Annotated in this window: 29 protein-coding genes and 1 pseudogene; 15 read left to right on the top strand and 15 right to left on the bottom strand. The window is 72.2% G+C overall.

The window, feature by feature from the left end; genetic code table 11:
- The 3 genes from ACFWIA_RS00150 to ACFWIA_RS00140 form a co-directional block, all read right to left on the bottom strand.
- Positions 1–524 (bottom strand): thiol-disulfide oxidoreductase DCC family protein (locus tag ACFWIA_RS00150; RefSeq protein WP_386998756.1); only part of this gene is annotated, 524 nt, incomplete at its 3' end.
- Between the two features lie 5 nt (positions 525–529).
- Positions 530–970, bottom strand: coding sequence for a hypothetical protein (locus ACFWIA_RS00145; protein WP_386998754.1), 441 nt, complete (start codon positions 968–970; stop codon positions 530–532).
- A gap of 219 nt (positions 971–1189) precedes the next feature.
- A complete protein-coding gene (locus ACFWIA_RS00140; RefSeq protein ID WP_386998752.1) occupies positions 1190–4747 on the bottom strand; it encodes a DNRLRE domain-containing protein in 3558 nt (1185 codons plus the stop codon).
- A 535-nt stretch (positions 4748–5282) separates the two neighbouring features.
- Here ACFWIA_RS00140 and ACFWIA_RS00135 point away from each other — a divergent pair.
- Together ACFWIA_RS00135 and ACFWIA_RS00130 are read left to right on the top strand one after the other, a co-directional pair.
- Positions 5283–12680: an HYD1 signature containing ADP-ribosyltransferase family protein gene (locus tag ACFWIA_RS00135; RefSeq protein WP_386998750.1), complete on the top strand. Its 7398-nt coding sequence runs from the start codon at positions 5283–5285 to the stop codon at positions 12678–12680.
- 2 nt (positions 12681–12682) lie between these two features.
- Entirely contained in the window at positions 12683–12964 is a 282-nt protein-coding gene (locus tag ACFWIA_RS00130) for a DUF6881 domain-containing protein (protein ID WP_386998748.1), read from the top strand.
- A gap of 426 nt (positions 12965–13390) precedes the next feature.
- On the opposite strand, the gene ACFWIA_RS00125 is transcribed toward ACFWIA_RS00130, so the two are convergent.
- Together ACFWIA_RS00125 and ACFWIA_RS00120 are read right to left on the bottom strand one after the other, a co-directional pair.
- A complete protein-coding gene (locus ACFWIA_RS00125; protein WP_386998746.1) occupies positions 13391–14839 on the bottom strand; it encodes an FG-GAP-like repeat-containing protein in 1449 nt (482 codons plus the stop codon).
- Between the two features lie 158 nt (positions 14840–14997).
- Complete coding sequence (locus ACFWIA_RS00120) at positions 14998–16311, bottom strand: lipase (protein ID WP_386998744.1); 1314 nt, start codon at positions 16309–16311, stop codon at positions 14998–15000.
- Positions 16312–16611: 300 nt separating this feature from the next.
- On the opposite strand from ACFWIA_RS00120, the gene ACFWIA_RS00115 reads away from it, so the two are divergent.
- Positions 16612–17169, top strand: a complete 558-nt coding sequence (locus ACFWIA_RS00115; protein WP_386998742.1) for a hypothetical protein — start codon at positions 16612–16614, stop codon at positions 17167–17169.
- 129 nt (positions 17170–17298) lie between these two features.
- Here ACFWIA_RS00115 and ACFWIA_RS00110 read toward each other — a convergent pair whose 3' ends face one another.
- The 5 genes from ACFWIA_RS00110 to ACFWIA_RS00090 all read right to left on the bottom strand — a co-directional run bounded on the left by ACFWIA_RS00110 (position 17299) and on the right by ACFWIA_RS00090 (position 21517).
- Positions 17299–18057, bottom strand: a complete 759-nt coding sequence (locus ACFWIA_RS00110) for a succinate dehydrogenase iron-sulfur subunit (RefSeq protein ID WP_386998740.1) — start codon at positions 18055–18057, stop codon at positions 17299–17301.
- Positions 18057–19811, bottom strand: coding sequence for a succinate dehydrogenase flavoprotein subunit (gene sdhA / locus ACFWIA_RS00105; RefSeq protein ID WP_386998738.1), 1755 nt, complete (start codon positions 19809–19811; stop codon positions 18057–18059). The genes ACFWIA_RS00110 and sdhA overlap by 1 nt, the downstream gene beginning before the upstream one ends.
- 22 nt (positions 19812–19833) lie before the next feature.
- A complete protein-coding gene (locus tag ACFWIA_RS00100) occupies positions 19834–20325 on the bottom strand; it encodes a succinate dehydrogenase hydrophobic membrane anchor subunit (protein ID WP_386998737.1) in 492 nt (163 codons plus the stop codon).
- Between the two features lie 5 nt (positions 20326–20330).
- Positions 20331–20711, bottom strand: a complete 381-nt coding sequence (sdhC, locus tag ACFWIA_RS00095; protein WP_351249482.1) for a succinate dehydrogenase, cytochrome b556 subunit — start codon at positions 20709–20711, stop codon at positions 20331–20333.
- Positions 20712–21040: 329 nt separating this feature from the next.
- Positions 21041–21517 (bottom strand): 2-oxo-4-hydroxy-4-carboxy-5-ureidoimidazoline decarboxylase, encoded by a 477-nt coding sequence (locus tag ACFWIA_RS00090; RefSeq protein WP_386998734.1) that lies wholly within the window; start codon positions 21515–21517, stop codon positions 21041–21043.
- A gap of 987 nt (positions 21518–22504) precedes the next feature.
- Between ACFWIA_RS00090 and ACFWIA_RS00085 the strand changes: the two genes are divergently transcribed.
- The 6 genes and pseudogenes from ACFWIA_RS00085 to ACFWIA_RS00060 all read left to right on the top strand — a co-directional run bounded on the left by ACFWIA_RS00085 (position 22505) and on the right by ACFWIA_RS00060 (position 28673).
- A complete protein-coding gene (locus ACFWIA_RS00085) occupies positions 22505–24133 on the top strand; it encodes a glycoside hydrolase family 20 protein (protein ID WP_386998732.1) in 1629 nt (542 codons plus the stop codon).
- 27 nt (positions 24134–24160) lie between these two features.
- Positions 24161–24355, top strand: a pseudogene (locus ACFWIA_RS00080) (HAD family hydrolase); the annotation flags it as partial.
- Between the two features lie 323 nt (positions 24356–24678).
- Positions 24679–25185, top strand: a complete 507-nt coding sequence (locus ACFWIA_RS00075) for a hypothetical protein (protein WP_386998730.1) — start codon at positions 24679–24681, stop codon at positions 25183–25185.
- 80 nt (positions 25186–25265) lie between these two features.
- A complete protein-coding gene (locus ACFWIA_RS00070; RefSeq protein ID WP_386998728.1) occupies positions 25266–25940 on the top strand; it encodes a hypothetical protein in 675 nt (224 codons plus the stop codon).
- Positions 25941–26538: 598 nt separating this feature from the next.
- A complete protein-coding gene (locus ACFWIA_RS00065) occupies positions 26539–27216 on the top strand; it encodes an RNA polymerase sigma factor (RefSeq protein WP_385486390.1) in 678 nt (225 codons plus the stop codon).
- On the top strand, positions 27216–28673 hold the full coding sequence (locus tag ACFWIA_RS00060) for a hypothetical protein (RefSeq protein ID WP_386998726.1): 1458 nt from the start codon (positions 27216–27218) through the stop codon (positions 28671–28673). Before ACFWIA_RS00065 ends, ACFWIA_RS00060 begins: the two co-directional genes overlap by 1 nt.
- A 340-nt stretch (positions 28674–29013) precedes the next feature.
- Here the strand turns inward: ACFWIA_RS00060 and ACFWIA_RS00055 are convergent, their stop codons facing one another.
- Positions 29014–29943: a peptidoglycan-binding protein gene (locus ACFWIA_RS00055; protein ID WP_386998724.1), complete on the bottom strand. Its 930-nt coding sequence runs from the start codon at positions 29941–29943 to the stop codon at positions 29014–29016.
- A gap of 160 nt (positions 29944–30103) precedes the next feature.
- On the opposite strand from ACFWIA_RS00055, the gene ACFWIA_RS00050 reads away from it, so the two are divergent.
- The 4 genes from ACFWIA_RS00050 (at position 30104) to ACFWIA_RS00035 (ending at position 34501) form a co-directional block, all read left to right on the top strand.
- On the top strand, positions 30104–31687 hold the full coding sequence (locus ACFWIA_RS00050; protein WP_386998722.1) for a methylmalonyl-CoA mutase: 1584 nt from the start codon (positions 30104–30106) through the stop codon (positions 31685–31687).
- Positions 31688–31776: 89 nt separating this feature from the next.
- On the top strand, positions 31777–32553 hold the full coding sequence (locus ACFWIA_RS00045) for an ATP-binding cassette domain-containing protein (RefSeq protein WP_386998720.1): 777 nt from the start codon (positions 31777–31779) through the stop codon (positions 32551–32553).
- Positions 32550–33872, top strand: a complete 1323-nt coding sequence (locus ACFWIA_RS00040) for a hypothetical protein (protein WP_386998718.1) — start codon at positions 32550–32552, stop codon at positions 33870–33872. The genes ACFWIA_RS00045 and ACFWIA_RS00040 overlap by 4 nt, the downstream gene beginning before the upstream one ends.
- The gene (locus ACFWIA_RS00035; RefSeq protein ID WP_386998716.1) at positions 33869–34501 is read left to right on the top strand and encodes a hypothetical protein; all 633 of its coding nucleotides are present in this window, start codon (positions 33869–33871) and stop codon (positions 34499–34501) included. The genes ACFWIA_RS00040 and ACFWIA_RS00035 overlap by 4 nt, the downstream gene beginning before the upstream one ends.
- A gap of 9 nt (positions 34502–34510) precedes the next feature.
- Here ACFWIA_RS00035 and ACFWIA_RS00030 read toward each other — a convergent pair whose 3' ends face one another.
- On the bottom strand, positions 34511–37480 hold the full coding sequence (locus ACFWIA_RS00030; protein WP_386998714.1) for a COR domain-containing protein: 2970 nt from the start codon (positions 37478–37480) through the stop codon (positions 34511–34513).
- Positions 37481–37659: 179 nt separating this feature from the next.
- On the opposite strand from ACFWIA_RS00030, the gene leuE reads away from it, so the two are divergent.
- Positions 37660–38325, top strand: a complete 666-nt coding sequence (gene leuE, locus ACFWIA_RS00025; RefSeq protein WP_386998712.1) for a leucine efflux protein LeuE — start codon at positions 37660–37662, stop codon at positions 38323–38325.
- 8 nt (positions 38326–38333) lie between these two features.
- On the opposite strand, the gene ACFWIA_RS00020 is transcribed toward leuE, so the two are convergent.
- The 3 genes from ACFWIA_RS00020 to ACFWIA_RS00010 all read right to left on the bottom strand — a co-directional run bounded on the left by ACFWIA_RS00020 (position 38334) and on the right by ACFWIA_RS00010 (position 41319).
- Positions 38334–38792: a MarR family winged helix-turn-helix transcriptional regulator gene (locus ACFWIA_RS00020; RefSeq protein WP_386998710.1), complete on the bottom strand. Its 459-nt coding sequence runs from the start codon at positions 38790–38792 to the stop codon at positions 38334–38336.
- Between the two features lie 215 nt (positions 38793–39007).
- Positions 39008–40345 (bottom strand): polysialyltransferase family glycosyltransferase, encoded by a 1338-nt coding sequence (locus tag ACFWIA_RS00015; protein ID WP_386998708.1) that lies wholly within the window; start codon positions 40343–40345, stop codon positions 39008–39010.
- Positions 40342–41319 carry a glycosyltransferase family 2 protein gene (locus ACFWIA_RS00010; RefSeq protein ID WP_386998706.1) on the bottom strand — a complete coding sequence of 326 codons (978 nt, stop codon included), beginning with the start codon at positions 41317–41319 and terminating at the stop codon, positions 40342–40344. The genes ACFWIA_RS00015 and ACFWIA_RS00010 overlap by 4 nt, the downstream gene beginning before the upstream one ends.
- 198 nt (positions 41320–41517) lie before the next feature.
- On the opposite strand from ACFWIA_RS00010, the gene ACFWIA_RS00005 reads away from it, so the two are divergent.
- Positions 41518–42825 (top strand): DUF6716 putative glycosyltransferase, encoded by a 1308-nt coding sequence (locus ACFWIA_RS00005; protein ID WP_386998704.1) that lies wholly within the window; start codon positions 41518–41520, stop codon positions 42823–42825.
- Positions 42826–43017 lie beyond the last annotated feature (192 nt).

Here is a 43017-nt window from a genome sequence, read left to right as displayed (position 1 = left end):
CCTGCCCCCCCTCCCCTCCCCCCCGCGTCGCCCCCGGCCTGCCCCTGCGGTCTCACGCTGTGGTGCGCCCGTCGGGCTCCCCGGCGGCCCGCCCCCCCCCCCCCCGCCCGCGCCCGCTGGGCGAACAGGGCCTCCCGGTACTTGGAGGCGGCGATCACGGCGCCCTTGGCGAGCTTCGCGCCCTTCGGGCTGCTGAGCCGGTGCGCCGTCGGGCGGTACTCGGCGAGCGCCCACAGGCACACCACCCAGGCGTTGGCGGCCCGGTAGACCTGCCCGCCGTCGGCGACGACCGTGATGTCCACGAGCGTCGACCCGTGGTCCAGCGCCGGGAACCTGCGCCGGGCCTGCTCCGACCCCGCCGGGACGAAGTCCAGGGGGACGAGTTGCGGCTGGCGGCTCAGCCAACCGCGGAGGAAGGCGCAGAGCGGACAGTCGGCGTCGTACAGGACGGTGAGTCCGCGCACGGCCGGCGGCGGTACGGATCGCGGTGCTGCGGATCGCGGCGGGGCGGGGTCCTCGGTCACGACCGTCACGCCTTGCCGGTGGTGGGCGCGGCCCACGGGCCGCGGTCGGTGTACTCCTGCGGCGGCACCGGGGGGAGCTGCTCCCGCTCCATGACGCCCCGCCGACGGATCTTGTTCAGCACCCACACATTGGCGAGGTGCAGCACCCCGAGCACCAGCAGGACGACGCCGAGCTTCGTCGACAGCGCCTCGAACACCTCGCGGGCCTCGGTGATCTCGTCGTCCTGGGTCAGGTACAGCGCGACGAACCCGAGGTTGACCAGGTAGAACCCGACCACCAGCAGGTGGTTGACGGCGTCCGCCAGTTTCTCGTTGCCGTGCAGGACGTCCGCCAGGAAGATCCGCCCGTTACGGCTGAGGGTGCGCGCGACCCAGACGGTCAGGCCGATGCTCACGACGATGTAGACGAGGTACGCGATCCACGTCAGGTCTTGTCCCTGCTCCACGGTCCCCACCCCTCTCCGGTCATGGCCGTACCCGGCCACAACGCTTCTTGAACGTGTTCAAAAACGCTGACAGTGGAGACTGTAGACCTGCTTTTGAACGTGTTCAAGTCCGGGGTGGGCGGTCCGGCAACGCCGAAGGCCGCCCGGACGGGAGTCGTCCGAGCGGCCTTCGGGTCTGCGGGTCTTCGTCGGGATGGCGGGCGGTGCGACCCGCCACCGTCAGCCCACGGCGATCCGGGTCTTCCAGTGGCTGTTGGGTCCGATCATCAGACCCCCGTCACCGCTCAGTGCGGTCCGGGACCCCGGGTGGAACCGCACGGAACCGTCGGAGCGCACCGACCAGACGTCCGGGACGCCGTCCCCGTCGGCGTCCGGCGTGCCGACCGCGAACGGTGTGCCGGCCACGGACCAGCCCGAGGCCCCGTACGTGGTGTCGGCGCCGCCCGCGGAGTTGGCCGCCGCGGCCAGCGAGGACAGGTCCACCCCGCCGCCGGAGCCGGGCTTGCCCTTGCGGAGCACCAGCTTGCCGGGCTCGGCCCGGTAGACGAGGTCGGCGACGCCGTCACCGCTGACGTCGTACCCGGAGACGAGATCGCGCTCCGCCCACGGGGCGGAGGTCAGCCGGGTCGCCTGGTCGACGGTGGCGCCCTGGTAGCCGGCGAGTATCCACAGGGCGTCCCCGACGGTGACGAAGAGGTCCGCCCGCCCGTCGCCGGTCACGTCACCGGCGGACAGGATCTGGGTGAACGTCGAAGGCGCGGGCGCCCCCTCCGGCAGCAGGATCTCCCGCCGCCGGTCGATGTTCACGGCACCGTACCCGTCGCCCGGGTACACCCACAGCTTCCCGCCCACCCGGACGATGAGGTCCTGGAGGCCGTCCCCTCCGTAGACGTCGCCGTTGTGGGTGATCAGCGAGCCCTTGAAGTGCCCCGACGCGGCGGGGACGTGGAGCGGCTTGTCGTCCCCGTTCGGGTCCTTGTCCTTGTTGGTCTGGTACGCCCCCGCCATCGAGTAGTCGAGGTCACCGGTGCCCTTGGTCACCTCGTCGCTCTTGCCCTGGGACGGGTACAACGCCAGGTTGCCGCCCGAGGTGACCACCAGCAGGTCGGGCAGGCCATCACCGGTGAAGTCGCCCGCCTTGTCGGCCTGGTCGCGGGGCGACACGTAGAAGAAGTACTTCGTCGGCTGGGACACGTTGCCCGCCTGGTCCACGACCCGGACGTACAGGACGTTGGGCCCTGCGGAGGGCGGCTTGGCGTTGGCGATCGTCGCGCTGCCCGAGGTGCTGGACCCGGCGGTGCGGCTGACCGAACCGGTGTAGCTCTCCGAGTTGAACCCGTACTCGTAGCGCACGACGTCGCTGTCGAGCGCGCGGACCGTGAACGAGCCGGGCGTACCGAACTTCTTCTTCGACCAGTTGCTGTCCTCGCCGTCGTTCCCGAACCCGTTCTCGGACCCGTCCGCGTTCGGGAAGTCGACGGAGCTCACCCGGGGCGGCTTGGGCGCGTTCTTGTCGTAGACGAACCGGCACGGTGTCCGCGCGGGCGAGTAGGACGAGGTCGACTTGGCGTCGTCGACGGCCCGCACCCGCCACGAGAACACGGTGCCGCTGGCGAAGTTCTTGATGGAGAAGGCACTGGTGGTGCGCAGCGCCGCGGTGCGGTCGCCGCCGACGTCCACCTTGCCGACCGCGCCGAGCCGGTCGCCGCCGCTGTCCCACTTGCCCGTCTGCCAGAGGTCGAAGTCGAAGTAGTCGAGGTTGCCGTCCTTGTCGGACGCCCGGGCGGTCAGGGTCACGGCGTCCGCACCGACCCGGACGTAGGGCGTCGTGGTCGTGCACTTCGCCTCCGGTCCCAGGTCCAGGTTGGTGGGCGCGTCGGGCCGGCGGTTGTAGACGATCTCCAGGGCGGGGGCTGTCCCCTGGGCGACACTGAACTTCTTCCAGCCGTACTTCGAGCGCTCGTCCCGGGCCCGCATCCCGAACGTGACCATGGTCTTGCCCTCGTCGACGCGCTTCTGCACGGCGGCCCGCAGACTGAAGTTCACGTGCGCGTCCGGGCAGGCGGTCTTGTACCCGTGCGCGAAGCTCCGGGTCACCTGCTTGTTGCCGTCGTGGAGCTTCGGCGCGTTGCGCCAGTTGGTGCGTTTCTTGATCTGGCCCGTCAGGTGGATGCTCATCGACCGCGGGTTGCACGACCACGCGTAGGTCGACAGGGTGCGCAGGGTGGCCTTCTTGATCTGGACCCCGTCCAGCCGGTCACCGAGGTTGATGTTGAAGAAGGAACGGGAGGTGCCCCAGGTGTCGGATTCGAAGCCGACGCGCGCCTCGTGGGTGCCGCCCTTGTTGAACCCCTTGCCGTTGTAGAACGTGGCGTTGGGGTACCTGTCGTAGACGGTGGTCCAATCCGCCGTCGCCTTGGTGAAGGCCGGGTCCACGAAGACGGGGTACTTCGTGGCGGGGTCCGCGAGGAACTCCTGGTCCGGTGTCAGGCGCCAGGACGACTCGGTGAGGTCCGACTCGATCAACTCGCCGCGCGAATCGGGCGAGGGCCCGTTCAGGGACGACAGCCCGAGGGTCGCCGTGGTGCCCGTCCGGGAGGGTTCCGGGGCCGGTTCGGCCGGTGCGGTCGGCAGCGGCGGCTCCTCGGGTTCGGTCTGGGGGCCGTCGGTCGCGGTCGGCAGGACCTCCCCCTCGGGGTCGATCTGCTCGTCCGATTCGAGGGGCAGCTCCGTGGGGCTGGGGCCGTCCGTAGGTGTGGTGGGAACGGGATCCGGGGCGCCCGGCGTCTCCGGTCCGGTCGGCTGGTCGGTGGCTCCCACCTGGCCGTCGGTGACCGCGGGTTCGCCACTGCTGTCCCAGATCAGCGGCGTGGGGGACAGGGCGGCCTCCTCGCCGTCCGCGTCCATCGCGCTGACCACGCCCGACAGCGGGTCGAGGTGGAACGACAGCGTCGACGAGTCGAGGCCGTAGGCAAGTTGTTGTGCCAGCGGGTGCGCGGCGGCCTGGCGGTCCTTGAGGACCAGCACGGGCGCGAAGCCGACGTCATCGGCGGTCAGCACCAGGTCGGCGCCCGGGAAGATCTCCGGGTACAGGGCGCGGTTGCCTTCGATCACGGGTACCGGGACGGTGCCGGGCCAGGTGAGTTCGATGGTGTGGGTGCCGACGTGCATCGTGGCGAGCGGGTGGAACACGGTGGCGTTCGCGGGCACCTGCGAACGGCCCTGCTGTCGGACGGTGGTCCGCAGCGGGCCGCGCGGCGCGCTCCGGGACGCCCGGTCCGCTGATTCCTTCCGCTGTCCACCGGCGGTGGACGAACCCGCGGAGAAGACGAGCCGGGTGTTGGAGACGGTCGGCTCCCATCCCCGTGCGGTGCGCCGCAGATCGAGCTCGATGGGACGCCACTCACCACCCGACTTCGCGTACACGGGCGCCGAGTGGAACCGGGTGGCCATCAGCCCGTCCGGCCGGACCCAGGTGCTGGAGGTCGCCGTCCGCAGGGCGGTGGCCTCGACCTTCCGCCCGGTGCGCGCGGCTTCGGCCGCCGCGGCGGACTCCGTCACCAGTCCGGCGGCGGGTTTCCGTGCGGCGCTGCCGGGGTCGTCGCGGTCCGGTGCGGAGCCGTCGGGTCGGAGGCCGGCGTACGCGAGGCCGCCCGCGACGACCACGGCGGCCAGGACGGCAGCGGTGGTCCGACGTCCCGGAGCCCGGCCGGCCGGTGTTCCGCGCCGGTCGCGCGGGCGGAGCCATGCGCCGGGTGTGCGCGTCGTGCGCGTCATGGGTTCCCTTCCCCCTGGAGTCCGGTGCACGGGACAGGGTGCGGCCGGAGCTGTGGGCCGTCCGCGCCCCTGGATCTCCCCGATCCGTGAACTGGGCATGGCGAGGCGTGCCGATGATGGCTTAATCACGGCCCCCCGTCACCCTCCGATGAGGCGCGGGGTGCGGTCCGTACCGGAACCGAACGGCATTCCTGCCCGTCCTCAGGCCGGGACCACCCGGGGGCGAGCCGTTGCCCGCGGACGGCCCGCATCCCCCAAAAAGTAATGAACCGAGGCGAATTGACGAGGTGTTCGCCCCGTCTCACCCCGCTTAGTCGCCTATAGGAGACCAGTCGCTTACGTCTTGCTTTCATGGTGAAAATCACCTGATGCACCGTCAGTGCGTGTTCAGATCCTTACGCACCGTGATGATGATCACATGGTCTCGACATCTCTGGCGTACCTCCACGCAACGGACACACAATCTGCGCCACTGCTACTGCCCTTACGCGTGGCCCTCTCCGGCCCGCTCCGAACGGTCCGGGGGGATCTCGTCTTGTTCGGTCGTCGTCACACGCCTGCCCCGCACACGGGCCGCCGCTTCCGCCTGGCCGTCATCCCGGCGGTCAGCGCCGCGCTGCTCGTGGGGCTGTTGCCCGCGACGGCGTTCGCGGTGCCGCCCGTTCCGACCACGGGCGAGGTCGTCGGCCGGGACACGCTGGAACTCGAAAGCCTCACGAAGGAGCAGCCGGTACCGGGCGAAGACGCCGACCCGGGCCTCGCGTCCCTGCGGGTCGACTTCGTCCCCGAGAACCAGCAGCAGGCCCCGGCGGGCACCGACACGCCACCGCCGGCCGCCACTGCCACGGTCTCCTTCGGCTCCCCGACCACCCCGGCCGCCTTCGGACGTGCGACGGCCGGTGCCGCCACCCCACCGCCGCCGCTCCCCGTCGGGAACCTGCCGGTCAGCCTCGGCCAGGCGCCCAACCAGCCGGCGCCCACCGGAACGTGGCAGGTCAGCGTGGCTGCGCGGACCGCGCCGGTAGCAGCAGGCGTCGACGGCACCGTCCTCACGGTCCAGGCCCCGGCCACGGGTTCGGTGCCCGTGCGGGTGAAGCTGGACTACGGCAAGTTCGCGAACCTCTACGGGGCGGGCTGGGCGTCCCGGCTGCGGCTCGTCCAGTTCCCCGAGTGCTATCTGACGACGCCCACCGAAGAAGCGTGCCAGCAGTACGAACCGCTGGAGTCGGCCAACGACTCCGCGGCCACGTCCGTCACGGCCACGGTCGACCCGGCCGCCGACGGCACCGGTGCCCCGCCGCCCTCGGGCGCCTCCGCCCGGACCGACACCGCCCCGGGCGTCGTGCCCGCCCTGCACCGCACGACCGACGGCGGTCGCGTCACGCGGGCCGCAGCCACCGGGGACAAGGCCGTCATCGGAGCCGTCGACTCCGGCAGCGGCGTGGGCGGCTCCTTCAAGGCCCCCCCGCTCGTCTCCAGCGGCAAGTGGGATGCGGGCGGCTCCTCGGGCGCGTTCAGCTGGTCCTACCCGGTCACCGTCCCCGCGCCGCCCGCCGGCCCCGCCCCGGCCGTCACGCTCGGCTACAACTCCCAGTCCGTGGACGGACGCACCTCGGTGTCCTCCCCCCAGGCGTCCTGGGTCGGGGACGGCTGGAACTACGACCCGGGCCACATCGAGCGCCGCTACCGCTCCTGCGAGGAGGACCGCAAGCCCCTCGACCACGGCACGCCGAACCCCAAGACACCGAACAACACGGCCAAGAAGGACAAGACGAGCGACCTGTGCTGGGCCTCGTACAACGCCGTGATGTCGCTCGGCGGCAAGACCACCGAACTCGTCCGCGACGCCCCCGCCACCAGCAACCCGGAGACCGACACCGAGATCTACCGTCCGCAACACGACGACGGCACCCGGGTCGAGCGCCGCGTCGGCGCCACCAACGGTGACAACGACGGCGAGCACTGGGTGGTCACCACCACCGACGGCACGACCTACTACTACGGACTGCACGACGTCGGCGGCGGCCACGCCGTCACCGACTCCGTCTCCACCGTGCCCGTCTTCGGCAACCACCCCGGCGAACCGTGCCACGCGACGACCTTCGCCGACTCGCGCTGCGGCGCCGGCAAGCAACAGGCCTGGCGCTGGGGCCTGGACAAGGTCGTCGACGTGCACGGCAACGCCATGGTCATCGACTGGCAACAGGCCACCAACCACTACTCGGTGCGGAAGAAGTTCAAGACCCCCGAGGCGTACGACCGCGCCGCCTACCCCAACTACATCGAGTACGGCATGCGCGCGGCGGACCTCACCAAGCCGTCCGCCAAGGTGGACTTCGTGGTCGCCGAACGCTGTCTCGCCTCGGCGACGGTGTGCGCCCCGGCCAAGTTCGACCAGACCGCGGACCCGGGCGCCTACCGCGCCTGGTGGGACACCCCGGGCAACCTCAACTGCAAGGCCACCTCGGACCTCTGCCCGACCTTCCCGTCCTTCTGGTCCCGCATCCGGCTCTCCGAGATCACCACGTACGGCCAGCGACCGGGAGCGGCAGCCCTCCAGAAGGTCGACACGTACGCGCTGAAGCAGTCGTTCCCGCAGGACTTGTACAGCCTGGCGCCCGGCCTGTGGCTGGACTCGATCACCCGCAGGGGCTTCGCCCCCGGGGACCCCACCGGCACCCTCCAGCACGAGGACGGCGTCAGCTTCGGCCCCTACAGCGTGGGATCGACCTCCCCCCTGCGCAAGTCGCTCAAGGACAAGTACCTGCCCAACCTGGTGCCGAAGGTCGGACCCGACGAGCGCCCGCCGTTCATCCGGCCCCGCATCGGTTCCGTCGCCACCGAGGCCGGCGGCGAGGTCTCCGTCGAGTACACCGGCGGATGCCGGACCGAACCCGCCGCCGACAAGGGCCGCAACAACGGCACCTGCTACCCGGTGCGCTGGTCCCCGGACGGCGAGGTGGAGACCCCCTCCAAGGCGTGGTTCAACAAGTACGTGGTCGCCTCCGTCACCGAGGTCGACAAGGTGACCACCCACGGCAAGCCCGTCCATGTGAAGTACGCCTACCAGCAACCCGCCTGGTCCCTGGCCGAGGACGAGTTCCAGCCCCCCGCCCTGCGCACCCACAGCGACTGGCGCGGCTACCGGCAGGTCAGCGTCACCAAAGGCATGAAGAGCATCACCAAGTCCTCGGAGGAGAACCCCAAGTCCCACTCCCTGTCCCGCACCCGCTACTACCTCGGTACCGGGGAGGACCTCGAGGACTCCACCGGCGCCCTCCAGGGCAAGGACGAGCCCCAGTACGCCGGCACCACCGCGGAGACCCTCGTCTACGACCACTCCGGCGGCAAGGTGGTGCGCCGGGTCCTCAACCACCCGTGGTCCCAGGAGACGGCGTCCCGCAAGCGCGAGGCCGACGGGGGCGTCGAACTGAGCGCGCTGAAGGCCCACCGCACCGGCATCCGCCGCACCGACGCCATCCAGCAGCTGGACAACGGGAGTTGGCGGGCGGTGCGCAACACCACCGAGGTCGACCCCGACCACGGCCTGCCCGTCGAGTCCGAGACCTCGGTCGTCAAGCCCACCAGCGGCGGCGGTGAAACCCTCTCCGACCGGACCTGCACCAAGACCTCGTACGTCCACAACACCACCGACTGGCTGATCGGCCTGCCCAAGGAGGTGCGGACCACCGCCACCTCCTGCGCCGGGTTCGCCGCCGCCGACCCGGCCACCGAACTGAAGAGCTCGGTCCGCACCAGCTACGACGACCTCGCCCACGGCGCCACCCCCACCAAGGGCGCCCCCACCTCCGTCGCCGGGATCAACGGCGAGGGCACCGCCCACTCCGTCACGTCGACGTACACCTACGACCCGCTCGGACGGCCCCGCAAGGTCACCAGCCCGCTGCTCGGCACCGCCGAAACCCAGTACACCCCCGGTGACACGGGCGGCCCCGTCACCTCCACCAAGACGATCAACGCCAAGGGCCACGCCACCGTCACCACGCTGGACCCGGGCCGGGGCCTCCCGCTGACCGTCACCGACCCCAACGGCCGCGTCTCCCGCACCGAGTACGACGCGCTGGGCCGACTGACGAAGGGCTGGTCCGCCTCCCGCAGCGCCGGGAACCAGACCCCGAACGTCGAGGTCTCCTACCGGGGCGCCGTCGCCACCTCGGACAAGACCTCACCGGCCGCCGTCACCGTGCGCACGGTCAAGGACGACGGCGGATACGGCCGACAGGTCACCCTGTACGACGGTCTGCTGCGCCAGTTCCAGACCCAGGCCGAGGCCCACGGCCCCGGCCGGATCATCAGCGACACCAAGTACGACGAGCGGGGCCTCGTCTCCGAACAGACCAGCGGCTACCTCGCCAAGGGCGAACCCGTCACGGACCCGTTCCAGGCCAGGTCCCCGACGCTGATCCCCAGCACGGTGAAATCCGTCTACGACGCCCAGGACCGGGTGACCAAACAGGCCGTCTACCACGGCCGGGACTTCCGGTACCTCACGACCACGAAGTACGCCGACACCAGCACCCTCGTCAACCCGCCCGGTGACACGTCCCCGAGCACCCGCACCTTCACCGACGCGCTCGGCCGGGTGGAGTCCATCCGGCACTACACCAAGTCCGACGACGCGTCGGCCTGGCGCGCCACCGCGTACTCCTACGACGCGCGCGGCTACCGCGACAAGGTCACCGACCCCGAGGGCAACATCTGGGCGTTCACCCACGACGCGCGGGGCAGGCTCACCGACACCGTCGACCCCGACAGCGGCACCACGCACACCACGTACGACGCCGCGGACCGGGCCGTGTCCGTCCGCGACGCCAAGCAGCGCACGACGTACACCGAGTACGACGAGCTGAGCCGCGTCACCAAGGTGCGCCACGGTTCCTCGACCGCCGACCCCGCCATGACGTTCACCTTCGACGCGCCGGGCGCCCTCGGACTGCCCGTAGCCTCGACCCGCCACACCTCCGCCGGCGACTACGTCAACAAGGTCACCGGCTACGACACCGAATACCGGCCCATCGGCCGACAGACGCAGATCCCGTCGAACCCGATGACCACCGGACTCTCCGGCACCTACACCTACGCGTATGCCTACACGCCGACCGGCAAGCCCCACTCGGTGACGCTCCCCGCCAAGGGCGGCCTCGCCGCCGAAACGGTCGTCACCCGCTACGACGGGGACGGCCTGCCCGAGAGCACCTCCGGCCTCAACTGGTACACCTCCGACGTCACGTACTCCCCGTACGGCGAGGTCCTGCGCTCGGTCACCGGCTCCCAGCCGGACCGCCTGTGGACCACCAACTTCGTGGACCGGCACACCGGGCGCCTCCAGCGCACCGTCACCGACCGCGAGACCGCAGGCCCGCACCGCGTCGCCGACGGCTACTACGCGTACGACGTCACCGGCGCGGTCACCGCCCACGCCCGCAAGCTCGCGGACGCGGCAGGGTCCAGCTGGGACAACCAGTGCTTCACCCACGACACCCTGCGGCAGGTCGTCCACGCCTGGACCTCCAACATCGCCCCGACCGGCACCGGAACGGGCTGCAAGGCCCAGAACGGCTCCAGCTGGGGCTACCGCACGGACGGAGCGCCCTCCAGCGGTCCGGTCGCCGAAGCCCTCGGCACGCCCGCCCAGCCCGCCGGTCCGGACAACACCCTCACCACGTCCCTGGCCGCCGCCGCACCCGCCACGGGCACGGTGGCGGGCGGCGCCACCGGCTACCGCCAGTCGTACACCTTCGACACCATCGGCAACCGGGCCACCATGACCGACCACGACCCGGCGACCCCGGCCAACGACGTCACCCACACCTACCGGTACGGCAAACAGGTACCCGGCAACGGCACCACCCCGGCGCACGAGGTCCAGCCGCACACCCTCACCTCGGTCACCCGGTCCACCGGCGGCGGCAGCACCTACGCGTACGACGTCATCGGCAACACCGAGAGCCGTGCCCTGCCCGCGACCACGCAGCAGTTGCAGTGGACCCAGGAGAACAAGCTCGACTCCCTCACCGACTCCAAGTCCGGCACCACCACCCGGTACGTGTACGACGCCGCCGGCAACCGCCTGCTGGAGAACTCCCCCACGGGTTCCACCCTGTACCTCGGCGAGACCGAACTCACCACCAACGCCAGCGGCACCATCACCCGCGCCTCCCGCACCTACACCCAGTCCGGCGCGCCCGCGGTCACCCGCACCACCAACAACGGCTCCACCACCGCGCACCTGCGCAGCGCCCTGATCACGGACCACCTGGGCACGGCCAACACCACGGTCGAACTCACCGGCAACCAGACGGTGACCCGCCGCGCCCACAAGCCCTACGGCGAGGTCCGCGGACCCCAGCCGGCGACCTGGCCCAACAAGCGCGGCTACCTGGGCGTCGGCATCGAGAACAAGGTCACGGGCCTCACGAACATCGGCGCCCGCGACTACGACGCCGAGACCGGCCGCTTCATCAGCATCGACCCGATCATGGACCTGGCCGACCCGCTCCAGATCAACGGCTACGCGTACGCCAACAACACCCCGATCAGCTCCAGCGACCCGACGGGGCTGTACGCCGGACACTGCGTGACCGTCCAGTGCATGGAGAGCACCCGCGGCAGCACCTCGGGCTCAGGCACGGTGGGCGGAAACTACGGGCATTGCGGCTCGGCCCAGTGCACCGTTCAGACGAGCGGTGGCGGGGGTGCGCAGGGGTACACCGGCGGCGGAACCAGCGGGTCCTCCGGGATCGGCGTGCAACAGCCGGTCGTCAAGAAGAAGAGCTTCGTCGACCGATTCGTCAACACGATTCGGGACGAGGGCAGCAGCGCTGTCAGTGCGGTCACCGGCCTGTGGGAGCAGGCCGCAGCCGATGTCTTGGGCTGCGCCACGGGCGACGAATCCTGTGGAGCGTTGCTGGACTACTCGCCACCCGCGATGGCCTACGACTCCGTGCAAGGCATCGGAGACAGGGCGACCGAGATCGCCGACGACTTCAGCAACGGGCGCATGGCGGAGGCCAGCGCGAAGCTCACGTTCGACGTCGCGTTGGCCGGGCTGGCGAAGAAGGCGCCGGCGAAGAGCAAGGGGTCGTCGTGCGCGCCGGGCAACAGTTTCACGGCCGGAACGCTCGTCGCCATGGCTGCCGGTGGCCAGAAACCGATCGAGGACGTGAAGATCGGTGACGAGGTCCTCGCCACGGACCCGCGCACCGGCAAGACCGTCGCGAAGAAGGTCACCGCCACCATCTTCGGTGACGGCCAGAAGCACTTGGTCAAGATCAGCGTTGCGGCAGGTGAGAAGAAGGGCGCGCGTTCCGGGGATTCCTCGATCGTCGCCACGGACGGTCACCCGTTCTGGCTCCCGGAACTCCGCAAGTGGGTCGATGCCACGGACCTGGCGGTCGGGCAGCTCCTGCGGACCAGCTCGGGCACGCACGTCCAGATCACCGCGATCAAGCGCTGGACCCAACAGGCCGCGGTCTACAACCTGACCGTCGCCGACCTGCATACGTACTATGTGCTGGCGGGGGCCACGCCGGTACTCGTTCACAATTGTGGTGACGGTCCGGAGTCTGCTTCGGAGGGGCCGCAAAGCCTCTACCACTACACGAATGAAACTGGGCATGACGGAATCACGGCGAGTGGCGCGATGAGGCCCTCCCTGAAGGCGAACAACCCGAAGGATGCTCGTTACGGAGACGGTCAGTACCTGACGGACATCCAGCCCGGGACGAAGACGCTGGGACAGCTCTCGGCGGCCTTCTTGCGAGTTCCGTGGGCGGGGCGTAAATTCACGCACTATCTTGAAATCGACGTCAGTGGGCTGAACGTGCTTGAAGGGAGACCCGGCGTGTTTGTAATCCCAAACAGTGGTCCGCTTGATCTCACCGGCCGCATCCGAAGTTCCGGGAGGAACTAGAGGTGAGATACGTCAAGGTTGCGTGGGAACACGACTTCGCTGACGATCCCGTGCTGTATCTCAGCGAGCTCGGTGACGATGGTTACGAGACTCGGAAGGTGCAGTTCTATCGCGATGGTCGATCCGAGTGGGCCGATGAAAATCACGAAACTGCAAACGTGGGACTCTCGGAGATTCCATTTCCGTCACTCGAAGAAATCTCCAGTCAGGAAGAATTCGGCGCTGAATTGATCGATTCGGAAGAGTTTGAGAGTGCATGGATTGAAGCGCGGATCAATTCATGATGGGTTCGTGATTCGCTACTCAGTGTGCTTGGAGTCGTAAAGTTAGCGGATTTCATTCTGAGTCAAATGCCTCTGGGGCCCACCGCCATGCGGTGGGCCCCAGAGGCATTTGACGGCAACGCTGACGGCAACGTCAGCGTACGACGGCTGAGGTGGGCGGGTCATCCGGGGTGTCGGTTGGGCTAAGGATGCTGCCGAGGGCGTCGACGGCCTGGCGCTGGAGGCGGAGCCGGACGTGTGCGTAGACGGTGGCGGTGACGCCGATGTGGGCGTGGCCGAGCAGTTCCTCGCGACCTCCGCCTACTTGCCTTCGGACCGCCCCGGCATGGCACCGCGCACGTCCTGCTTCGCGCCGTTCGCGCAACGCAGGGCACCGTGCGAACGGGGGCGACCCGACCCGGCCCGCCCCCGTCCCCCAGCCGTGCGCTACTCGCTGACGTGCCGACCGTAGGCGAGCGCACTGGCCGGCGAGGGCAGCCCCAGCTTCCGGGGCGTGAGCGCGGCGGAACCGCTGACCCCCGCCCCCGGCAGCAGCCACACGCCCCCCGAGCCCGCGTTCTCGCCGGGCGAGCCGACCGCCAGGTCCACCCGCCCGCGCCCCCCGTACGCACCGACGGCCACCGCGGCACCGAACGCGTCACGCGCCTCCGCGACGCCCGGCACCCGCGGGGTGTTCTGCTGGAGCCCGACCGAGTGGCCCTCGCCCCGCGCGTCCACCAGCCCGGTCGGGCCACCGAGCAGGAGGGTCGCCGCGCCGGCCCCCGCTCGGGTGCCGATCGCCTCGCCGGGCGCGCCGGCCACCAGGTCGTCGCGGCCGTCGCCGTTGACGTCGCCGACGGCGAGGGCGGCGCCGAAGCGGTCACCGACCTCCGCGACGCCCGCCACGCCCACCGTGTCCTGGTTGAGGGTCTGTCTGCGGACGCCGAAGCTGCCGGGTGCGGCGTCGCCGTAGTGGACGTGGACGCCGCCGCCCTTGGCGAACGCCTCGGGTCCGCAGGGGTCGTCGATGTTCTCGTCGGCGATCTCCCGACACTCGCCGAGGGCCAGGTCGTCGCTGCCGTCCCCGTCGAAGTCGCCCGCGGCGAGGGCGGATACCCCGGCGTTGTCGGTGTTCCAGGTGTTGGCCATGGCCTGCTCGGTCGGGTCCCAGGCCCACAGCCGCACGTGCGACTGGGTGAACGGGCTGTTCGTCCAGTACCCGACGGCCAGTTCCGCCGTGCCGTCCTCGTCGAAGTCGCCGGTGGTGAGGGCGGGGGCACGGCCGCCCATCGGGGCGGTGAGGACCGTGCCGGCGAGGCCGTCGGCGGTGCGCAGGACCACCTTGTCCTTGCCGCCGACCACGAAGTCCTTGTTGCCGTCGCCGGTGAGGTCGGCCGTGGCGAACGCCAGACCGTACGCCGCGTACGGCGAGCGGCCGGTGGTGACCACGGAGCCGTGACCGGGACGACCCCGGGCGCCGCCCACCACGGTGACCGAGCCCGCGTCCGTGCCGCCCCCGTTGACGTCCTCGCCGGGGGCGCCGACGAAGAGTTCCGCGATGCCGTCGCCGTTGGTGTCCACCAGGGCCACCGACGCGCCGAAGCGGTCACCCTTCTCGGGGACGCCCGGGACCTCCCGGCTGGCCTGGGTGATGCGGATGTTGCCGTGCGCGCCGAGACCCTTCCGGCCGCCCCAGACGATGTTGACGTAACCCGCCTTCGCCTTGCCGCCGACCGTGCCGTCGGGCACGCCGACGGCGAGGTCCGCGTAACCGTCGCCGTTGAAGTCGCCGTCGGGCAGCGCAGGAGCGGCTGCCGAAGCGGGGAGGGTCAGCCCCGCGGTGGCCGTCGCGATGACGGCGATTGCTGTGACGTACGTCCGTAACCGAGTGCGCACGGGGACTCCAAGTCGTCCGAGGTGGCTGATTGTTGACCCGTAGGACATCCGGGGGGCCGCGACGGTTGTGGTGGGTGCGCGACCGCCGTGTGGCCCCTCCCGCGGACCGCCGGTCGGCCGGGGCGCCGGCGCGTGCGGCCGGCGCCCCCGAGGCCCGGTCACCGCCCGCGCGACTCCCCGAACCAGCGCACGATCGCCGACGTGGCCGCGACGTTGGACCCCAGGTGCCGGGAACCGCGGTGGTCGACGGCGCCGACGTCGATGACCGGGGCGTCCACCCCGTTCCCGAGCAGTGCCGCCCGGCAGCGGTCGGTGTTGGCGGTGACGGCCTGCTCGTCCCCGGTCGCCACGTACAGGCGGACGGGGGCCCGCGGGACCCAGTCGGTGCACACGGCGTCGGTCTCGCGCAGCGCCGCGGCCAGCCCACCGGTCGGCCGGGCCAGCAGGTCGCGGCCGTGCTCGGTCAGCAACGCGTCCAGGGTGCCCGGCGTCCCCCGCATCAGTTGCTCACCGGTGTGGGCGCCGTCGAACAGCGCCTCGACGGTGCGGTCGTAGGGTGCACGGAACACCTCGCCGGGATTCTCGTACACGGGGTGTAGCCGGTTGAACGCCACCAGGGTGTAAGCCGCGTACAGCACACTGGACTTGGGGTCCAGTTCGCCCGCCAGCAGCGCGGGCAGTTCCGTGCCGCCGAAGTCGTACGCCCCGCTGACCGGTGCCAGCGCGCCCAGCCGGAACCAGCGGTCCGCGCCCGCCTCCAGCGCCCGGCCGAGCCCCAACGCCGCCGACGCGCCCTGCGAGAAGCCGGTGACCAGGACCTCGCGCTCCAGCAGGTGACCCGTGCGGGGTGCGAAGGCGCGGGCCGCGCGCAGCATGTCCAGGGACGCGGTGGTCTCCGAGTCGATGTCCATCCAGGGGTGCAGTCCGGGGCCGGTGCCCATCCCGAGGTAGTCGGGACCGACGGACGCGGCACCGGCCGCCGCGTACGCGATCACCGGCGCGGACACGAACGCCCCGCGCCGCATGGACGGGGAGTCGTCCTTGTGGCTGCCGGTGCCGTGCGCGAAGGACACCGCCGGCAGCCGCGCCGGGCTGCGCAGCGGCACCGCGAACAGCCCACTGGCGGTGGTGGGTTGCCCGTGCGGATCGACGGTCCGGTACTCCAGCCGGTACGCCACCACCCCGTGCCGGACCTCTACGTCCCCGAACCCGGCAGCGGTCAACTCCGCGGTCACCTCCCGGGGGGTCGCGAGGGTGTAGAGCCGCTCGGCGGAGACCAACGAGCCCCGGCCCCGCCCCTCGTGGAACGCCGACGCCCGGGAGGCGGGCTGGGCGTGGGCGGCGGGGGCGACGGTGCCGGCGACGGTCAGTCCGGTCAGCAGCAGTCCGCAGCACAGGGCGGCCCCACGCCTGCGGAGACGACGCGGGGACCGGGGTGCGGTCGGTGGGTTGAGGGGCGTGGGAACGGGCATGGGTTCTCCCAACTGCGTGATCACCAGGTCCCGTTCAGCCTCGTGCGGCAGGCGCTCCACCGCACTGGGGCGATCCCCCCGATCATCCTGGTGCCCGCACCCGCCCCGGCGCCGGCCGGATGCCCAACTTGTCGTCTTCCGCGGCAATCGCGGCTCCGCCGTCTCCGCTGACGTGGGAAGTCGCGCGGAACGTAGGGTTATTCTGCGTGCGCTGCACCATCCGTGTGGCGGGCCCGCTCGCCCCGCCGGTCGGTGACAGCGACCCGTACGGATACGTCCCCCACTTCAGCTAGGAGAACCGTGACCCCTCGGATAGGCAGCGCCGCCCCCGGCGGGCTGACCCCCGCGGAGCTGCTCCGTGCCGATCAGCCCCTGCCCGGCGGCGAACCCGCCGGTGCCGATCCGCTGGCCGATGACGATGCCCTGGACGGGGCGCGGCTCCTCGACACGCGGATGGACCCGGGGACCGCGACCGGCGCCGTCCTGTTCGACCTGCGGGAATCCGTTGCGTACCCCACGGCCAGCGCGGGGCTCCTCGTGGTCCGGGGCGTGCGGGAGTTCCGGTACGCGGTGGCCGATCCGGATGCGGTGTCCGGCGCGGTGTCCGTCGTGTCGAGCACCCCGGTCGACGGGGACGAGGCGTTCGCCCTGCGGCTCGGCACCGCCCCGTACGCCGCGGTCCTGCTCGGCGGGGAGAGCGCCGAGTTCCATGTGCTCGACGTGCCCACGATGCAGCCCGCCGACGGCGAGTACTCCGGCGGCGAGGGCTCCGTTCTCGGGCGTCCGCTGCCCGGCTGGGACACGGAGTGCACGGTGCTGAGCGTGTTCCACCGCAAGCGGTCCGCCGGCCCGGCCTGACCCTGCGCACGCACGAGGGCCGCCGCACCGCCCCTTCCGGGGAGGCACGACGGCCCTCACGCGTGTCGTCGGACGGGACGGAGCACGTCGGACGAAGCAGGTCGGACGGAGCACGTCAGACGAGGTGGATCAGAAGCGGCGCGTGATCAACGCCCGCTTCACCTCCTGGATCGCCTTGGTGACCTCGATGCCGCGCGGGCAGGCGTCCGTGCAGTTGAACGTCGTGCGGCAGCGCCACACGCCGTCCTTGTCGTTGAGGATCTCCAACCGCTGCTCGCCGGCCTCGTCGCGCGAGTCGAAGATGAAGCGGTGGGCGTTCACGATGGCGGCCGGGCCGAAGTACTGGCCGTCGTTCCAGAACACCGGGCAGGACGAGGTGCACGCCGCGCAGAGGATGCACTTCGTGGTGTCGTCGAAGCGCTCCCGGTCCGCCGCGGACTGGAGGCGCTCGCGGGTCGGCTCGTTGCCCGTGGTGATCAGGAACGGCATGACGTCGCGGTACGCCTGGAAGAACGGCTCCATGTCGACGATCAGGTCCTTCAGGACCGTCAGGCCCTTGATGGGCTCGACCGTGATCGGCTTCTCGGGGTTGATGTCCTTGATCAGCGTCTTGCACGCCAGCCGGTTGCGGCCGTTGATGCGCATCGCGTCCGAGCCGCAGATGCCGTGCGCACAGGAGCGGCGGAACGTCAGGGTTCCGTCCAGGTCCCACTTGATCTTGTGGAGGCCGTCGAGGACCCGCTCCTTGGGGTCGATCTCGAACTGGAAGTCCTCCCAGGTGGCTTCCGCCGACACCTCCGGGTTGAAGCGCCGGATGCGGAACGTGACCGTGATGAGGTGGGAGGCGGCGGCCTCGGCCTCCACCTTGTCGAGTACGGGAGTTGCCATCAGTACGTACGCTCCATCGGCTGGTAGCGGGTCTGGACGACCGGCTTGTAGTCGAGACGGACGGTCTCGGAGCCGGCGGCGTCGACCTCGCGGTACGCCATGGTGTGGCGCATGAAGTTGACGTCGTCGCGGTTGGGGTAGTCCTCGCGGTAGTGACCGCCGCGGGACTCCTTGCGGGCCAGCGCGGAGACGGCCATCACCTCGGCCAGGTCGAGCAGGTTGCCCAGCTCGATGGCCTCCAACAGATCGGTGTTGAACCGCTTGCCCTTGTCCTGCACGGACACGTTCTTGTACCGGGCGCGCAGTTCGGCGATCTTGTCGACGGCCGTCTTGATGGTCTGCTCGGTGCGGAACACCATCACATTGGCGTCCATCGTCTCCTGGAGCTCCTTGCGCAGCTCCGCCACCCGCTCGGTGCCGGTGGAGGTGCGCAGGTGCTCGACCTGGTCGACGACGAGGCTCGCCGGGTCCTCCGGCAGGTCGACGTAGTCGGCCTTCGCGGAGTACTCGGCGGCGGCGATGCCCGCGCGGCGACCGAAGACGTTGATGTCGAGCAGCGAGTTGGTGCCCAGCCGGTTGGCGCCGTGCACGGAGACGCAGGCGACCTCGCCGGCGGCGTAGAGGCCCGGGACGACGGTGGTGTTGTCCGACAGCACCTCGCCCTCGACGTTCGTCGGGATGCCGCCCATGGCGTAGTGCGCGGTCGGCTGGATCGGGATCGGGTCCGTGTAGGGCTCGATGCCGAGGTAGGTGCGCGCGAACTCCGTGATGTCCGGGAGCTTGGCGTCGAGCTGCTCCGGCGGGAGGTGCGTGAGGTCCAGGTACACGTGGTCGCCCTCGGGACCGCAACCGCGGCCCTCGCGGATCTCCGTGTAGATGGAGCGGGAGACGACGTCACGGGACGCGAGGTCCTTCATGACCGGCGCGTACTTCTCCATGAAGCGCTCGCCGTCCTTGTTGCGGAGGATGCCGCCCTCACCGCGGGCGCCCTCCGTCAGCAGGATGCCCATGCGCCAGATGCCGGTCGGGTGGAACTGGAAGAACTCCATGTCCTCCAGCGGCAGCCCGCGCCGGTACACGGCGGCCTGGCCGTCACCGGTCAGGGTGTGCGCGTTGGAGGTCACCTTGAAGAACTTGCCGGTGCCGCCGGAGGCGTAGATCACGGCCTTCGCCTGGAAGACGTGGATCTCGCCGGTGGCCAGCTCGTAGGCGACGACGCCCGCGGAGTGCTTGACCCCGTCGATCTCGGTGATCAGCTGGTCGAGGACGTAGAACTCGTTGAAGAACTCGACGCCCTCCTTGACGCAGTTCTGGTACAGCGTCTGGAGGATCATGTGGCCGGTGCGGTCGGCCGCGTAGCAGGAGCGGCGGACCGGGGCCTCGCCGTGGTTGCGGGAGTGCCCGCCGAACCGCCGCTGGTCGATGGTGCCGTTCGGGGTGCGGTTGAACGGCAGGCCCATCTTCTCCAGGTCGAGGACGGCGTCGATGGCCTCCTTCGCCAGGATCTCGGCGGCGTCCTGGTCGACCAGGTAGTCACCGCCCTTGATCGTGTCGAAGGTGTGCCACTCCCAGTTGTCCTCCTCCACGTTGGCGAGCGCGGCGGCCATGCCGCCCTGCGCGGCGCCCGTGTGGGAGCGGGTGGGGTACAGCTTGGTCAGCACGGCGGTGCGGCTGCGCTTCGTCGCTTCGATGGCGGCGCGCATTCCGGCGCCGCCGGCGCCGACGATGACGGTGTCGTACTTGTGGATCTTCATAGCGGTTGCCTCAGCCCCGTGCCTAGCGGATGTTCGGGTCGAAGGTGAAGATCACCAGCGTGCCCAGCAGGATCGTGAACACCGTGGCGGTGTAGAGCAGGCCCTTGAGCCACAGTCGGGTGTTCGGGCGCTCGGCGTAGTCGTTGATGACCGTGCGGAGGCCGTTGGCGCCGTGCAGCATCGCCAGCCACAGCATCACCAGGTCCCAGGTCTGCCACCACGGCGAGGCCCAGCGGCCGGCCACGAAGGCGAAGCCGATCTTGGAGACGCCGCCGTCGAGGACCAGCTGGATCAGCAGGTGCCCGAGGACGAGGACGACGAGGACGATGCCGGACAGGCGCATGAACAGCCACCCGTACAGCTCGAAGTTCCCGCGCGTCGACTTCGGCGTCTTGCCGGTGCGCTTGCGGGGGGCCTCGATGACGGGGGCGGGGTTGTCGGCGCTGTAGAGCGGGGCGCCCTCGACGGCGCCGACGCCGGACGGGCCGGACTGTGCGGAGAGGTCGGTCGACATGTGCGTCAGCTCCCGAAGACTTCACGGACGGCGTGGCCGAGAACCGGGTACAGGGCCCCGATCATCAGCACGACCCAGATGCCGACCACGGTCCACAGCATCTGCTTCTGGTAGCGGGGACCCTTCGACCAGAAGTCGACGGCGATGACCCGCAGGCCGTTCAACGCGTGGAAGAGGACTGCGGCGACGAGGCCGTATTCCAGCAGCGCGACGAGGGGCGTCTTGTAGGTGGCGACGACCTTGTCGTACGCCTCGGGGGAGACACGCACGAGGGCGGTGTCCAGCACATGGACGAACAGGAAGAAGAAGATGAGGACACCGGTGACTCGATGAGCCACCCAGGACCACATGCCTTCCCGGCCGCGGTACAGCGTTCCAGCCGGCACGGAAGAACCCTCCGGGAGCGGGGATCAGGGCCTGCCGGCTTGGGGTGTCGGTCGGGCCCGGCCGGGTACGGTCCACCGGCCCCGGCCATCGTAGCGACGAGTTGTCGGAACGTTCACGCCGGGCCCGGCGGTGTGATCAAACAGGCAATCAAACTGGCACGTACGGGCTATCGAGAAGGCTTTCCGGCACCACCGTCAGGGGGGTCAGAGCGTTAGTTTTCGGCCATTCTCGGTCAAATCCCTGCCGAGGTGTATCCGGCCGGGGATCACCTCCGTACGCGGGTGCGCGCTGCGAAGGCGGGGAACCGGGACCTCGGGTTCCGTTCGCGTCACCCTCCGTCGCGCCCCGGCCGGGTGTTCAGCACCAGTCGGGCGAGCCGACCCCGGGCGATCCGGCGCAGCTCCTCGGTGGTGAGCGCCCGCTCGTCCTCCCGGTCGTTGCCGAGCCGCGACCGGATCGCGGTGAGCACCCGGTCGAGGGCTTCCTCCGGCGGGCAGGCGTCGAGACAGAGCAGGAAGGCGTGCCCGAACCGGCTCTCGTAGGCGGCGTGCGCGGCGCTCAGCGCGGTCTCCGCGGCGAAGTGGCCGGGCCGCGTCGTGCGCTGGTGGGGCGTCGTGGCGGTCTCCCGGGTGAGCGCTTCGGCGAGATCGGCGTCGGTGAGGTCGTAGGCCGCCTCGTCCGCGGCGGCGAGCAGCGCCTCCAGATCGGGGTAGGGGCGGTGCGCGGCGAGCCGGGTGGCCCAACGGCGACTGGCGCAGCAGCCGAGGAACGCCGCGAAGGCGATGTGCGGGGCGCAGGCGTTCAACCAGGTGAGAGTCGCGGGCGCGGCCGGAACGGGGGTGCGCTGGGCGGGTGGTGGGGCGGCGCGGCCTGGCGGTCGGAGGGACCCGTGGGAGGGCAGCGTGGCTCCTAGCGGAGGACGGCGGGGCCGGTGGGGCGGCGGCGCCCGGTGTCGGCGGGTGTGCCGGGTGTCGGCGGGTGTGCCGGGTGTCGGCGGGTGTGCCGGGTGGTGCGGGCGGCACGGCTGAGGTCTGCGCGGCCACGCTAGCGACCCGGGGCCCGGGGGCGTCCGACGGGTGCGCGCATCTCACTCGAACGGAAGAGTTCGGCCCCGCCGGGGTGACGCGCGGGGCGCATGACCGCGAGCCGATGATAGGGACGTGGCCGGGGTGCGGTTCACCCGGGGGTGGGGGAGGGTCGTACGCATGAACGAGGCACGACCGGGGGTTCCTACGCGGACCCCTTCGCGTAGGCGACTCCGTCGGCCGGAGCGGGGTCGCCCCCTCCTGCAGGAACCCGCACTTGTGCCGGGGCCCGTACTCGTGCCGGGCCGCGCACCGGGCTCGGGTCGCCCACCACGCCTCGGTCGCCCACTGCGGCTGGGCCGCCCCCTGCGTCTCGGGCGGGAACCCGGGCGGGAACGGATACCCGTGCCGGGGCGCCCACCGGGTCGGGTACCCGTGCCGGGGTGCGTACCGGGGTGGGGTCGCCGGCCGGAGCGGGAACGCCCGTCCGTGCCGGGGCGGGCCCCTGCGCCGGTTCCCACGCCCGGATCGGGGCACGCACCTGCCGTGCCGGGCCGGGTACCCGTCCGGGGGCACTCACGTGCGCGGGAACTCGCACCCGGGCCGGGACGCATACCCGGGCGGGGGCGTACCTCCGGACCGGGGCCCCCGACCGGGTGGGTGTGGACCCCCGCGCGGGGTCGCGTACCCAGGCGGGGGCGGACGGCGGCGCGTGGGCGGACCAGGGCAGACGCCGTACGTACGCCGGCCGGCGTACGGGGGGCGCGATGAGCGGGGCGGGTGGTGACGGGTCCCGTTCGCGCCCCCGGCGCAGGACCGCCCTGGTGCTGGTGGTCGTCCTCGCGGTGCTGGCCGCCACCGCCGGCGTGCTGCTCGCCCTGTGGCCCGGGGGCGACGGCGACGGCACCCCGTCCGCCGACTCCCCGGCGGCCCCGACCGCTACGCCCACCGAGGCGCGGACGCCGAGCGCCAGCCCCACCCATCCGCCGTCCCGGGCCCCGCGCACCATCCCCGCGGTCCGTGAGCACACCTTCGCCCGGGGCCCCGGCTGGCGGCCCGCCACCGGCGCGCGGCTCGTCGTCACGGACCCCGCACTCGCCGACGAGGGCCGGCTCACCGCGGACGAGTTGGGAGTCGCGTACGCGGGGGAGGCCGCGGCCGGACGCGGGGACGTGGAACTGTCCCTCGGCGGCGGGGGCGGCCCCGAGTCGTACACGATGACCGTGCGGGACGAGCGGGTGCGGATCGAGGGACCCACCGAACGGGGCGTGTTCTACGGCACCCGCACCCTCAAGCAGGCGGTCCGAGACGCGGGCACCGCCCCCGAGGGCGTGGTGCGGGACGAGCCCGCCAAGCCCCGGCGCGGCTTCCTGCTGGACACGGCGCGCAAACCGTACGCCGCCCGCTGGATCGAGGACCGGATACGGGAACTGGGCGACCTCAAGTTCAACGAACTGGGTCTGCACTTCTCCGACGACCAGGGCTTCCGCATCGCCTCCGACAGCCATCCGGAAGTGGTGTCCCGGGACCACCTGAGCAAGGACGAGGTCCGCCGGATCGTCGCGCTCGCCCGCAGCCGGCACATCGACGTGGTGCCGGAGATCGACTCGCCCGGACACCTCGGCGCGGTGATCGCCGCGCACCCCGACCTCCAACTGCGCGGGACGAACGGTGCCGCGCCGCCCGGCGCCGTCGACATCTCCCGGCCGGCCGCCGCCCGGATCGTGGACGAGTTGCTGCGCGAGTACGCGGAACTGTTCCCCGGTCCGTACTGGCACGTCGGCGGCGACGAGTACCCGGCCCTCTTCTCCAGCGACCCGGCCGCCCGCTTCCCCCAGCTCGCCGCGGCGGCCCGCGAACGGTACGGGGCGGACGGCACCGTGGAGGACCTGGCCACGGGCTGGCTGGACGACCGGGCGGAGACCGTCCGGAAGCTGGGCCGCGAGCCGCGCGCCTGGAACGACGGCTTCTTCCGCGACGGGGTCCAGCCCGCCGACGACATCGAGGCCGCGTACTGGACCGGCAAGGAGATCGGGGCCCGGGAGCCGACCGGGTACCTGAGCACCGGGCGCGAACTGGTCAACTACAACGACGAGTACCTCTACTACGTGCTGGGCGAGCCCAACCAGTTCACCTACCCGACCGGTCAGCGGATCTACGAGGAGTGGACCCCGCTGGTGGTGCGCGGCAACCGGCCCGTCGACCGGCGCTACGACCGGCAGATCCTCGGTGGGGTCTTCGGCGTCTGGGGCGACTTCCCGAACGCGCAGACCCCCGAACGGATCGCGGCGGGCATCCGGATGCCGCTGCGGGCGACCGCACAGAAACTCTGGGACGCGGGGCGACCACCCCTGGGCTGGACCGAGTTCGTCGCCCTCGCGGACCGGCTCGACTGACTGCCGGACCGGCGGGGATGCTCGGCCGTCGAGGCCCGGGAGGCGGACAAGTTGGAGTGCCTGATCCAGGCGGTCGAGTACCGGGAGCAGGGCTGCTCCAACGTCCAGCCGTGGATCGACAGCAGCCTGGAGAAGCTGAAGACGGCCTCGGCCAGGTCGCTGGCCGAGGCGGCCCTGTCCATGACCTCGGTGGAGTGGCAGAAGGTGTACCTGCGGCGGTAGCGCTCACCTGCGGTCCGGTTGACCGCCCGGCGAAGAATGGCGCGTACAGGTTCCCCCTCGGGCGGATGCCGTACGCACGGGTCGACACATCGGTGGCGGCGATGACGATCATCGCCGTACGCGCCGGCTCCCTCGGGGGAGCGCGGCGCGATCGCATAGCGGGGCGAAGCGGGCGGGTCGGGCGCCCGGGCGGCCGTGGAACGGGTCCGCCGGTGTCCGCGACCCACCGAAACCGCGCTTTGGGTGGCGGACGGCCCGAGCAGTGTGGTGGTCTGGTCGGCGCCCGTGAGTGGCGGGAATCGAACGGGGACGGGGGAGGCCGGATGGGCTACTGGGGCTACTACGTCGTGGGTCGGGGCGCGCAGCCGCTCGACGGCACGGACGCGCTCGCCGCCGTCCGGGGCGAGCTGGGACTGCTGGAGCGGCGCGCCGACGGCTGGCAGGTCTGGGAGTGCCGGGACGTCGAGGAAGGCACGTCGATCGGCAGCATGAACGCCCTCGCTTCGGAGACCGGGGCGCCGGCCCTGTTCGGATACGTCATGGACAGCGCGTGCGTCGTGGTGGAGGCGGCGGCCCCGAGCGGCGGCGGCTGGACGGCCTGTCTCGACCGGGCGTCGATGGCCGACCACATCGGCGGCGACGAGCGGGCCCTGGAGGACTACTTCCTGGTGCCCGAGGACGCCGCGGACCGCGCGGTCGCCTGGGCCGCGGAGGCCGGGATGACGGTGACCGCCGGACCCCTGGTCGAGGTGCTGAGCGCCCCCGCGGAACCGTCCGCGGAGGAACTCTTCTTCCGCTTCCTGGAACGTCTCGGAGTGGTGCGACTGTGACGCCGGCGGCGCGGCACACGCAGAAGAGACACGTGCGGACGCCGCGAAGAGGGCGCCACGCCGGTGGCACGGGAGGCACCATGAGCCTGGTCGAACTGATCGCCGGGGCGGACGGGAGAGGGCTCGCCGTGAGCGGCCTCGCCTGTCTCGACCGCTGTGTGCCGCTGCTCGGCGGCGACGACGAACTGCTCCGCCCCCTGTGGGCGAGCCTCGGGGAAGGCGGCGACGGCGCACCCGGGGCGGACGCGGCCACCTGGGGTGAACGCCTCGACCGCGTCCGGACCGCGCTGACGGAACGAGCCACGGCCCTGGACGGGAGCGGGAACGGGGGCGGGGATGAGGTCGGGGACGCGGCGGTGCGGCGGGCCCTGGCCATGTTGAGCACCGCGCCCGCCGCGCTCCCCGAGGAGCTCCGGGAGGGGGCGTCGACCGACACCCGACTGCGGACGTGGGCGGACGACTGCTCGGTGGCCGCGCTCCGCATCCATCTGCTGCTCGACCCCGGGCCGGGCGCGGACCTTGCGGCCGGCGGCGCTCCCGAGGGCGGGCCGGAGGATCCGCTCACCGCACCCCGTGCGGACCGCGGCGGTGCACTGCCCCCGCTGGCCGCCGCCGAACTGCGCCGCCAGGTCGCGGTCCTGGAACTGCTCGCCGCGCGGGGGGCCGGCGGGCTGCGCCAGGCGCACGCGGTGACGACCGAGGGGCGGCGGGTGCTGAGTGCCGTGGTCTCCCGGCGGTCCCGTGGCCGGAACTGAACGGTTCGGCGCCCGGTGTTCGGGGCCGGTCGTGGGGTCGGCGGTGGCCGGTTCGCGACGGTGGCCGCGGTGGTCGTCCGGGCGGTCGGCGCGCCGGGTGCAACATCGGTCCGCTCCCTGCGGCGCACCGGCGCGCGGGGGCGGGGCACGGTGGGACCGGAGAGGGAAGAACGCCTGAAGAAGGCGGGACGAAGGCCGGAACGAAGGCCGGAACAACGGCGGAACGAGGGTCGGAGCGCGGCCCGGCAGCAGGCACGAGCGAAGGGGAGGAGCCCCAGTGAAGGCAACGACCGGGGCCGCCACCCCCCACAGGAGAGGCCCCGGTCGCCGCACGGCACGGGCCGCGCGGCGGCCCGTAACTACTACTGCGCCGGAGGCTCGATTTGTGTCACACCCCACTCTTCCGACCACTAGTTGCGCCTTGTACAAACATGGACGTGGACGCATTTCAGGCCGTAGCGTGCTTTTCGCGCCGAGTGCGGGCCATCGACGTCCGCGGTCATTCAGGGACCGCAACCATGGACGGAAAAACCAGGACGGTGAACAGCCGACTCCGCGAGAGCGGTGCCGGTTCGGGCGCGAAGAGGGAGTGCGTTGAGTGCTGGGGGACGACGCGGAGTTGACCGCCGCGCTGCTTGCGGCTCAGCACGGGGATGACGGGGCCTTCCGAACGGTGTACCGCTCGGTGCATCCGCGGCTGCTGGGATACGTCCGGACACTGGTCGGTGACCCGGACGCCGAAGACGTGGCCTCGGAGGCGTGGCTCCAGATCGCGCGCGACCTCGACCGGTTCAGCGGCGACGCCGACCGCTTCCGGGGTTGGGCGGCGCGCATAGCCCGCAACCGTGCGCTCGACCACATACGCATGCGGGGCCGTCGCCCCGCGATAGGCGCCGACGAGACCGAGCTGACCGGGAAGCCCGCCGAGTCGGACACCGCGGTCGAGGCCATGGAGGCGCTGGCCACCAGTCGGACGCTGTCCCTGATCGCCCGGCTCCCGCAGGACCAGGCCGAAGCGGTCGTGCTGCGGGTCGTCGTCGGGCTCGACGCGAAGACCGCGGCGCAGGCCCTGGGCAAGCGGCCGGGCGCCGTGCGAACGGCCGCCCACCGGGGGCTGAAACGTCTCGCCGAACTGCTCGGTGACGAGCCCGAAGAGGAAGACCCTGCGCCCCCAGGACGCCTCGACGCGGTGCCCCGGCCCCGCCGCCCACACCCGCGCGCGGCCATGCCGGCGGGTGTGACGCATTCGCGAACGCGGACGCAGAAGGACATGTGATGCCCGACGAGCAGGACCCCTGGCTTGACCGAGAGGTGGCGGAACGCCTGCTGCGGGGAGAACCCCCGAAGAACGTCGACGATCACTACCGCGACCGGGCGGAACGCCTGGCCGGGCTGCTGGACGCGCTGACCGCACAGGCCCGAGGGCCCGTCCCGCAGGACGCCCCCCGCGAGCGGCCGACCGGTTCGGGCCCGCCGGACGCCTCCGGCGAGTGGGCCCTGCGCGTCGGGTTCCCCGACCCGGACGGCCCGACCCGTACGGGGAGCGGCCCCGCGGGCGCCGAACTGCCCGGTGAGGCGGCGGCGCTGGCCGCGTACCGCACGTCGCGCGCCTTCCGCGGCGCCGGTGGCGCCCGCCCCGAGCCCGAAGGCGCCGCACCAGGACCGGACATCACCATCGGACTGCCCACGACGGTACGGATCGTCGCCGGGGGGCCGGCGCACGGGCGGCGCCCCGCCCGCTGGGCGCGTCCGGTGCGGTTCGCGGTCGCGGCCGTGCTCGCCGCGGGCATGGTCGGCGGGGTCGCGGTCGCCACCGGGACGGGGGTGCTGTCGACGCCGTTCGAGGACCAGTGGCAGGGGCCCGCAGGGGTCGCCGGCGGGACGCCCGCCGTCGAACCGTCGTCCTCTGCGTTCCGGAGCCCCGCACCGTCCGGCCGTGACCGGTCCGGTGGCGGGTCGGCCGGTGCCGCGTCCGAGTCGCCGCCCCGGGTGTCCGGCTCGCCCCGCCCCGGTTCCCCGGACCGCACCGCTCCGCGGCGCCCGGAGGGCGATGACGTCACGGCCCGGACCGTCGCCGACTGTCGACAGCACCGGGCGGGCGAGCTCGACGCCGAGGGCGTCCGACGGCTGGAACGGGCCGCCGACGGCGCCGCCCGGGTGGCCCGGTTCTGCCAGCGGTTCCTCGACCTCCACCGCAAGGGCGCCGACGCGCCCGATGACGGGGAGGCCACCGGGTCCGCGGCGGAACCCGGTTCGCGGGACGACGACCCCGACCGCGGCTCCGACGGCGACCGGGACGGCACCGGCGACCGGGGGGACGACGGCCCCGGGAACGGCAAGGACCACGACGGCGACCGCGACCACGGCGACCGCGACTCCGGTGGTGCCGACGGCAAGGGCGGCGATGACGGCCGGGGCGAGGGCCGCGGCGGCTGCCGGGACGCGAACGGCCGGTACGGCGGCGCCGGTGGGACCGGTGGGGCCGGTGGCAGCGGCGGCAAGGGGAAGGGCAGCGGCAACGGCGAGGGCAACGGCGACGACTGTGGTGCCGCGCCCGGACCCCGCCGGGGTGGCGGCGGGTTGCCCGGCGGCGGTCGCCCGCCCGGGGGCACGGCCCGCCCGGCGCCCGTGACCGGTGCCGAGCCGACCGACTCCGCGGCCACCCGCCCCGCGCCCACCGAGACCGCACCCACCCCGCCCACGGCGACCCCCGCGGCCTACACCCACCCCTGACCCGGGCGCCGACCCGGGCGGGTGAACCGCCTCGGCGTGCCGGCATCGGCTCGCTGGAACGACGAGTATCGGCCACGATCTGGGCCATCGTTCGTCCGTTATGTCCCGACGGAACCGATTCTGACCTGCACGGTTCTCGTCAAGGTGGAGAAACTTTCCGCCAGGTGTGACGTTTTGCCGAGCGATGGCGCAGTATCAAGTGAGCCGACTGGTCATCGGCCCTGCGCGAGCCGGGGTTCCCCCCGTACCTACGGCTCGGCGCCACCGGCGCGGGCGGGACATGTTCCCCCGGTCCCGCCCGCGCCACTGTGGATCACTCAACCTCCGCGGTCCCCGTCGCTCACCAGTGGACGACGACTCCGTCGCCGACGCGGACCTCGTCGAAGAGTGCCGCGATCCCGGCCCGGTCCCGTACGTTCACGCACCCGTGCGAGGCGCCGCCGTACCCGTTCGCCGCGAAGTCCGCCGAGTAGTGGACCGCCTGCCCGCCGCTGAAGAACATCGCGTACGGCATCGGGGTGTCGTACAGCGTCGACCGGTGCTCGCGGGACTTCAGGGTCACCCGGAAGGCCCCCTCGCGGGTCGGGGTCACCGGCCCGCCGAAGCGGACGTCCAGGGTGGTCCGCACCTTCCCGTCGACCATCCAGCGCAGGGTGCGTGAGGTCTTGCTGAGGCACAGCACCCGGCCCGTCAGGCAGCGCGGGTCCGGTCGGTCCGGGTCGTCGGCCGGACGGACCCGTTCCGGGTAGAGCTCCGCGGGCCCCGGGCGGGACGTCATCGCCGTCAGCCGGGCCCAGGTGACCGTGTCCACGGAGCCGGTGGCGGGCAGTCCCCGCTTCCCCTGGAAGCCGCGGACCGCCGCGGCCGTCAACGCTCCGTACGTCCCCGTGGGCGCCGCGGCGAGCCAGCCGATCGACCGCAGCCGGGCCTGGAGCCCGCGCACCGCGACCCCGGAGTCACCCGCCCGCCAGAGCACCTTCGGCGGCGGCGCGGACGTCCGGGGCGCGGACGGCGCGGGCCGGGTAGACGGCACGGGCGGTACGGGTCGGGTGGACGGCGGGCCGTTCGGTGCCGTCGGGACGGAAGGGGCGCGGGAGGTCGACGCGCCGGGCCCCGCGGTCCGGGTCGCACCCGGTGTCCGCGGTGTGCACCCGCCCGCCACGGTCACCGCCACGAGAGCCGCGAGGACCGGGACCACCACCCGCCGCGCCCCCGCGGGCCCCGCGCTCCGGCCGGTGCCGCCGCCCGGCCCCACCAGGTGTCGTCGCATGCCCCTCCCCCTTCGGTGCCCGCGCCCACACCGGTTCCGGTTCCGGTGCCGGCCCTCAGGGTGATGCTCCCCACGGCCGGGTGGTCGTGAACGCGGGCGGATTCCGTTTCCGGCCCGCATGCTGGCAGGAACGGACCGGTGACCTGCGGGAGGTGCGGGAATGACGGCGCGCGAGTCGGAGTCCGGTCTACCCATCGAACCGGTGTACGGCCCCGAGGCGCTCGCGCACTGGGACCCCGATCGGCAACTCGGCCGGCCCGGCGACTACCCCTACACCCGGGGCGTCTACCCCACGATGTACACCGGCCGCCCCTGGACCATGCGCCAGTACGCGGGCTTCGGCACCGCCGCCGAGTCCAACGCCCGCTACCGGCGCCTCATCGAGCACGGCACCACCGGGCTCTCCGTCGCCTTCGACCTGCCCACCCAGATGGGCCACGACAGCGACGCCCCGATCGCCGCCGGAGAGGTCGGCAAGGTGGGCGTCGCCGTCGACTCCATCGAGGACGTACGGGCGCTGTTCGACGGCATCCCGCTGGACCGGGTCTCCACGTCCATGACGATCAACGCCCCCGCGGCCCTGCTGCTGCTCCTGTACCAACTGGTCGCCGAGGAACAGGGCGTACCCGGCGACCGGTTGACGGGCACGGTGCAGAACGACGTCCTCAAGGAGTACGTCGCCCGGGGCACGTACATCTTCCCGCCCGGCCCGTCGCTGCGGCTGACCGCCGACCTCTTCCGCTACTGCCGGACGGAGCTGCCCCGCTGGAACACCATCTCCGTCTCCGGCTACCACATGGCGGAGGCCGGTGCCTCGCCCGCGCAGGAGGTCGCGTTCACCCTCGCGGACGGCGTCGCCTACGTCCGCACCGCCCTCGCCGCGGGGATGACCGTGGACGAACTCGCGCCCCGGCTGTCGTTCTTCTTCGTCGCGCGCACCACCCTCCTCGAAGAGGTCGCGAAGTTCCGGGCGGCCCGGCGGGTGTGGGCCCGGCTGATGCGCGAGGAGTTCGGCGCCCGGGACCCCAAGTCGCTGATGCTCCGCTTCCACACCCAGACCGCCGGTGTGCAACTCACCGCACAGCAGCCCGAGGTGAACCTCGTACGGGTCGCCGTCCAGGCCCTGGCCGCCGTCCTCGGCGGCACCCAGTCCCTGCACACCAACGCGTTCGACGAGGCCATCGCCCTGCCCACCGAGAAGTCCGCCCGCCTCGCGCTGCGCACCCAACAGGTCCTCGCCCACGAGACGGACGTCCCCGCCACCGTCGACCCCTTCGCCGGCTCCTACGCGGTGGAACGGATGACCGACGACCTGGAGGACGAGATCACCGACCTCATGCGCCGGGTGGAGGACCTGGGGGGCGCGGTCGCCGCCATCGAACAGGGCTTCCAGAAGGGCGAGATCGAACGCAACGCCTACCGGATCGCCCGGGAGACCGAATCCGGCGACCGGATCGTCGTCGGCGTCAACCGCTTCGCCCTGGACGCCGAGGAGCCCTACGAACCGCTGCGCGTCGACCCCGAGATCGGCGCCCGCCAGGCCCGAGGGCTGGCCGCCCTGCGCGCCGAACGGGACCGCTCCGCGGTGGACCGGGCCCTCGCCGAACTCCGCGAGGCCGCCCGGGGATCGGCCAACACCCTGTACCCGATGCGGACCGCGCTGCGCGCCCGCGCCACGATCGGCGAGGTCTGCGGGGCCCTCCGCGAGGTGTGGGGGACGTACGAACCCACCGAACGCTTCTGATCCCTGATGCACCGTGAGAAACGGGGGCGACAGCCCGTTTCGGGGGAGTCGGCTTCGAGCGCCGATCACGGCCCCCGTACGGTGGTGACGTGCCCTCAGAGAACACCTCCGCAGCCACCGGCTCCCACCCGGTCGCGGCAGCCGACACCGTCACCGTCCGGTACGGGAAGCTGACCGCGCTCGACGCGGTGTCCCTCGACTTCCCCCTCGGCGTCACCGGTCTGCTCGGGCCCAACGGAGCCGGCAAGAGCACCCTGTTGTCCCTGCTCACCACTGCCCGGCGCCCCGACTCCGGTGCGATACGGCTCCTCGACGCCGACCTCACCGACCGCCGCTCGGTGCGCCGGGTGCGCGCACGCATCGGGGTGCTGCCGCAGAGCTTCGGCCACTACCCCCGCTTCACCGTGCGGGAGTTCACCGAGTACGCGGCCTGGCTCCGCAAGGTCCCCGCCCGGGACCGCGCCGCCCGGGTCCGCGAGGCGCTCGCCCTCGTCCGCATGGACGCACACGCCGACCGACGCATGCGCGACCTGTCCGGCGGGATGCTCCGCCGCGTCGGCATCGCCCAAGCCGTCGTCAACCGTCCCGACCTGCTGCTCCTCGACGAACCCACCGTCGGGCTCGACCCCGCCCAACGCGTCGGCTTCCGCACGCTCATCCAGGAACTCGGCAGCCGCGCCGCCGTCGTGATGAGCACCCACCTCGCCGAGGACGTCGCCCGCACCTGCGACCGGGTCGCCGTCCTGCTCGCCGGCCGCGTCGCGTTCACCGGCAGCGTCGACGCACTGTGCCGGCTGCCCGGCGAGGACGGCACCGTCGAAACCGGCTATCTGCACCTCGTCGGCGCGGAGGGGGCCACCGCATGAGGCGCGTCCTGTGGATCGAGGCCCGGCGCGGCGAAACCAAGTGGGTCGCCGCCGTGCTGGCCGCCGTCGGCCTCCTGTACTTCACCGACGGCACCCCCGGCACCAGCGACTGGATCGGCTGGTGGGCGCAGACCGCCGTCCGGGTCCAACTCTTCGCCGTCATCGTGATGGGCCCCCTGACCGCCGCCGCCACCGCCTGGACCGCCGGCCGCGCCCACCGCTTCCGCACCCTCGGTTGGACCGACACCACCCCCCGCGACGCCTGGAACCAGGGCGTCGTCCTCTGGCTCGCCGCCCTCCTGTGGGTCCTGCCCGTCTACGCCCTGCTCGCCCTCGTCGCCCACCGGCGGACCGCCGCCGTCAGCGAGGTCACCGACCCCGCCTGGACCCCCCTGCTGCTGGGCGCCGCCGTGCTCGCCCTCCACGCGGCCTGCGGCACCACCGCCGGAAGCCTGCTGCCCACCCGCATCACCGCCCCCCTCGCCGGCCTCTGCGGATACGGCGTCCTGGTCGCCCTCGCCCTGACCGGCACCGGCGGCACCGGATTCCCCGGCGCCCTGATCCCCGTCATCGACCAACACTGGGACATGGCCTTCCGGCCCCGCGCCGACCGCCTGCTCACCGCCACCGTGTGGTGCCTGTCCGCCGCGGTCGTGCTGCTCGCGCTGCCCGCCCTGTGCCGCGCCACCGCCCTGCGACCCCGCCGGTGGCTGCTGGCGTCCGTCACGGCGGTGGCCCTCACCGCGGCCGGAGCGCTCCTCGCCCACCGCCCGACCCACGAGGAACTGGCCTGGGCCGAACGCACCCCGCAGCCCGACCGCCCCGTGTGCGCGACCTCCGGCGGGACCCGGGCCTGCCTGTGGCCCGACGACCGCCATCTGCTGCCCGCACTGCGCGGCGCGGTCCGGGACGTGGACGAACTGACCGCCTCCGTGCCCGGCCTCAACCGCACCTTCCACGAACGGGGACTGCGACCCGACGGCCCCCGGACCGGCGAACTGCCCGTGCACTCCCCGGGAACGGACCGGGCCACCATGACCGACGACATGCTGGCCGCCGCCCTGCCGCAGTCGCCGTCCGGCTGTAGCGTCCCCCCACTGCGGGGCACCGGCGGCTACCCGACCACCTTCTTCCTCGAAGCGGTGGTCAGCGACCGGACCGGCACCCGGTCGACCTACTGGGGCGAGACGTTCGCCGCGGCCGTGGAACGGTTCCGGCAGGTGCCCCGGGACCGCCAGGACGCCTGGATCAGTGCCACCGCCGACGGCATCCGCACCTGCGGCGCCCTCCCGCCGCTCCCGAAGGGACCCGCGGCGTGATCCGCCCGCTGCCGCCGGCGCTCCGGTACTACTGCCGCGCCCGGGGCGTCCCGGCCGCCGCCCTCACCGGCCTCGTCGTGGCCCTGCTCGTCAGCGTCCAGGCCGGACGCCAGGTCTCCCTGCCGCAACTGCGCCACCTCACCGACTTCAGCGTCCCCCTCGCCGCCGTGGTGCCGGTCGCCCACGCCGTGGTGCTCGCCTCCACCGTCCACTCCCCGATGGCGGACCTGGAACACTCGGCCGCCCAACCGATGCGTCGCTGGCGCGCCGTCCACATGACCGCCGTCCTCGGGTACGCGGTGCTGCTCGCCGTGCTCCCGATGGCGGCCGGCGCCGGCGCGGACGTCACCGTGGCCGCCGTCCGCAACGTCGCGGGGTACCTGGGGCTGGCGATGCTCGGCGCACGGCTGCTCGGCAGCGGGCTCGCCTGGGTGCCGCCGCTCGCCGTGCTCGGACCGACGCTGTTCCTCGGAGTGGGCTGGGACAACACCGTCGAACCCTGGGCCTGGACCCTCCACGGCCCGTGGGGAACGGGCGCCGCCGTCACGGCCGCGGCCCTGTACGCGGCGGGCCTCCTCGCGGTCGCCACCGCGGGACCCCGCCGGACGGAACGCACCGAGCGGGCGTGAACGGGCCGGTCACCCGGCGGTGTGGCTGCCGGACTCCCCCTCCTGGGCGCCGCGGGGGAGCGGCACCGGCGCGGCGGGCGCCGGGACGGCCCGGGACCCCTGCTCGTAGGTGCGCGCATGGGCCTTGCACAGCCAGTACGTGGGACCCTCCGGGGTGGTCACCTTGTTGAGGCCGCCCCACTCCTCGGCGGGGTCCAGCTCCTTCAGCAGGGCGTGCATCCGGCGCTGCTCGGCGTGGTCCACGGCCTGCACCGTCGCACGGGACCCCGACTCGCCCAGCCCCCGGCGCAGTTCCTCCGGCAGCCCGTCCAACAGCGCCTTCATCACGTCCACGTCGTCCTTCATGACCTTGCCCAGCTCCTCGGACACCGCGCCCAGCGAAGCGCCGAACACCGGCACCACGAACTTCAGCGCCTGCAAGGTCCGGTGCACGTACGGCAACACCGTCTCCGTGAACGCGCCGTGCGCCGGGAGTTCGTAGGGCTCCACGCCCTCCAGCAGGTGCCATTCGCCGGGCGCCTCGCAACACAGATGCAGCTGGAACACCTCGCCGGGCAGCAGTACGTGGCCGGCCTCCCGCCGCGTCAGCCGCCGCACCCACACCAGGCTCGGGCACAGCACCTCCTGACGGGACTGCTCGCGGCGCAGCGAGTGGAGGAACCCGCGCTGTTGCTCGGCGAGCATCGCGGTCAGCTCGGCGTGCTGCGTCCGGTCGGCGCGCTGGAGGGAGTCCACCCGGGCCACGAGGTCGCTCAGCATGCGGTGCGACTCGCGGTCGCCCGGCCGTTCGATGCCCTGGAGCAGGAACGGCACGTCGACGTCCCACAGGTGCTCGGGGCACTCGATGCGTTCCCGCGGCGGGTCCATCGTCAGCCGGTGCACCAGCTGTTCGTGCCGGAACTCGTGGGTGCAGGGCCGTCCCAGGTCGTCCTGGTGCGGACACGGCACCAGACGCGTGATGTCCAAGCCCGGATAACGCAGCAGGGTCTGCTCGAACCCGTCCTTGAGCACCGCGAAGAAGTCGTGCGGGTACGGTCCGCGTACGCGCAGCTCCGCCGACTTGGCGTGCCGGTCCACCGTGATCAGCGCCGCGTGCTCCCCGTCGGCGTGTTTCAACAGCGCACCGGACCGCCAGCGCACGGGCGTCGAGAAGCGGTGTTCCCGGGCGATGAACCAGGTCGGGACGCCGGGCGGCACGGTGTGCAGCCGGTAGCGCAGCCGCAGTTCGCGCCGGCCCGGGCCGCCGCCGTAGCGGTCCCACTCCGCCGTGTACTCCGGTGGCTCCCAGGGCAGCAGCTCCACCACCAGGCTCGCCGTCTTGTCCACCGTCCGGTAGGAGAGGTCGAAGTTCTCCATCATGCGCACGAAGTGCCGGCGCAGCGAACGGTCCACGTCCCGCCACAGCTCGTGCCCGTACGCGTGCCGGAACAGCCCGCCCTCGTTCAGCACCTCCTCGGAGTCGAGGACCCGGCTGATGTACCCGGTGAGCCACTGGGGGCGCAGCACCACCAGGTCGCACAGCTCCTCGTCGTCCGGGTAGTAGAGGAGGTCGCCCAGGCTGTGCAGGGCGGCGACCAGTGAGTTCTGGTGCGAGGCGTCCCGCACGCCGGCCCCGGCGAGCAGGTCGTTCAGCTGCTCCGGTGAGATGTGCTTCTCGGGACGGGCCCGTACGGCGTCCGACGCGCGCAGCCAGGTGCGGGGCCAGGCCGCGCCCATCAGCGGCAGTCGCGCCACCTCCTGCCGGACGCGTTCCCGGACCTCGTCCACCCCCTGGCCGCTGGCGCTGTCCGCGCTCATGCTGCCGATGATCAGCCCCGGGTACGTCTCCCGGAGTTCGCTCAGCGGCAGGTCCGGCGGGCGCGGGCCCAGGTGGGTGGCCACCAGGAGCACCGGGGCGTGCGGGGCGCGGGCCTTGATCATGTCCAGCCAGTAGTGCAGCTTGCTGGCCTCCCAGCCGATCTGCGCGTCCCACAGCAGCAGGAACAGGGACCGGTCGGTGAGGAAGAACTGGTGGGTGGCGTGGTAGATCTCCTGCCCGCCGAAGTCCCAGGTGGCCAGGCGCATGGTGACGGGCTGGTCCGGGTCGGGCGGGCTCGGGTGCGGCAGGGCGAGCTGCCCGACGGTCAGTCCGTGGGTGCTGTCCTCGTGCGGGTCGTGGTCCTCCCTGCGCAACGCCTTGAGCAGGGAGGTCTTGCCGACCCTGCCTTCTCCGACCACGACGACCTTGGACGACCACTGGCGGACGGCGTCCGCGTCCAGGTCCCGCAGGAAGCTGAGCACGGCGGGTGTGCCCGCGGCGACGATCTCGGGGGGCGGGGTGGTGAGGGGGTTGCCTTCGAGGCCGAGTGTCGCCAAGTGCTCCAGGTGGCCCAGCGAGGTCGGCAGTTCGGTCAGTCGGTTGCGACTGAGCGCCAACGAGCGAAGGCCTCGTAGCCGTTCGAACTCCGTCGGCAGCTCGGCCAGCTCATTGCCCCCGAGCTTGAGGTTCACCAACGAGGTGAGGTCGCTGAGCCCCGGCGGCAGGGACTCCAGAATGTTGAAGGTCAGCTGGAGATGGGTCAGCTGGTCGAGTCGGGAGAGGGAGTCCGGCAGCCGCCTCAGCAGGTTCCTGGACACGCTGAGTCGGTGGAGACGGGCGAGGTCGCCGATGCTCTCGGGCAGGGTCATCAAGTCGTTGCCGTCGAGCACGAGCTGCCGCAGGTTGACGAGCCTGCCCAGGGAATCCGGTACGGAACGCAGCCCGTTGTTCGCGGCGTGCAGCTCCACGAGCTGGGTCAGGTCGAAGAGCCAGCCGGGCAGGTGGGGGAGTCTCATGCGGTCGATGCGCAGGCGCCTCAGGCGGCTCAGCCCCCGGATCGACTCCGGTAGTTCGGTCAGGCGCAGCCCCACCAGTTCCAGGGTGTCGCTCCCGGACGCCCGGCATTGCCTGATCAACCGCTCCGCTTCCGCCGAGCCCGACACCCATTCCTCACGCCCCATGCGCCCCGCCCCCGATTCCGACGCGGGAGCCCGCACGCCCCCGCACCCACGAATCTACGGGCGACCACTGACAGTCGCCGTCCGTTCACGGAAACGGAGTGGTGTCCGCCGATCCAGCCCGGGAGGCGCCGACCAGAGACCCTGTCGGGTTGTCGTACTTTCATGCGACACTCCGCCTCATGCTCGGTGTCACAGACCTCTCCGCCTACCTCGTGGGCCTCGTCCTCATCATCCTGCTGCCGGGGCCGAACTCCCTGTACGTGCTGTCGGTCGCGGCCCGCCAAGGCGTGCGGCGCGGGTACACGGCCGCCGCCGGGGTGTGGGCGGGGGACCTGGTGCTGATGACCCTGGCGGCGGCGGGCGCGGCCTCGCTGCTCCAAAGCAACGCCGTGCTGTTCGGCATCGTGAAGTTCCTGGGCGCCGGGTACCTGGCCTGGCTGGCGATCGGGCTGCTGCGGACCGCCTGGGCGATGTGGCGGGGCCGGGACGACCGTACCGACGGGGTCGGGGCCGGCACCGAGGAGGCCGCCCCCGTGGCGGCGGGCGAGCGTCCGTTCCGTCGGGCCTTCACGATCAGTTTGCTGAACCCGAAGGCCATCCTGTTCCTGATCTCCTTCTTCGTGCAGTTCGTGGACCCCACGTACGCGTACCCGGCCGTGACGTTCGTGGTGCTCGGCAGCTGCCTCCAGGTCGCGAGCGCGCTGTACCTGTCCGCGCTGATCTTCGGGGGTTCCCGGCTCGCCGACCTGTTCCGCAGCCGCCGCCGGCTGTCGGCCGGGGCGACCACGGCGGCGGGTGCGCTGTTCCTCGGGTTCGCGGCGAAGCTGTCCACCTCGGGGGTGTAGCGCGTACGTCAGTGGTGCCAGAAGCGACCGCCGACGTTGTCGATCATCCGTTGCAGCACCTTCAGTGCTGCGACGTACTCCTCGTCGGACACCCCGTCGTGGATGGTGGCCATGCGTCCGGCCTGGACTTCGGCGGCCTTCTTCCGCAGGGTCTCGCCCTCGTCGGTGATGCGGATGTGCTCGTCCTCGTCCGACCCGGCCAGTCCGCGGCTGACGAGGTCCCGCGTCTCGGCCTTGATGCCCTCCTCCCCGACGTCGAGGTAGCCGCCGAGGAACGCGGCGAGTTCCTTCAGGTCGCGGCCGTCCGGGTGCTCGGCGAGTTGGTTGAGGACCCACCACTGGGGCTGGGTCAGCCCCTGCTCGGCCAGGCCCGCCCGGATGTAGGGCACCACGGCCTCGTGGGTGGCCCAACTCCAGTAGCCGATCGGCTGGCGGGCGAGTCCCTGGTCATCGTGTGTGTATTCCATGTCCATGACCGTAAAACCCCAACCAAGATTGAGGTCAAGCGCTCCCCTTCGCGGATCTCCGCGACCAGCCACGACGCCCCCGCAGCCGAGCACCTCCACCAGGTCGCGCCCCGGCAGGGGCGCGGGGAACTGCGCAGAACCACCGCGCACCCGCACGGCGACAGCGGACACGCAGCGGAACGCACCCCGATCGAGGAGCGGAGCAGCACGGCTCGTCATCCGAGCGCGGCCCGCTTGACGGCCCGGACCCGCCGCGCGACTCGACGGACCGTCGCATTGCGCGGGATGAAGGCGAGCTGCGGCGCCACCCCACCGGGCAGGCCGAGCGCGGTGAGCCGGCGCTTCTTGAAGTACCGCAGGGCGGGCCCGTCGTGGTGCCGCCGCAGATACGCCTCGGCTTCGGCACGGCGACCGGGATGGACCTTCGGCTGCATCGCGAAACCGACGGCGGTGACCAGGGCGTTCAGTTCGTCCGCGGGGACGTCCACCGGCGGGGCGGTCGGTTCGGCCAGGTCGGGCAGGAGCGCGTCGGCCAGGGTCACGGGTACCCGGTTGCTGTTCTGGTACGGGGTCAGCCGCTCCAGCAACAGCGTGGTGCCCACCCGGGCGACCGGCAGCCCGTAGAACGCGGACGCGGTGAACAGGGCCGTCGAGAAGCAGCCGACGACGAGCGCGGGCCCCTCCCGCTGGTACAGGACCTCCGCGAGGACCGGCCGGTCCAGCACCGTCAGTTCGACGTCCAGTTCCCCCGCCGCCTCCTCCAGGCGCCGCGAGAGCCGGGCGCCGGCGGTGGGGTGCGGTTTGAAGACGATCCGCCGGTGGCCCAGGGCGACGGCGCCCCGCAGCATCTCCAGGTGCAGGTCCTCCTCCTCGTCGACGGTGAGGATGTCCAGGGCCGACAGGTACTGGCCGAGGAGCAGCGCGGGACCGGCACCGTCCGAGGCGGGACCGGACGACGGCCCCGCCTCGTCGGCGAGTTCGGCGAGGACCTTCAGGAACGCGTCCGTCGGGACGATCCGCGCCGGGACCCCGAACTCGGCGAGCAGCAGCGGTCGCAACCCGGGCACCAGGTCCAGGTGCAGCAGGGCGTGCACCCGGGTGCCGATCAGCGGATCGAGCCGGTCCCGGGTGGGCCCGTAGCTCATCAGCCCGTCCGCGTACACGTGCACCGGCGCGTCCGGGAAGATCCGCATCACCGCCATCGCCGGGTTGACGTGCGGGGACTCCACGACGAGCGTGACCTCGTCCTCGCCCAGGTGCCAGGCGAGCCGCAGGTACCGTTCCCACAGCGGGACGTCATCGGTGCGCGGTGACCAGCCGCTCGGGTGGAACGGGGCGATCGTCGCGTTCCACGAGCGGACCTCGTCGAAGCGGGCCCGCAACCGTGCGAACCCGGGCACGGCGTCCAGCGCCGGCGAGGTCTCGGGCACGGCGGCGTTGTTGCAGACCAGCAGGACCGTCCGGTCCGCCGGGGGCAGCAGGCCCGCGTCGAGCGCGGCGGCCAGGGTGGCCGCCCCGTACGCGGTGGACGCGAGCAGGACCCGGGTGCTCATGCGGTGGCCCCCGCAGCGACGGGGCGACGGCGCAGCCTGCGCAGCCGGGTGGCGCGCGTGACGTCCAGCGCGTCGAGCACCCCGTCCAACACCGCGGGGGGCATGCGGCGCAGCGCAGCCGCGCTCATGACCTTGAGCGTGCGCGCCACGTCCGGTTCGAACCTTTCGATCGTGCCGAGGTGATGGGAAATGATGGCGCAGTACGTGCGCACGGCTTTCGGAAGGAGTTTCTCCGCCTCGGGGTCCTCGGTGGTTTCCCGGAGGACCTGGTCGAAAGCGCGAATGAAGTCGAGTTGCCGGACATCGCCGATCTGGGTGAGCGACGACGATATTCCGCGCCGGTAGAACACCCCGAGGAGTCCCGTGATCGCCATGGATTGCGCCTCGCGGTGCAGCCGCCAGATCCACGGCCGGTCCTCCGCGGTGCGCAGCCCGTCGGTGAAGTGCAGCAGTCCCCGCTCCACCAGTCGGCGGTGGTACGCGCCGGCCCAGGCGTACGGGTAGTCCACCGAGGTCGAGCGGTCGGCGGGCAGGATCAGCGCGCGGGGGTCCAGCACCTCGCCGCGCCGCCCGTGCGGAACGCGCCGCGGCGCCCGGGACCGCCCGGTGCTCTGCACATGGTCGGTGCGCACGAAGTCGCAGCCCAACCCCTCGATGACGTCGAGGAGTTGGTCGTAGTAGTCGGGGGCGACCCAGTCGTCGCCGTCCAGGAACGTGAGGTACGTGCCGCGGGCCGCGTCGATGCCCGTGTTGCGGGCGGTGGCCAGACCCCCGTTCTGTTCGTGTCGCAGGAGCACCGCGCCCGGCAGGTCCCGCGCGGCCCTTTCGAGGAGTTCCCCGGTGCCGTCCTGCGAGCAGTCGTCGACCAGGAGGAACTCCCTGTCGCCGCGGGCGTTCGCCCGCAGGCTCCGCAGGGTGTCGGGCGCGTATTGCCGCACGTTGTAGAACGGCACGATAACGGAGAGCTTGACCACCCGGCCGACGTTATGCGGATGTCCGGCATTCGTCTTGACTCGGGGGCGGATACCCGGTGAACGACATGTGGCAGAACGGTTAACCGAACGCGCTCCCCGGTGTTCCCGAGGTCAATTGGTGAATCCGCGGTGTGCTGTTCACCCTTTGTTGTACTCGGGTTGGGCCGCGCCTCCGCATCGCTTCCTAGCGTCCTCGGTGTGCCAGCAAGTACCTCGAAGTCCCCGCGGGTCGCCGTACTCGCCGATTCCGACACCCGGTGGAAGTGGGGCGCCCTCACCGCGCACCGACTCGTCCCCGGCGGACGGCTCGACGGCCACCTCCTGCGCGGCCGGGCCACCCCGACGCCCCGCCAACTCGGCGAGGTCGACGAAGCCGGGGTGCGCCCCGACTCCGTCACGGAGGTCACCGCCGCGGAGTTCCTCGCCGCCATGGCGCGGGAGCGTTACGACGTGGTCGTCCTCGCCCTGGTCGGCGGTGGCGTCCAAACGATGCTGCACGGCCTCACCCACGCCTGGCGGGGCCGGGAACGGCGCCCCGTCGTCGTCACCGGATACGTCGGCGTCGTCTACGAGAAGGTGACCGACGGGCTGCTGCTGCGGCACGGCGCCGATCTGGTCCTCGCCAACTCCCGCCGGGACGCGGAACGGTTCCGGGCGGTGTACGAGGGCGTGGGCGCCGACGCCTCCGCCGTGGTCGAGGTGGCGTTGCCGTTCCTCGGCGGCGCGCCGTACCGCCCCGCCGACCCGTACACGGTGGTGTTCGCCGCCCAGCCCTCCGTACCGGCCGGCCGGGCCGACCGGGCGTACCTCCTGGAGCGACTGGTCCGGCACGCCCGCCGGCACCCGGACCGCGAGGTGCTGCTCAAGCTGCGCTCCCGGCCCGGCGAACACACCACCCACATCGAGGAACTGCCGTACCAGAAGCTCGTCCGCGGTCTGCGGCCCCCCGCCAACTTCCGGCTCGTGTACGGGCACATGGGCGAGGTGCTGGACCGTGCGGACCTGCTCGTCACCGTCAGCTCCACCGCCGCGCTCGAAGGGCTGCACCGGGGGGTGCCCACCGCGGTCCTCACCGACCTGGGGGTGCGCGAAGCGCTCGGCAACCACCACTTCGTGGGCTCCGGCTGCCTCGCCTCCTGGGACCAACTCGACGCGGGGCGGGTGCCGGTGGCCGACCCGCGGTGGACGCAGCGGAACGGGGTGGCGCCCGGCGACGCGTACGACACGGCGTTCGACGTGGCGCGGGGGCGGATCGCCGCGCTGCTCGGCGGGGCGGGGCCCGGGGTGCTCGCGCCCTACTACGGCGCCCGCACCGCGCCGGGGTACCTGCCGGGCGTCCTCGCCCGGTACCACCTCGGTGTCGACGGTGTGCCCCTGGCGGGGGTGCCGGGTGCGGGGCGGCCTTCCGGGCCGGTGCGGCGGGTGGTGCGGCGGGCCGCGCGGGGGGCCTATCGGCACGGGGTGCAGCGGGTTGCGCCGGTCGTGCGGCGCTTGGGGGAGCTGTGAACGCGGTTGCCCGCGGGTGCGCTGTGGTCACCCGCGCAGTTCCCCGCGCCCCTTTCGGGGCGCCCCGGTGCGGGTGCGCTGCACTGCGCGGTGCGCTCCGCGGGGGTCCGGCCTGCGGACCGCGGTGCTCTGCGGGTGCGCTGTGGCCGCTCGCGCAGTTCCCCGCGCCCCCTTCGGGGCGCCCCACAGGGG

Source organism: Streptomyces sp. NPDC127068, assembly GCF_042724695.1.
Taxonomy (GTDB): domain Bacteria; phylum Actinomycetota; class Actinomycetes; order Streptomycetales; family Streptomycetaceae; genus Streptomyces.
The sequence above is the reverse complement of the archived record's forward strand: the minus strand, read 5'-3'. Positions and strand labels throughout refer to the sequence as shown.

Coding starts and splice junctions, on each gene's coding strand:
- ACFWIA_RS00060 (WP_386998726.1), top strand. CDS start 27,216: ATGCCCGACGAGCAGGACCCCTGGCTTGACCGAGAGGTGGCGGAACGC.
- ACFWIA_RS00140 (WP_386998752.1), bottom strand. CDS start 4,747: ATGACGCGCACGACGCGCACACCCGGCGCATGGCTCCGCCCGCGCGAC.
- ACFWIA_RS00110 (WP_386998740.1), bottom strand. CDS start 18,057: ATGGCAACTCCCGTACTCGACAAGGTGGAGGCCGAGGCCGCCGCCTCC.
- sdhA (WP_386998738.1), bottom strand. CDS start 19,811: ATGAAGATCCACAAGTACGACACCGTCATCGTCGGCGCCGGCGGCGCC.
- ACFWIA_RS00100 (WP_386998737.1), bottom strand. CDS start 20,325: ATGTCGACCGACCTCTCCGCACAGTCCGGCCCGTCCGGCGTCGGCGCC.
- ACFWIA_RS00020 (WP_386998710.1), bottom strand. CDS start 38,792: ATGGAATACACACACGATGACCAGGGACTCGCCCGCCAGCCGATCGGC.
- ACFWIA_RS00070 (WP_386998728.1), top strand. CDS start 25,266: ATGAGCCTGGTCGAACTGATCGCCGGGGCGGACGGGAGAGGGCTCGCC.
- ACFWIA_RS00050 (WP_386998722.1), top strand. CDS start 30,104: ATGACGGCGCGCGAGTCGGAGTCCGGTCTACCCATCGAACCGGTGTAC.
- ACFWIA_RS00015 (WP_386998708.1), bottom strand. CDS start 40,345: ATGAGCACCCGGGTCCTGCTCGCGTCCACCGCGTACGGGGCGGCCACC.
- ACFWIA_RS00075 (WP_386998730.1), top strand. CDS start 24,679: ATGGGCTACTGGGGCTACTACGTCGTGGGTCGGGGCGCGCAGCCGCTC.
- ACFWIA_RS00085 (WP_386998732.1), top strand. CDS start 22,505: ATGAGCGGGGCGGGTGGTGACGGGTCCCGTTCGCGCCCCCGGCGCAGG.
- ACFWIA_RS00030 (WP_386998714.1), bottom strand. CDS start 37,480: ATGGGGCGTGAGGAATGGGTGTCGGGCTCGGCGGAAGCGGAGCGGTTG.
- ACFWIA_RS00120 (WP_386998744.1), bottom strand. CDS start 16,311: ATGCCCGTTCCCACGCCCCTCAACCCACCGACCGCACCCCGGTCCCCG.
- ACFWIA_RS00040 (WP_386998718.1), top strand. CDS start 32,550: ATGAGGCGCGTCCTGTGGATCGAGGCCCGGCGCGGCGAAACCAAGTGG.
- leuE (WP_386998712.1), top strand. CDS start 37,660: ATGCTCGGTGTCACAGACCTCTCCGCCTACCTCGTGGGCCTCGTCCTC.
- ACFWIA_RS00055 (WP_386998724.1), bottom strand. CDS start 29,943: ATGCGACGACACCTGGTGGGGCCGGGCGGCGGCACCGGCCGGAGCGCG.